This is a genomic window from Nocardia sp. NPDC004718 (assembly GCF_053601535.1).
This window is the reverse complement of the sequence record NZ_JBSGCA010000011.1, coordinates 73665-131335: the sequence shown is the minus strand read 5'-3', so window position 1 is coordinate 131335 and position 57671 is coordinate 73665. Positions and strand designations below refer to the sequence as shown.

Annotated in this window: 41 protein-coding genes (1 of these 41 only partly in view); 19 read left to right on the top strand and 22 right to left on the bottom strand. The window is 69.4% G+C overall.

The genetic code is table 11. From position 1 onward, the window contains the following. The 5 genes from ligD to ACWEH3_RS11140 all read right to left on the bottom strand — a co-directional run. Window positions 1-769 carry the 5' portion of a non-homologous end-joining DNA ligase gene (ligD, locus tag ACWEH3_RS11160; protein WP_450020112.1) on the bottom strand. The gene continues 233 nt to the left of window position 1, outside the view, so 769 of the gene's 1002 nt are visible here — the first part of the coding sequence; the start codon lies at window positions 767-769; its stop codon lies beyond the left edge, outside the window. Beyond that, the gene (locus ACWEH3_RS11155; RefSeq protein ID WP_450020169.1) at window positions 766-1851 is read right to left on the bottom strand and encodes an ATP-dependent DNA ligase; all 1086 of its coding nucleotides are present in this window, start codon (window positions 1849-1851) and stop codon (window positions 766-768) included. The genes ligD and ACWEH3_RS11155 overlap by 4 nt, the downstream gene beginning before the upstream one ends. 126 nt (window positions 1852-1977) lie before the next feature. Then, window positions 1978-2409, bottom strand: coding sequence for a cold-shock protein (locus tag ACWEH3_RS11150; RefSeq protein WP_379255461.1), 432 nt, complete (start codon window positions 2407-2409; stop codon window positions 1978-1980). Window positions 2410-2411: 2 nt separating this feature from the next. Then, window positions 2412-3512, bottom strand: a complete 1101-nt coding sequence (locus ACWEH3_RS11145) for an SPFH domain-containing protein (protein ID WP_355078427.1) — start codon at window positions 3510-3512, stop codon at window positions 2412-2414. Window positions 3513-3531: 19 nt separating this feature from the next. Next, a complete protein-coding gene (locus tag ACWEH3_RS11140; protein ID WP_450020110.1) occupies window positions 3532-3765 on the bottom strand; it encodes a hypothetical protein in 234 nt (77 codons plus the stop codon). A gap of 108 nt (window positions 3766-3873) precedes the next feature. On the opposite strand from ACWEH3_RS11140, the gene ACWEH3_RS11135 reads away from it, so the two are divergent. Next, a complete protein-coding gene (locus ACWEH3_RS11135; RefSeq protein ID WP_450020108.1) occupies window positions 3874-6921 on the top strand; it encodes a tetratricopeptide repeat protein in 3048 nt (1015 codons plus the stop codon). Between the two features lie 11 nt (window positions 6922-6932). On the opposite strand, the gene ACWEH3_RS11130 is transcribed toward ACWEH3_RS11135, so the two are convergent. From ACWEH3_RS11130 to ACWEH3_RS11110, 5 genes are all read right to left on the bottom strand, one after another. Beyond that, window positions 6933-7562: a TetR/AcrR family transcriptional regulator gene (locus ACWEH3_RS11130; RefSeq protein WP_450020106.1), complete on the bottom strand. Its 630-nt coding sequence runs from the start codon at window positions 7560-7562 to the stop codon at window positions 6933-6935. Between the two features lie 138 nt (window positions 7563-7700). Next, a complete protein-coding gene (locus tag ACWEH3_RS11125; RefSeq protein WP_450020104.1) occupies window positions 7701-9026 on the bottom strand; it encodes a pyridoxal-phosphate dependent enzyme in 1326 nt (441 codons plus the stop codon). Then, entirely contained in the window at window positions 9026-10540 is a 1515-nt protein-coding gene (locus tag ACWEH3_RS11120; RefSeq protein ID WP_450020102.1) for an alanine racemase, read from the bottom strand. Before ACWEH3_RS11120 ends, ACWEH3_RS11125 begins: the two co-directional genes overlap by 1 nt. After that, entirely contained in the window at window positions 10537-11823 is a 1287-nt protein-coding gene (locus ACWEH3_RS11115) for a heavy-metal-associated domain-containing protein (RefSeq protein ID WP_450020100.1), read from the bottom strand. The genes ACWEH3_RS11120 and ACWEH3_RS11115 overlap by 4 nt, the downstream gene beginning before the upstream one ends. Beyond that, entirely contained in the window at window positions 11820-13085 is a 1266-nt protein-coding gene (locus ACWEH3_RS11110; RefSeq protein ID WP_450020098.1) for an aminotransferase class V-fold PLP-dependent enzyme, read from the bottom strand. Before ACWEH3_RS11110 ends, ACWEH3_RS11115 begins: the two co-directional genes overlap by 4 nt. Window positions 13086-13223: 138 nt before the next feature. On the opposite strand from ACWEH3_RS11110, the gene ACWEH3_RS11105 reads away from it, so the two are divergent. Beyond that, window positions 13224-13655 (top strand): pyridoxamine 5'-phosphate oxidase family protein, encoded by a 432-nt coding sequence (locus ACWEH3_RS11105; RefSeq protein ID WP_450020096.1) that lies wholly within the window; start codon window positions 13224-13226, stop codon window positions 13653-13655. On the opposite strand, the gene ACWEH3_RS11100 is transcribed toward ACWEH3_RS11105, so the two are convergent. The 4 genes from ACWEH3_RS11100 to ACWEH3_RS11085 form a co-directional block, all read right to left on the bottom strand. Next, complete coding sequence (locus ACWEH3_RS11100; RefSeq protein ID WP_450020094.1) at window positions 13652-14086, bottom strand: CBS domain-containing protein; 435 nt, start codon at window positions 14084-14086, stop codon at window positions 13652-13654. The two genes, ACWEH3_RS11105 and ACWEH3_RS11100, sit on opposite strands and share 4 nt — an antisense overlap. Window positions 14087-14188: 102 nt before the next feature. Further along, window positions 14189-15451 (bottom strand): PucR family transcriptional regulator, encoded by a 1263-nt coding sequence (locus ACWEH3_RS11095; protein WP_450020092.1) that lies wholly within the window; start codon window positions 15449-15451, stop codon window positions 14189-14191. 228 nt (window positions 15452-15679) lie between these two features. Then, window positions 15680-15808 carry a hypothetical protein gene (locus ACWEH3_RS11090; protein ID WP_355078415.1) on the bottom strand — a complete coding sequence of 43 codons (129 nt, stop codon included), beginning with the start codon at window positions 15806-15808 and terminating at the stop codon, window positions 15680-15682. A 330-nt stretch (window positions 15809-16138) separates the two neighbouring features. Then, complete coding sequence (locus ACWEH3_RS11085) at window positions 16139-16936, bottom strand: SAM-dependent methyltransferase (RefSeq protein WP_450020088.1); 798 nt, start codon at window positions 16934-16936, stop codon at window positions 16139-16141. Between the two features lie 326 nt (window positions 16937-17262). On the opposite strand from ACWEH3_RS11085, the gene ACWEH3_RS11080 reads away from it, so the two are divergent. After that, on the top strand, window positions 17263-17484 hold the full coding sequence (locus ACWEH3_RS11080) for a DUF397 domain-containing protein (protein ID WP_039797917.1): 222 nt from the start codon (window positions 17263-17265) through the stop codon (window positions 17482-17484). 90 nt (window positions 17485-17574) lie between these two features. Beyond that, window positions 17575-18462, top strand: coding sequence for a helix-turn-helix domain-containing protein (locus ACWEH3_RS11075; RefSeq protein WP_450020086.1), 888 nt, complete (start codon window positions 17575-17577; stop codon window positions 18460-18462). A 158-nt stretch (window positions 18463-18620) separates the two neighbouring features. Here ACWEH3_RS11075 and ACWEH3_RS11070 read toward each other — a convergent pair whose 3' ends face one another. The 4 genes from ACWEH3_RS11070 to ACWEH3_RS11055 all read right to left on the bottom strand — a co-directional run bounded on the left by ACWEH3_RS11070 (window position 18621) and on the right by ACWEH3_RS11055 (window position 20769). Further along, the gene (locus ACWEH3_RS11070) at window positions 18621-18788 is read right to left on the bottom strand and encodes a hypothetical protein (RefSeq protein ID WP_450020084.1); all 168 of its coding nucleotides are present in this window, start codon (window positions 18786-18788) and stop codon (window positions 18621-18623) included. 353 nt (window positions 18789-19141) lie between these two features. After that, window positions 19142-19423: a putative quinol monooxygenase gene (locus ACWEH3_RS11065; protein ID WP_220135556.1), complete on the bottom strand. Its 282-nt coding sequence runs from the start codon at window positions 19421-19423 to the stop codon at window positions 19142-19144. Between the two features lie 85 nt (window positions 19424-19508). After that, the gene (locus ACWEH3_RS11060; protein WP_450020080.1) at window positions 19509-20168 is read right to left on the bottom strand and encodes an SDR family oxidoreductase; all 660 of its coding nucleotides are present in this window, start codon (window positions 20166-20168) and stop codon (window positions 19509-19511) included. Between the two features lie 34 nt (window positions 20169-20202). Continuing rightward, a complete protein-coding gene (locus ACWEH3_RS11055) occupies window positions 20203-20769 on the bottom strand; it encodes a DUF2599 domain-containing protein (RefSeq protein WP_450020078.1) in 567 nt (188 codons plus the stop codon). A gap of 117 nt (window positions 20770-20886) precedes the next feature. Between ACWEH3_RS11055 and ACWEH3_RS11050 the strand changes: the two genes are divergently transcribed. Continuing rightward, window positions 20887-21996, top strand: a complete 1110-nt coding sequence (locus ACWEH3_RS11050) for an alpha/beta hydrolase (RefSeq protein WP_450020167.1) — start codon at window positions 20887-20889, stop codon at window positions 21994-21996. 10 nt (window positions 21997-22006) lie between these two features. Here ACWEH3_RS11050 and ACWEH3_RS11045 read toward each other — a convergent pair whose 3' ends face one another. Then, complete coding sequence (locus ACWEH3_RS11045) at window positions 22007-22249, bottom strand: hypothetical protein (protein WP_450020077.1); 243 nt, start codon at window positions 22247-22249, stop codon at window positions 22007-22009. Between the two features lie 344 nt (window positions 22250-22593). Between ACWEH3_RS11045 and ACWEH3_RS11040 the strand changes: the two genes are divergently transcribed. From ACWEH3_RS11040 to ACWEH3_RS11010, 7 genes are all read left to right on the top strand, one after another. After that, window positions 22594-23769 (top strand): lipase family protein, encoded by a 1176-nt coding sequence (locus ACWEH3_RS11040; RefSeq protein WP_450020075.1) that lies wholly within the window; start codon window positions 22594-22596, stop codon window positions 23767-23769. A 233-nt stretch (window positions 23770-24002) separates the two neighbouring features. Then, complete coding sequence (locus ACWEH3_RS11035; RefSeq protein ID WP_450020073.1) at window positions 24003-25376, top strand: lipase family protein; 1374 nt, start codon at window positions 24003-24005, stop codon at window positions 25374-25376. Between the two features lie 184 nt (window positions 25377-25560). Next, entirely contained in the window at window positions 25561-26625 is a 1065-nt protein-coding gene (locus ACWEH3_RS11030; RefSeq protein WP_450020071.1) for a fused (3R)-hydroxyacyl-ACP dehydratase subunits HadA/HadB, read from the top strand. A 337-nt stretch (window positions 26626-26962) separates the two neighbouring features. Next, window positions 26963-27907 (top strand): helix-turn-helix domain-containing protein, encoded by a 945-nt coding sequence (locus ACWEH3_RS11025; RefSeq protein ID WP_450020069.1) that lies wholly within the window; start codon window positions 26963-26965, stop codon window positions 27905-27907. Window positions 27908-27992: 85 nt separating this feature from the next. Continuing rightward, window positions 27993-28943, top strand: a complete 951-nt coding sequence (locus ACWEH3_RS11020) for a helix-turn-helix domain-containing protein (protein ID WP_450020067.1) — start codon at window positions 27993-27995, stop codon at window positions 28941-28943. Between the two features lie 140 nt (window positions 28944-29083). Further along, a complete protein-coding gene (locus tag ACWEH3_RS11015; RefSeq protein ID WP_450020065.1) occupies window positions 29084-29743 on the top strand; it encodes a TetR/AcrR family transcriptional regulator in 660 nt (219 codons plus the stop codon). After that, window positions 29725-30306: an Rv1733c family protein gene (locus tag ACWEH3_RS11010; protein WP_450020063.1), complete on the top strand. Its 582-nt coding sequence runs from the start codon at window positions 29725-29727 to the stop codon at window positions 30304-30306. The genes ACWEH3_RS11015 and ACWEH3_RS11010 overlap by 19 nt, the downstream gene beginning before the upstream one ends. A gap of 215 nt (window positions 30307-30521) precedes the next feature. Here ACWEH3_RS11010 and ACWEH3_RS11005 read toward each other — a convergent pair whose 3' ends face one another. Beyond that, window positions 30522-32072, bottom strand: coding sequence for an acyl-CoA carboxylase subunit beta (locus ACWEH3_RS11005; RefSeq protein WP_450020061.1), 1551 nt, complete (start codon window positions 32070-32072; stop codon window positions 30522-30524). 566 nt (window positions 32073-32638) lie between these two features. Between ACWEH3_RS11005 and ACWEH3_RS11000 the strand changes: the two genes are divergently transcribed. The 4 genes from ACWEH3_RS11000 to ACWEH3_RS10985 are packed head-to-tail and all read left to right on the top strand — an operon-like array spanning window position 32639 to window position 36691. Continuing rightward, entirely contained in the window at window positions 32639-33583 is a 945-nt protein-coding gene (locus tag ACWEH3_RS11000) for a transcriptional regulator (RefSeq protein WP_450020059.1), read from the top strand. A gap of 57 nt (window positions 33584-33640) precedes the next feature. Continuing rightward, window positions 33641-34591, top strand: coding sequence for an acyl-ACP desaturase (locus ACWEH3_RS10995; protein WP_450020057.1), 951 nt, complete (start codon window positions 33641-33643; stop codon window positions 34589-34591). Window positions 34592-34599: 8 nt separating this feature from the next. Further along, a complete protein-coding gene (locus ACWEH3_RS10990) occupies window positions 34600-35616 on the top strand; it encodes an alpha/beta hydrolase (protein WP_450020055.1) in 1017 nt (338 codons plus the stop codon). 40 nt (window positions 35617-35656) lie between these two features. Continuing rightward, window positions 35657-36691, top strand: coding sequence for an LLM class flavin-dependent oxidoreductase (locus tag ACWEH3_RS10985; protein ID WP_450020053.1), 1035 nt, complete (start codon window positions 35657-35659; stop codon window positions 36689-36691). A gap of 15 nt (window positions 36692-36706) precedes the next feature. Here ACWEH3_RS10985 and ACWEH3_RS10980 read toward each other — a convergent pair whose 3' ends face one another. Together ACWEH3_RS10980 and ACWEH3_RS10975 are read right to left on the bottom strand one after the other, a co-directional pair. Then, a complete protein-coding gene (locus ACWEH3_RS10980) occupies window positions 36707-37744 on the bottom strand; it encodes a fused (3R)-hydroxyacyl-ACP dehydratase subunits HadA/HadB (protein WP_450020051.1) in 1038 nt (345 codons plus the stop codon). Between the two features lie 44 nt (window positions 37745-37788). Continuing rightward, window positions 37789-38043 carry a hypothetical protein gene (locus ACWEH3_RS10975; protein ID WP_450020049.1) on the bottom strand — a complete coding sequence of 85 codons (255 nt, stop codon included), beginning with the start codon at window positions 38041-38043 and terminating at the stop codon, window positions 37789-37791. Between the two features lie 1298 nt (window positions 38044-39341). On the opposite strand from ACWEH3_RS10975, the gene ACWEH3_RS10970 reads away from it, so the two are divergent. The 3 genes from ACWEH3_RS10970 to ACWEH3_RS10960 all read left to right on the top strand — a co-directional run. Beyond that, a complete protein-coding gene (locus tag ACWEH3_RS10970) occupies window positions 39342-39521 on the top strand; it encodes a hypothetical protein (protein ID WP_450020047.1) in 180 nt (59 codons plus the stop codon). A gap of 122 nt (window positions 39522-39643) precedes the next feature. After that, complete coding sequence (locus ACWEH3_RS10965; protein WP_452358308.1) at window positions 39644-56347, top strand: SDR family NAD(P)-dependent oxidoreductase; 16704 nt, start codon at window positions 39644-39646, stop codon at window positions 56345-56347. A gap of 53 nt (window positions 56348-56400) precedes the next feature. After that, window positions 56401-57671, top strand: a 1271-nt coding sequence (locus tag ACWEH3_RS10960; protein WP_452358307.1) for a beta-ketoacyl [acyl carrier protein] synthase domain-containing protein, incomplete at its 3' end; no start/stop codon positions are given.

Here is a 57671-nt window from a genome sequence, read left to right as displayed (position 1 = left end):
CCGCCCAGCTGATCGGCGTCGAGACCTGCGCGCCGACCTTCGGCCGCACACACCAGGCGCCGAACACCGTTTTGTGCGGCGCGTTCTGATTGAAATCGATGAAGACCCGGTTGCCGCGTTCTTCCTTCCACCACTGCGCGGTGATGTCCTGCGGGAACCGGCGCTCCAATTCGCGGGCCAGCGCCACCGCGGCGGCCCGCACTTGATAACCGTCCCACTTCGGTTCCAGCGCCGAGTAGAGGTGCAAGCCGCGTGAGCCGGAGGTCTTGATCCAGGATTCGATGCCTAGTTCGGCGAGCAGATCTCTGGTGCGTATCGCGGCGTGCCGGAGGTCGGCGAAGGTGATGCCCGGCGAAGGATCGAGGTCGATGCGCAGTTCGTCGGCGATCTCCAGATTGTCGGCGCGGTTGGGCCAGACGTGGAACCCGAGGCACCCCTGGTTCACCGCCCACAGGATGTGGGCGAGATCGTGCGCGACGAGGGCGTCGCTGGTGGTGCCGTTCGGTGTGGACACCTCCACGGTGTGCAGCCAGTCCGGCGCGGATTTCGGCACCCGTTTCTGGAACCAGGACTTGCCGGACGCCCCGTCCGGATACCGCTCCAGCAGCAGTGGACGTCCGCCGACCACATTCAGGAACGGCTCGGCGATCGCCTGGTAGTACCGCACCAGATCGAGTTTCGTCTCGCCGCGCTTGGTGAAATAGATCTTGCCCGGATTGCTGATCGTGACGGTCCGGCCGTCGGTCTCGATGTCCACGGACTCGGTCATCGCGCCGCGCCTTCGCCGAACAGCGTGCTCAATTCCGCGGGCGCGACCTCGTCCAGCTGCGCGTAGGTACACGATTCCGGCGTACGGTCGGTGCGGAAGCGCACCAGCCTGCCGCCGTGGCGCAGCCGTCCCGACTGCACGTGCTCGTAGCGCACCTCGGCGACCAGCTCCGTCCGCAACGCCTCCCAGGACAGATCCTTGCCGCCGGTCCAGCGGCTGACGCCGCCGGGCATCTTGCCCTCCGCCGCCGCCTGCGCCGCGGCGTCGGCCCAATCCCGCCAGGGATGGTTGTCGAGCGCGTTCTCCCGCAGTGGCGCGAGCTCCTCGACCAGTTCCTTGCGCCGGGCCGCGGTGAAGCTGCTGGCCACGCCGACGTGGTGCAGGCGGCCCTCGTCGTCGAACAGTCCGAGCAGCAGCGAGCCGACCCCGGCCCCGTCCTTGTGCCAGCGGAAGCCGGCCACCACGCAGTCGGCGGTGCGCTCGTGCTTGACCTTCAGCATCACCCGCTTGTCCTGGAGATAGGCGAGGTCGTCGGATTTGACCATCACGCCGTCGAACCCCGCGCCCTCGAAACGGGTGAACCAGTCCTCTGCGACGTCGGGATCGTGGGTGAGCGGAGTCAGGTGCACGCGCGCGAGCGCGGTGTCCAGGATCGTTTCCAGCAGCCGCCTGCGTTCGATGAACGGCTCCCCGGTCAGATCCTTGTCGCCGAGGGCGAGCAGATCGAAGGCCACGAAACTGGCCGGCGTCTCCGCGGCCAGCTTGGCGACCCTGGAGGCGGCCGGATGCAGCCGGTTCTGCAAGGTGTCGAAATCCAGACCCTGTTCGGTGACCACCACGATCTCGCCGTCCACCACGCAGCGGTCCGGCAGCGCCTGCTTCAGCAATTCGGCGACCTCGGGAAAATACCTGGTCAGCGGCCGGTCATTGCGCGAGCCGAGTTCCACTTCGGTGCCGTCGCGGAACACGATGCAGCGGAAACCGTCCCATTTGGGTTCGTAGCTCAGGCCCGGCTCGCGGGGCACCGCGGGCGCGGATTTGGCCAGCATGGGCCGCACTGGTGGCATCACCGGTAGATCCACGCGATCCTCCTCGGGTTCGATCCTCACCCATATCGACGGTGCGCGCGGACCGAACTCATCGGTATGTGGCCGCGGCCTCGGCTCGATCGTAGGCGGGTGCCCCGACAGGTTCGTGGACTTCGCCGGTCAGTTCTCCAGCCAGCCGTGCTGGTCGGCGAACGCGGTGAGCCGGTCGCGGATGGTGAGGATCTCACCCGCGGTGAGCGCGGGGCTGGCGTCCAAGAGCAGCTCGGTGATCAGGCGCTGGTGCTCGGCGACGGTGAGCTGTCCCGAACCCGCCCTGTCCTTCCCCTTGTGCCGGGCGGGGGGTGCGGACGACCCGCCGACCACGGTGAGATTGACCGCCTTGGGTCCGCGGTCGCCTTCGGTCACCTCGAACTCGAACACCCGTCCCTGTCGCAACTCGTCCTCGTCCAGGCCGATGTCGTTGACGTGGACGAACACATCGGGTCCACCGTCCTCCGGCCGAATGAATCCGAATCCCCGAGAGCTGTCGAACGACACCAATTTCCCTATGGACACCAACACCCGCTCCTCGTCGCCGTCGCTACTCGGCAACTTTAACGCGCCTTTTCGCCGTCGTCGGAGGAAAGCGCCTTTTGCAACGAATTGAAAACGGTCAGTCCCTGACCGACCATTCCGTTCACCAGTTCGCTCACTCCGTCCGGTCCGTTCAGCACGGTGAGATTCGCGTTCGCCAACCCGTTCGACGCCTGCCGCACGATTTCCGGAAGTTGTTCGATCAACAACTGATCCAGCGCGATGCGGTTGTTCGACGCGGCCGCCTCGGCCTGGATCCGGGTGCGGTCGGCTTCCGCCTCGGCCAGGATGCGCACCCGATCCGCTTCCGCCTGAGCGGGTTTGACGACCTCGGCCTGCAACTGCTGCTCGCGCAGCTCGGCCTCCTTGCGGGCCTGCTCGGCCTGCGCGGTGAGCACCTCCTGCAACGCCATCGCCTCGGCGAGCGGGCCCGCCTGCGCCGCCTCCGCGTTGGCCTTGTCGATGTCGCGCTGGTACTGCGCGCGCAGGATCGCCGTCTCGCGCTGATATTCCGCCTGCCTGCGCTGGGATTCCTGCTCGGCCTGCGCCGCCGCCTGCGCGGCCTGCGATTGCGCGATCTGCGCGTCGCGCTGGACGGCGGCATTGTGCGGGGCGGCGAGCGCGGCGATATAGCCGAGGTTGCCGTCATCGATGGACTGGATCTGGAAGGAATCGACCCACAGGCCGATATTGCTCATCTCGACTTTCGACGCGACGAGCACTTCGTCGGCCAGTTTCTGCCGCTCCCGGATGATCTCCTCGACCGTCATCGAGCCGACGATCGAACGCAGGTGCCCGGAGAAGATGCGACCGGTCAGCACCGACATCTCCCGCTCCTGCTCGGAGAGGAACCGCTGTGCGGCGTTCACGATGGAGGAGGTGTCGTTGGCCACCTTGAACGCGATCACCGCGCGGACGTCGAGCTGGATCGCCTGTTTGGTGACGCACCGCTCCTTGATCTCGGATTCGAACATCGCCAGCGACAGGTAGCGCACCTTGCGGAACAGCGGAATCACCCAGGCGCCGCGTCCGATGACTACTTTGAACGGCGTGTTGTCGCGGCTCTTGCCGCCGCTGACCAGCATCGCCTCGTCCGGGTCCGGCACATGGTAGCCCAGCACGTCTGTCTCCCTTACTTTCTCAGGTTTCTGCTGCCGGGTCCGGGGTGAGCGGAATCCACGGGACGACATCGACGACGCGCCCCGGATGGACCGCGATGACCAGCACGGTCGCACCGGCCGGGATCGGCTCGGTGGACTGTGCGATGTACAGCTCGGTTCCCCCGCGAATCGCGACCAGGACCTCGCTCAGCGTCCCGGCACCTCGGATCGGCGATGTGAGCGTACCTGTCAAACCCACCACCGGGTCGGTCATCGCGCGATCTCCTTCTTCCGGCTCTCGGACCGTCACCCTACGTCTGGCACAGCGCCTTTCGGTATCGGTGCGGCGGAACCGCCGAGGCGGCGCGAGTATGTTTCTTGCATGGGAGGTCGGCTGGCGCTGGTGGTGGGGTCGGAATGCGCGGCGCTGGGAGATCTGGGTTTCACCGAGGAACTCGCCAACGGCTTGTACGGGAGTCTGACCGAAGCGGGCGGGTGGCGGCCCGCCATCGAGCTGGACGGCCCGGTGCTGAATCCCACTGCCGCGCAACTGCTCGAGGCCGTCGACGCGGCCTTCACGGCGGCATCGCAGCGGCAGGCCACCCTGCTGCTCGGCTTCATCGGACACGGCGTGGCGACCAGCGCCGAGGACTTCTACCTGCTCGGCCACGATTCACCCGCTGATCCCACCTCGCACAACGCGTTTCACCTGACCCAGGAGATCCGCGAGCGGCTCGACCGCGCCGCGCTGGACGGGCTGGTGCTGCTCGTCGACGCCTGCGAGGCGGGGCAGGGTGTTCAAGGGGCCGCGCGCCGGTGGACCGATCTGCTGGCACAGTCGGGCGGCCGGATGGAACTGCTGGTCGCCTCGGGCGACGGGCCCGCGTACTCCGGATGCTTCACCCGCACCATGCTCGCCACCTTCGACCAGGGCCTGCCGCTGCGCGGGGAGAACCTGCTGCCCTCGGACCTGGTCGATCCGATCGCCGTGCAGTGCACCCATCAACAGCCGCAGCATCTGTCGTTCAGTTCCGGCGCGGTGTCCACGGCACAGGGCGTCGACCCGGGGCTGTGGCTGGTGCCGAACACCGCGCGCCACCGCGACGCGGTGAGCGGACGCTCCGCCGCCGGATTCGTCGACCAGCTCACCCGCCGTCTGCTGCTGACGCCCGATGTGCGCGAGCGTCTCGACGCGATCGTCGACGCGGGCAGCCACCGGTTGCGGGCGGTGCTGGGTCCGGCGGGCGTGGGCAAGTCCACGCTGTTGGCGATGCTGATCCGTCCCAGCCTGGTCGACGGGCTCGCCGTCACCCCCGACTACATCACCGCCGCGGTGTTCCTGACGGTGAACAGTTCGGTGGAGTCCGTGGCCGCGGAGCTGGCCGCGCAGCTCGACGCGCGTGTGCCCGGCTTCCGTGCGGCGGCGCGCGCGGCCAGGGCGCACCGGCCCAGGGACGAGTTCGACATCTTCGACATCCTGGTCCGCCGCCCGTTGGCGCGGCTGTCCACGGCGGGCCGCCGGGTCACCCTGGTGTTCGACGGACTGAACCAGCCGCAGGAGGGGACCAGGCGGTTGCTCGTGGCCGCGATCGCCGATCTGACCGGCCGCGAAGATCTTCGGCACGTGCGCGTGATCGTCGGCATCCGGCCCGGCACCGGCGTGGAGGACGATCCGGGGCTGGCGCACATGTATCGCATCGATATCGCCGAACCGGCGGCGGATGACATCGCCGCCGTGGTGGATTCCGCCCGCGGCACGGCGCCGCTGGGTCCGGTCGACTGGATCGGCTGGATCCAGCGACTGCTGGCGGAGACCCCCACGGACGCGAGCGGTTCGCGGGTGGTGGCGGGCGGCTGGCTGGTCGCGGGCATCCTGCTGGAGGTCGCTTCGGGATTGACCGACGGCGCGGTGGCCTCCGGGATCGGCCTCGACCGGGTCATCGCGCTGCGGGTCGAGACGGCGCTGCGCGGGCTCGATCCCGAAACCACCGGTGACACAGCGGCTCTGCTCGGTGTGCTGGTCGCGGCGGGTGTCGGGCCGGTGCTGCCGCTGGAGCTCTTGGATTCGGCGCTGTTGTCGCTCGGCGTCGACCTCAGCGCCGCCCGGGTCCGCGACATCGCCGTGAATCTCGGCACCCTGGTCACCCGCAGTCATCCCGGCACCGTTCGCGAGTCGCTCGGCGTGACCCACAGCGCGTTCCTGCCCGCGCTGGACGCGGAATGCCACCGCCTCGGCGTGCGCATCGCGGACGCCCACCGCGCCCTGGTCGCGGCGATCCAGGCCGACGGGGGCGACCGGGCCGCGGACTACGCGCGCGGCGCGGCCGTACGCCACTGCCTGGCCTACGGCGATGCCGACTTGGCCATCGACTTCCTGGAGAAACTGGAAACCGGCAGGTCGGCCGACGACCGCGACCTGTGGGCGGCGTGGACGCCCGACTTCGCCGAGTCACTGGGACCGGACCATACCGACACCTTCATCACGCGGGAACGGTGGGCATATCACCGCGCCGAGAGCGGCGACCTGGTCGGCGCCGTCGCCGATTTCGAACAGTTGCTCGCCGACCGGTTGCGGGTGTTCGGACCCGACGATCCGGCCACCTCGGACACCCGCGACAAGCTGGCGAGCTACCGCGCCCGCTGCGGCGACTACTCCGGCGCGGGCGAGGAGTTCGAGCATCTGCTCGCCGACCGGCTGCGCCTGCTCGGGCCCGACCATCCCGAAACCCTGCGCACCAGGAACAATCTGGCGTCCAATCGCGGGGACGTCGGCGATTTCGCCGGGGCGATCGACCGGTTCGAACAGCTGCGCGCCGACCGCGCCCGCGTGCTCGGCGCCGATCACCCGGACACCTTGCGCACCCGCAACAGCCTCGCGTACTGGCGGGCGGCAAGCGGCGATCTCGCAGGCGCACGGGCCGAATTCGAGCAGTTGGTAGCCGACTATCTGCGCGTCTTCGGCGCCGACCATCCCAATACGCTCGGCGCGCGCAACAATCTCGCGGCGTTCCGCGCGCGCAGCGGTGATCTGGCCGGGGCGGGCGCGGAGTTCAGCCGCCTGCTCGAGGATCGTCTGCGGGTGCTCGGACCCGACCACCCCGACACGCTGCTGACCCGCGGCAGACTGGCCGCCTACCGCGCCGACAGCGGCGATCTCGCGGGCGCGATCACCGACCTGGAGAAACTGCTCGGCGACCGGTTGCGCGTGCTCGGCCCGGATCATCCGGACACCTTCGACACCCGCAACGAACTCGCGGGCTGCCGCGCCCGGCACGGCGACCTGACCCGCGCCGTCGCGGAACTAGAGGTGTTGCTGGTCGCGGAGTTGCGCGCTCTGGGCCCCAATCACGGCGCCACCATCCGGACGCAGAACACGCTGGCGTACTGGCGGGGCCGGTCCGGGGACCTACCGGCCGGCCGCACCGGGTGAGGTGCGGGCGATCAGGGACGGTAGAGCGAGCGGTACACCGTGAGCATCGCGAGGCAGTGCTCGATGATCTGCTCGCGGGTGGCGCGCAGCGAGCCGTTCAGCCATGCCGAGAACATGCCCGCGTTCCCGCTGGCCATGGTCACCGCCGCCAGCCTGCGCTTGACCGGGTCGTCGATGTGGCCGAACAGATGGTCCTGCATGATCCGGGTGAAGACCGGCATCACCGCAAAGGTGGTCTGCCCGAGCCCGGTGCTGGAATACGGCTCGACCAGGAACAGCCGCGATTTGCGCGGGTCGGCGAGCACTTTGTCTACCAGGATCTCCGACAGCGCGCGATCGCGGGACGGGTCGTCGGTGGCGGCGAAGGCCGTCATGGGTTCGAGGAATTCCTCGGCGACCTGACGGTAGAGCACGTCGAGAAGCTCGTCGCGGCCGGCGAAGCTTTCGTAGAAGTAGCGGTCGGTGAGATTGGCCTTACGGCATACCGCCCGCATGGTGACCCCGCTCGCGCCCGACTCGCCGATCAGATCGAGCGCCGCTTCCAACAGCGCCGCCCGCCGCGTCTCCCTGCGCTCGGTGAGCGTCGTCCCACCCCAGATCCGTGGGCCCCCGTCGTCGTCTGCGTCCTGACCTGTCTGCACGGCCCAACGATAGTGCCTGGCGGCGCGCCCCGGCGCCGCGCGCACCCGCCCCGCCCTCTCCTGGCCACCGGTTACCGTGGTCCGGTCACCCCGTTGCCGACGGACTTGTCCGCCGGGCGGCGGTGAGCCCGCGGGCGATCAGCCTCGTTCCAGCGGCAACCCCGCATCGCGCCAGGCGACCACGCCACCGGCCAAGCTGGTGGCGTCGTAGCCGGCTCGCCTGGCCCGTGCGGCGAACCGCACCGACAGCTCACCGACGGGACAGACGAAGACGACGGGGCGCGATCGCGGGAAGGGTATGCCGTGCCCGAACATGTCATCGAGCTGGTCGTCGCGAATGTTCAACGCGCCGGGAACGTGCCCGATCCGATAGGCCATGGCGCCACGGCTGTCCACGATGGTCGGGCGCCCGGTCCGGTCCAGCTCGGCGAGCTGCTCGGGCGACAGGCGCGGCACCGCCGCCAGCTCCTCCGCGGTCGGCGCCGCTTCGCGTTCGGCGCGGCCGAACCGTTCCGGCCTGCGCTTCTTGATGTACGACAGGTACGGCTCGAGCCGATCGCAGACGATGAACACCGCCACGAGCGGATCGTCCGGATCGTTCGCCGACAGATCGAGCGCGCCGAGCGTCTCCAGCGCGGCCGCGTAACTCGCACCGCTGGTCGGCCCGGCCAGGACGCCGTAGCCGCTCGCCAGGCGCAGCGTCGCGTCCACGGCGTCGCCCGCCGCCACGGTCACGATCCGGTCGTAGAATTCCGGCTGGAACAGCCCGACGTCCCACATCTCGCTCTCCGAACGGATGCCGGGAATGAAGTCCGATCGCTCGGAAACCACTGCGACGGTGCGCAATTCGGGATTGTGCTTGCGCAGGTAGGTAGCGGTCCCCCTGGTGGAACCGGTGGTGCCGAGCCCGCCGATCAGATAATCGATCCTGGTGACGCCATCGGCGGCCAGGTCCTCGTGGATCTCCCGGCCGGTGCCCTGGTGGTGCGCCTCGATGTTCTTCTCGTTGGTGTACTGCGACAGATGCCGGTACGCAGCGGGCTGCTGGGCCATGGTCGCCTCGATCACCGAGTAGACGTCGTTCGGCGTCGTCGGGTCCGGGCACTCGGAGAGGCCGGGCAGTTCCACGATCTCGGTGCCGAACAGCTGCAGCAGATCACGGACCTCGCCCACTTTGATCCGGTTGGTCACCGCGCGCAGGTCGATCCCATACATCGCGCCGAGGACGCGCAGCGCTTTGGCCGTGTTCCCGCTGGACGCCTCGATGAGTGTCCGGCCTTCGGCGCGGATGCGCGCCAGGTCGTCGCGCAGCATGGCCCAGGCCACCCGGTCCTTCACCGAACCGAACGGGTTGTGCGACTCCAGTTTCGCGTAGAGCTCGACATTCGCCAGCCCGTGCACCGCGGGGTCGAGCCGCAGCAGCGGCGTGTTGCCGATGAGTTCGGTGATGTGGTCGTATCGCATCAGGGGGCCTCGACGGTTCGGACCGGACCGGTGGCAGGGGCAGTGGCGTGCGGCGCGATGTGACTCGGCCGGGACGACTCGACGGGGAAATCGGGCTCGTAGTCGGCGTCGTGCACGACCCGGAACCCGTCGGGCGTCCGGGTGACCGCGAGTTTCGCGGGCAGGGGATGCATGGAGGCCGTCGCGGCGGACAGGTCCATGTGATAGGCGGCGGTATTCGGGAACACCACCGAATCGCCCGGCCGGGGCCGCGCGGGCAGCCACACCTTGTGGTTGGTGATCAGATCGCGCTCCAGGCACAGCCGTCCGGCGAGGTAGACGCCGACCGGATCCGTGTCGCGGTCGCCCGCGGTCGCGTCATCGCCGGGCAGGAGGATCGGGTCGACCATGACCTCCTGGTCGGCGGGCGTCACCGAATCGCGGCTGAGGTCGACATGCACCAGCACGCTGCCGTCGGCGACCTCCTTGACGAACTCGACCGTGGCCACCGTGATACCCGCGTGATCTACCAGCGCCTTGCCCGGCTCCAGCCACATCTCCAGCAGATTGTCGCCCGCCACCTGCGCCACCGTGCGTCCGCCGTGCCGCTCCAGCGGAGCGTCGAGCAGATCGGCGAGCATGCGGTCGGCGGCGACGGTGTTGGCGTACTTGTGGAACACCGGTGTGCCGTGCACGGCCCCGCCCGCGACGTGGTAGCCGAAGGTGTTGCTGCCCCAGGTCATCGGATCCCCGCGGCCGAGCAGCGATTCGCGCAGCGCGAGCACGTAGGCGTCGAACCGCTCGGCGTCGGCGGTGAACACCTGCCGGAAGCCGCCGCCGATGTCGAGCACCGACGGGGTGAGCCCGTGATCGTAGGCGCGCTCGATCAGTCGCAGGCAGGTGTCGATCGCCCGGACGCGCTCACCGAGGTCGCCGGAGTCGAGGTGAAAGGCGAAGCCGAGGAAGGTGATCCGCCCGCGCCGCGCCGACAGCAGATCGAATGCCTGCTCGACATGCGTGAGCGGTATCCCGAACCGGCTCACCTGTCCCGCGTCGAAGCCGGAAATTCGCAGTAGCACAGGCACTTCCGTCTGCTTCCCGGCCAGTTCCGCGATGCGGCCCAGCTCCCAGAGGTTGTCCACGTTGATCGTGACCCCTCGGTCGACGAGTTCGCGCAGGAAGGCTTCCCCTTTCGGGCCGGTGACCTCGATGCGCGCCGGATCGAACCCGGCGGCGCGGGCGCTGGACAGTTCGTGCGGTGAGGCGACGTCGACGGCGATGCCCTCGCGTTCGGCGGTACGGACGAACGCGCGAGACTGGTTCACCTTGTGCGCGTAGCAGATCCGGTGCGCGGGAAGGCTCCGCTCCAACACGGAACGCAGGCGCAGGAGATTCTCCGAATACACCTGCGGGAACACCAGATGCGCGGGCGATCCGAATCTCGTCAGCGTTTGCGTCGCGAGGCCGGGAGCGTCGAGAAAAGCGCGGACGATCGGGTGGAGCTTCGCGGGCAGCGCCGGCGGCCACGGCGTCATACGGCGGCTTCCGACGGCTCGGTGGCCGACGCCTGCGGCGCGTCGTCCGGCCGCTGCGCGACCGGGTTGTAGCCGCCGTCCCGGATCGCCTCGAACGCGCGGGCCCGATTGCGCGGGCTGCGGAACTCGGCCACCACCCGTTTGCTGTCCAGGTCGATCTCGATCACGCGGATGTCCATCGACTCCAGCACTCCGCCGATCGTGCGGACGCAGTGCTTGCAGGTCATATCGGGCACGTAGAACACCTGGTCCTCGGCGGTCGCGACCCGGTCGGCGGTCGCCTCGTCGAGTTCGGCGCTCACCTCGGCGACCGCGCAGCGGCCCACGATCTCGGTGAACGTCGCGACGAATCGGTCGACCAGCAGCGGGAGGAGCCTGAAATGCCCGCTGTCGAGCTGGTGTGGCGTGGCGGCCGGGCAGGCCGGATGGCTGCCCTCGGGCAGCAGGGCGTATTGCCGGGAGATCAGGTCGAGGTCGTCGTGGTACTTGGCGATCGCCTCGGCCACCGTGAGGCCTTCGGTCGTGGTGGCGCGCTCCATCACGGCGTGCGCGTCGGCGATGGTGGCGTCCTTCATCGCGCGCAGGGTCGCCACCGTCGCCGCCGAATAGCGGACGGTGCCGTCGGGTTGCGCGACCAGCGTCACCGGGATCATGCCCCGCCGGTAGGTCGAGGCCTGCAATTCCCAGAACCATCGCGTGGCCACCGCGGCGAAGATCCCGGAAACGCGGAGCCCTTCGGCGAATTCGGCGGCTTCGCGGTAGGGGGTCGTGTCCGCCAGCAACGCGTGCTGGGCCAGCACGCGCCCCGCCGCCTCGATGCCGACCCGGAAGATGTCGCGCGGATCGTGGTCGGTTGTCGTGCCCGCCAATACGGCGTGTTCGCGGGGCCCGAGCGCCGCGACCCGCGCGGCGAAATCGGTGTCGGCGTCCAATCGGTGCCACAACGCCAGGACCGTCTCGCGCGTCGCGATCGGCACCGACGGACCGAGACCACCGGCACGGAAGTGCCCGGTATTCGGGATGCCCGCGCTATCGGTCCACGCGATCCGATGCGTCGCGCTCGTCACCTGGTCCGCGCGGCACGGCCGCATGAACCGCTCCAGATACAGCCGCTGCGAGTAGGTGAGATGGCTGTCCGGCTCGAGGCCCAATGCCGTACAGGCGTATTCGAATCGCCGATGTCGGGGAGCGGGTACCGGTTCGGTGAACAGCCCTGGCTGCGCCAAGTCGGCCAGCACCCTGGACGCGGCCCGCCGGTCGTAGCGGGGGATGTCGTTACTCACGTGACCTCCTCGGCGATGGTTCGCACGCACGCGACGAATCGGTCGATCTCGTCGGGCGTGTTGTAGATGTGCGTGCTGACCCGCACCGAGCCCGCGCCGTCGGATTCGGCGGGGACGCAGTGCGCACCGGTGCGCACCAGGAAACCGAACTCGCTCAGGACGAATCCCGCGTCGGCGGCCGAGATCCCCTCCAAGGTGAAGGAGACGATGCCGTAGCCGACCTCGCAGGTCGCGTGTGCCGGGCCGGGCAGGAACTCCAGGCCGGGAACCGGCCGCAGCCCGTCGATCAGCCGCAGGGTCAGGGCGCGATTGTGCGCGGCGACGGCGTCGAGACCGAACGATTCCAGCACCTCCAGCGCACTGCCGAGGGCGAGGATGCCCGGAATGTCGGGCGTCCCGCCTTCCAGCAGCGACGGCATCGGCCCCGGGCGCAGCCCGCCGGAATCCGGTTCGACGCCGGAGTTGCCCCCGGGCAGGAACGGCGTCAACCGGTCGTGCACGCGCCGGTGGCAGTAGAGGATCCCGGTGCCGGGCGCACCGAACATCTTGTGCGCGGCGAAGATCGCGAAATCCGCACCGAGTGCGGTGACGTCGACCGGAAGATGGCCGCCGCTCTGCGAGCAGTCGAAGCACAGCAGGATCGCCGGATCGATCCGGCCGCGCAGTTCCTCGAGAGTGCTCAGACCGCCGAAGACATGGTGCAGATGCCCGGTCGTGATCAGCCGGGTGCGCGGGGTGATCTTGGCCAGGATGTCGTCGGTGTCCGCCTCGCCGGCAGTGGTCACCCGGTAGGGAACGAGGTGGATGCGGCGTCCGAACCGGGCGAGCAGCCCGCGCAAGTGCTGCCACGGGTACACGTTCGACGCGTGATCGCTCGCGTTGTAAAGGATCGCGTCGCCGTCGGCGAGCGCCGTCAGACCCCACGACAGCGCGACGGCGTTGAGTGCGGCGGTGGCGCCCGCGGTGAAGACCACCTCGTCCGGATGCTCGGCGCCGATGAACGCGGCGGCGTGTTCGCGGACGCGGGCGATCCGAGCCGTGAGACCGGTGGCCCAGGGGTAGGTGCCGCGGCCGGCGTTGGCGGTGTTGTTGCTGTGGTAGCGCTGAATGGTCTCGATCACCGGCAGCGGCTTCTGCGTGGTGGCGGCGCTGTCCAGATAGACCTCGGAGGCGCCGGCGAGGGCCGGGAACAGCGACCGCACCGCGGCGGGCGCGAACGTCGGGATTTCCGGCGGCCGGGGAATGCCCTCCGTCCGCGTCACCGGCGATCTCGGGGTGGGGGACCGCAACGTGACGCTCCCTTCCCACCGGTAACTCGGACGTCACCCACGATACGCATTTTCGGTACGGACTTCGAAGTTTTGTCGTGGACAAAGGCTTTCACGACTAGCCTGGAACGTATGCCTCTGACCCTGCAAGAGCGTCAAGAGTTCCTAGCGCAGCCGCATATCGCGGCGTTCTCGGTGGCCGCGGGCGCCGGTCGTGGCCCGCTCACCGTCCCGATCTGGTACCAATACAGTCCCGGCGCCGAGGCCTGGATCCTGACCGGCCCGGAGTCGCAGAAGATGCGCTATATCCGGGAGACCGGCCGGTTCGGTCTGATGGTGCAGCAGGCCGAACCCACGGTCCGCTACGTGAGCGTGGAGGGACCGGTCACCCGGATCGCCCCGATGACCGACGAGATGCACCGTGAAATGGCCGCGCGGTACCTACCCGCCGAATCGGTGGACACCTACCTGAAGGCGGCCGAGGCCTACGGTGAGCAGGTCGCGGTCTTCCTGCGGCCGGAGCACTGGCTCTCGGCCGATCTGGGGAACCTGAGCGAGCTCTAATATCTGCCCTGCAGGTACTCCACGAGGTGTTCGCGTTCGTCCGCCAATTCCGAGATCGCGCTCTTGACCACATCGCCGATGCTCACGATGCCGACCAGCCTGCCCTCGTGCACCACCGGAAGATGCCGGATGCGGTGGTCGGTCATGGTGCGGCGCAGGCCGTCGACCCGGTCCTCGGGCGCGCAGGTGCGCACCGCGGAGGTCATGATCGCCGAGACCGGCGTGTCCAGCAGGTCCGCGCCCCACGCGTGCAGACTGCGTACCACGTCGCGCTCGGAGACGATGCCCGCGATCGTGTTGCCGTCGGGGGAGACGACAACAGCGCCGATGTTCCGCTCTGCCAGCGTGGCGAGCAGTGTGCGTACCGTCGTATCGGGCGCGACCGTGGCCACGTCGCTGCCCTTTCTGTGCAGGATCTCCGAAATTCGCATATTTCACCATCCAGACGTCGCGGCACTACCAGGATCGCAAGTTCACCGTCCGGTGACCAGCACGAATCCGTTACAGGCCACGATCAGGTCACGGCGCGGACGTCACAGGCGACGGGCGACGCTGCGGTCCAGATCCCGGGCCAGCAGGGCAATCGCCGCCTGTGAGATGCCCGCCGAGGTCGCCAGGTCGATCGAGGTGAGCTGGGCGATGCGGCGCAGTCTGTAGTCGACGGTGTTCGGGTGCACGAAGAGCTGGCGCGCGGTGAGCTGCCGGTTCATGTCGTTGCCCAGATAGGCGCGCATGGTGTCGAACAACTCGGGATGGGCGTCGAGCGGATCGAGGATGGTCGCGATCCGGCGCGTGGCCGGCCCGCTGCGGGTGAGCTGATATTCCACCGCCAGATCCGACATCTGGTAGAGACCGGGCGGCCGGACGCCGACGCGCACGAGATTGAGCAGCTCGTGTGCCTGATCGGCCGATTCGGGGATCTGATCGGTGTCGGTCGGCACCACGGTCGCGGTGAGCGGGACCTCGGCGGCGGCGGCGAGCACCTCGAGCGTGGCGGCCGTGAGGACGGTCTCGGCCTCGTCGCCCGACGGGATGAGCAGTGTGCCGCCTTTGGCGCTGAGCAGCGCGAGCGCGCGGGAGGCGAACACGGTGGCCAGCTCGGACTGTAGCCGCCGCAGTTTCCGGCGCGCGGCGACGTTCCCGTCGACGCGCGGATCGCGCTCGTCCGGGTGCTCCGGAATCGACAGGGCGACAACCTGATACGAATCCGCGATCGGAATACCCGTCTGGCGGGCCAGAGCCGAGCTGCCGCGGCCGCTGAGCAGCGCCGAGGCGAGCGTCTGCGCCGCCGTCTGATGCTCCTTGGCGACCAGGTGCTGTTCGTCGACGTAGGCATCGGACACCGCCGCGGTGATCGCCTCGAGCAGTTCGAGGAGCAGATCGGCGGCGACCAGCACCTCCTCGACGTCGTCGGCCTCGGCGGGCGCGGTGACCAGGCCGAAGGCGATGCGCAATCCTTCGTGATAGGCGCGCAGGATGGTGCTCAACGGCACGCCCTCGCGCGCCCAGCGGGCGGCGGCCGCGCGCACCGGGCCGAGTTGCTCCTCGTCCGGCACCGTGCGCCGGTCGAACATCTCGGCGGCGAGGTTCAGGCAGCTGCGGGTGAGTTTCGTGACGTCACCGCGGATCTGCTCGCCGGGCAGGGTGCGGCAGGGCGCCATGACGTTTTCGAAATATCCGACCATGTGCGAGGCCACGCTGTCGGTGTTCTGCAAAGGCACCGAAGCCGGCTGTCCACCGATTTCCAGCACCGGGTCGGACGAGTCGGCGGACAGATCCAACGCGGAGTAGGTCATGACGAGTTCGCTCCCCAATGCCACGTCGGGCGTGCGAGAAATCGCGCCCGAGTCGATCGATCACTATACGAAAGGGCTGTGTGGACCGGGAGTGATCTGTGAGATCGCTTGGGATCGCTCCGCATTCCGTAGTGACCCGATGACAGGTCCGCAGCACGCGGTCCGGATTACGGTGCTGGAGCGAGGCTTACGATGCGGCGAGGCATTCGCGCGCCGGGGGTGGCCCGTTTACTCGTCGTCCAGCCCGGCTGACAGATAAGCGGCCGCCGCCAGCCACTGCCTGCACTGCGGACCGTGGACCTCGTGGGCGTAGAGGATGTCGCGGGCCTGCCGGTAGGTGAGGCCGCGGGGCTCCACACTGCAATCCGTCGCGGCGAACTCGGGCGCAGGGTACCGGCGGAAGGACTCGGTGCCGGCGCCATCGATGACGGCAACCCGGGGGGAAGTTCGAAATGGCTCGATCATTCGAATACCCCTCGCGTCCGACGTGCGGCGGGGAGGCCATGTGCCGGTAGCGCAGACTCGAACTCCCTGCGTACCTCCCCGATTTCGAGTTCGAGTCTATTCCTCCGTCGCTTGCAAATGCAAGTACATCTGCACGATCGGTCGGAGAAAAAACCGGCGGCGGTCGCCGATGGTGGACCGGCGACCGCCGCTGTGCCGCTTGCGGTTTGGTGTTCAGGGGCCTTACGGCTTGCGCGCGACCGCGCCGTAGGCGGAGATCGGGCGGGACTCGCCCACCTCCGCGTCGCCCGAGCGCCACTGCGTGATGGACACGAAGCCGGGATCGACCAACTCCAGACCGTCGAAGACGGCCTTGATCTGAGCCTGCGGGCGGGGAACATAAGGAGCGCCACCGGTACCGGTGTAGTTCTCGCACAGAGTGACATACGCCTTGCTGTCGTCGGTGCCGTCCCACATCACCAGGTAGCTGCCCGACGGAACGGCGTCCAGCACGGTGTGCACGATGCGCAGCAGATCGTCGTAGGTCTTGGCGTGACCGAGCACGCCCATGAACATCACGCCGATGGGCTCGTTGAAGTTCAGGACGTTCTTGGCGTCGGCGATGATCCGCTCGGGATCGTGGTAATCGGCGTCGACGTAGGTGGTGACGCCCTCGGGCGTGGTGCTGGTGAGCAGTGCCCGCGCGTGGGTGAGCACCAGGGGGTCGTTGTCCACGTACACGATCCGGGACTCGGGCGCGACGCTCTGGGCGACCTCGTGGGTGTTCTGCATGGTGGGCAGGCCGGTCCCGATGTCGAGGAACTGGCGGATGCCCTGTTCCCCGGCGAGGTAGCGCACCGCGCGGATGAGGAACTGGCGCGACTGCACCGCCATGGTGGTGATGTCCGGATCCACCTCGATCCCGGCATCGCCTGCGATGCGGTCGATCTCGTAATAGTCCTTGCCGCCCATCCAGTAGTTCCAGATGCGCGCGGAGTGGGGGATGTCGGTTCGGATGAGGGGGCTGTGGTCTTCGGTCATGGGGTTGTACTCCTAGGCAGAAACGGGTCCGCGGCACTGCCGTGCGGGTGGGTGCGTGGGGTTGTCGCGAATGACTGGTACATCCGATGTGCACTGTGACAGTACAAGATTCGCGCGCGTCCAGAGGGGTGGATCGGTGAGCTGATCTCGGTGTTTCCTGGCCGAGGTGCTCGCGTTTCACATCTGTCGCCGGATGGCGCCGATCCGCGGGCGCACAGAGGGCGAACTTCGTGCTATCGTCCGGTGTCGGTGCAGATGCAAGAACGTTTGAACGTGCATATGCACGAACCGAATCGCCTGACTGCGGTAACGGAGGAGTGGGGAAGATGTCGGATACATCCACCAACGAGATCATCGGAACTTGGCGAAAGAGTTCCTTCAGTAATCCGAGCGGCAACTGCGTCGAGGTGGCCGAAACCGCCAACGGCCAGGTGGCGGTGCGTAACTCGCGGGACCCGGAAGGTGGGGTCTTGATCTATACGCGTCCGGAGATCGATGCGTTCGTCCGCGGCGCGAAGGCTGGGGAGTTCGACTATTTGACTAGCTGAGCGGTAACATTGGCGGTCGGTGCGGTGTGTCTCGCGACAGGTGGTTGTGACACACTGTGGGCAACCCCCGGAGTATCGGAGACGAACTCGATGATCGCTGAACCCGATGACGATGGTCATGTGCAATCCGTTGTCGCGGAACGTGGTCCGACCGTGCTACGCATCGCATTGGGCGGCCAGCTGCGCAAGCTTCGGGAGAAGAAGGGCATCACCCGTGAAGCGGCGGGTGATGCGATCCGGGGCTCGCATGCCAAGATCAGTCGTCTCGAGTTGGGCCGTACCGGCTTCAAGGAACGCGACATCCGCGACCTGCTGACCCTTTACGGCGTTCACGATGTCGAGGAGCGCGAGTCGTTCCTCGAGTTGGCCAGGCAGGCCAACGAGCCCGGCTGGTGGCATCGCTACAGCGACCTGCTGCCGCAGTGGTTCGGCACCTACCTCGGCCTGGAACAGGCCGCGAGCAAGATCCGCACCTACGAGGCGCATCTTGTTCCCGGACTGCTGCAAACGCCCGAATACGCCCGGGCGGTCGTATCGCTCGGGTACGAGGACGCCGACACGGATCGGCGGGTCGCGGTGCGTCAGCGCAGGCAGGAGATCCTCTTCCGCTCGGACCCGCCGGTGGTGTGGGCGGTGCTCGACGAGGCCGCGTTGGTACGGCCCGTCGGTGGCGCGCAGGTGCATCGAGAGCAGATGCTGCATCTGGTCCGGCTGGCGAAGTTGCCCAATGTGACGATCCAGGTGCTGCCGTTCACCGCGGGGGAGCACGCAGCGGCGGGCAGTTCCTTCAGCATCCTGCGTTTCGCCGAGGCCGAACTGCCGGACATCGTGTATCTCGAACAGTTGACCAGCGCGTTGTATCTCGAGCGGCGGCAAGACCTGGCGTTGTACCTGTCGGTGATGGACCGCCTCAGTGTGCAGGCCGAGCGCCCGGACAAGTCGATCGCGATCATGGAGAAGTATGCCGAAGGGCACTGAGGCCACGCGGTAGTCTCGGCGCCGCCGAAGACCCGATACGCCGAGCGGCCACCTCCCAAATCGGAGGTGGCCGCTCGGTTTTTCTTTGCTGTCCAATCGCTCGGCGGTGGTAGCCGCCGAAAATTTCGTTATCCGCCGGGCTCGGACGGCGGGACGATCTACTGCTTGATGAAGCTGGAGGCGATTCGCCAGAATGTAGCGGGCTGCAATGCCTCGAGATCCCAGTCGTCGGCCATCGCGTGCGCGATGGTGACGATCCGGTCGATATCGAAATCGTGCCGAGTCGCCGCCCCGGTGGATTCGACGGCATCGATAACGTATGCCACGGCGGTTTCTCGGGAAAATACGGTATCGGTGTGGCCGCTGTGGGCCGATAATGTGCTCATATGTCTACCGTTCGCCGGCTGGTCGGCCAGTGCGGTGTCGGCTGATCCGAACCGGCCGCCGGTAAGTGGATGTTCCATTCGAATGCCCCTGTTTCTGGCGGCGGCAAACCCATGGCGGCTTCGGCCTTCGGCTCGCCCACGCGGCCTCCCCTGGTGGTCCCCTGTAAAGCGTTGCGGGACCGAGTTTATGCCGCCGTGCCTTTCAGATGCAAGCACATCTGCACGATCGATTGCACGTGCGCACTGCGTATTTCGCGGCCGGAAGTTTGCGGAAACGGTGCCCGCGCGGAATTTCAGTCGCGGCCGAATAGGACGTCCGTGCTGTAATCGATCTGTGTACCCGGCTCGACGAATTGGTCCGCCGCGGCCCGCCAAGCAAGAAAATGTTCGGTGAAACGATGTGCTTCCGCCGCCTCGTCGTCGGTGTAGAGCTGATAGAGAAAAAATCGATGGGGGTCCACCCGATCTGCGCAGATGTCGAAGCGCAGACAGCCGGGCTCGGTCCGGACGGAGGCGTCGGCGCTGCGGGATATGGCTGCCAGGAACTCGGCGCGGGAGCCGGGGCGGATCTTCATCGAGACGATTCGACTGAACACGGTTGTTCTCCCATCGTGACCGTTGCGGTCGATCGGCAAGGGCGGTAGCGGGGTGCGCGACAGCTCAATCGGTCAGATGTGCAATTGCCTGGCTAATCGGAGTGTCACCCGAGACGAGTTCGAGGGTCAGCCGGTACGAGGGCGCGGCGGGCAGCAGTCCGGCCAGTACGGCCGCCACATCGGCGCGCGGGACCTCGCCGCTCCCGACCGGGGCCGGCCTGAGCGTCACCAGACCGGTGCCGGGGGAGTCGGTCAGGCGGCCGGGGCGCACAATGGTCCAGTCGAGATCTCTCTCGCGTAGATCGTCTTCGGCCTTGGTCTTCGCGTCGATGTACGCCGCCCACACCTCGTCGGAACCGGGAGCGGGCGGCCGGCCCGCGCCCATCGTGGAGATCTGCAGGAAGCGGCGCACTCCGGTGCGCTCGGCGGACTCGGCCAGCCGGACGGAGCCGCCCAGGTCGACGGTGTATTTCCGGTCCACGCCGCTGCCCGGCCCGGCACCGGCGGCGAAAACCGCCGCGTCACTGCCTTTTACGACGTCCACCACCTCGTCGGTGCCCGCCTTCTCCAGATCGCACAGCACCGGTTCGGCGCCGGTGGCGCGTACGTCGGCGGCGTGCGCGGGGTTGCGGATCAGGGCGGCGACCTCGTGGCCGTGCGCGGTGAGCAGGGGAGCCAGCAGCAATGCGATCTTTCCGTGTCCGCCTGCGATGACGACGCGCATGGATCGCTCCTTCCGGTCGGGGCGGCGCCCGCGCTCAGCGCTCGGGGCCGCCGGGATTACAGCGCGCTTCGACGGTGGCCTGGTAGCCCACCGCCGGGCGCCACGGTTCCAGATTCCAGCTCGGCTTGTCCGGCTGGACCAGCCGGGCCCACGCCCAGTGGCAGACGAACTGATCACGCATGCCCGGTGCGTCCGCGTCCGCCGACTCGGCCACGACCTCCTGCCACGCCCGTTCGTCCGAGCCGGGAAAGGTGGTCCGCCGCCCGGCCTGCGTCGGGAAGACGAGCAGCCGGGGTCCGTCGATCGCTTCGGTCCAGGTGACATGATCGATCAGCGGCTGTCCCGCGTAGGGGTCGACGGACGGCACGGCGGCCGGCGGTGCCGATATCGGCGCGGTCGGTACGGTCGTGGTCGTGCCCGCGGTCGTGGTCGGGTCCGCCGAAGGGTCGGGCGAATCGTTTCCACAGGCGATCGGCAGAGGCAGCAGCCCCGCCGCGAGCAGTACGGCGGCGCGACGCCGGGTGACGAGGCGATACGGGTACCGCTGCCCCACGGTCGAGCCTCCTGTGTTCTCCTCGGCACCGGTTTCCGGCGTGCTCATCCGAGCCTAGCGAGCCCGGGCGGTCCCGGCGAGGCCGCCCGGCCGGGCCACCGATTGTGGTGGCTTGCCGATGCGGCCGCGGCTGGGGATAGTCGGCCGGTGCGGTGTGGACGGTTCATGGTGGGGGCGGCGGGCGTCGTGGTCTCGGTGACGGTCGCGTTGGCCGGGCCCGCGGGCGCCGGGGTGGGCGAGGCGCCCGGCACCGTGACGGACCTGGCGGAACTGGCGGACCGTCTGCACGTGGCAGGGGCGACGACCGCCGAACGGCTGACGTATCGGTCGCGTGGCCCGCGCGGGCCCATGCTGAGCACCGGAGTGCTCTATCTGCCCGAAGGTGCTCCGCCGGAAGGGGGTTGGCCGATCGTCGCCTATGCGCACGGCACCTCCGGGATCGCCGACGAGTGCGCGTTCACGCTGCAACCCCGGGACTACTACCTGACGTCGGTGTACCCCGATCTGCTGCGCGCGGGCTATGCGGTGATGATCTCCGACTACGTCGGACTCGGCACCCCTGGCGTGCATCCCTATCTGGACGGTCCCGCTCAGGCCCGCAGCATCATCGACGGCGTGCGCGCGGCACGGGCGGTCGCCCCTTCGCTCGGTACCCGTTGGGCGGTGTTCGGTCAGTCGCAGGGCGGGCACGCGGCGCTGTTCACCGCCCATCTCGCGCCCGGCGACGCGCCGGAACTCGATCTGCGCGGGGCGGCCGCGACCGGCGCGCCGTCGAATCTGGACGCGGTGTTCCCGCTGGCGGGGCCCTGGTTGCCGCGGCTGCCGTTGCAGAAGACGACGACCTATTTCGGCATGCTGCTGGCCGGATTGCGCGCCAGTGCGCCGGAGCTGGACATCGACGGCTACCTGACCCCGGTGGGCCGGGATGTCCTGCGTATCGTGGAAGCGGACTGCGCCGCCGAGGCGGACGCGCAGGTGTCCGGCATCGGCATCGGGGCCATGCTGTCGCGGCCATTGGACGACCCCGCGCTGCTGGCCGCGGTGCGCGCGATGTTGAAGGTGCCGACGAGCGGCTACTCGGTGCCGTTGTACCTCGGTCAAGGGCTGACGGATCTGGAGGTGCCCGCGCCGCTGACACTCGAGCTGATCGCCGAGCTGCGCTGCGCGGGAACCGATCTGCGGGTGGACTGGTATCCCGGCGACCATCTCGGCGCGGCGCGCGAGGCGTTTCCCGACGCGCTCGACTTCCTGCGTGGCGTGCTCGATCGGCCCTGAGTCCGCTCACTCAGCGCCAGAGCGAATGGCACGGTAACCTGCGCAGGCCGGGACGGACCTGGCCGTCGACGGTGACGGTGAGCCCGGCGTGTGCGGCGGCCGAGGTGAACTCCCACGCCTCGGTTTTGGTGGCCGCGTATTCCAGGACCAGCGCGTCCTCGGGAGTGGGCCCGTCGAAGTAGACGGTGATACGCCGGGTCGGCGGATCCTGGGTGTCGTCACGGTCAGCGAGTCTGCGCACAGTGCCGTCCATGCCACTGTCTCCTTCCGGCCGGCGCGGCAGCCGCGCCGGTAGGACTGACGGTAGAGGGCTGCCACTGCTGAGAACATGTAGCAGGTTATCGGCTGGAAATGTCACAGAACGGACGTGGCGTCGTGGGGTACAGTCACGAGCCGGGGCGCATCGCGGGCACAGCCCGGGCGACCCAAACTTGTGAATTGTCAACATGATCGCGTCGGGCGGTATCCCACGCGGGTGATGTTGCCGAGGATGAGCACAGCGTCGGACGATTCAGGAGGCACACGTCGATGAGTCAGGGCCCACGTTCGTTGGGTAGGGGAGTGCGGCGAAGACGTCTCGCACGTGCGATCGGAGCGATGGCCGCGGGGCTGGTGCTGATCGCGAGCATGGCAGGCGCGGCGACCAGCGCGCCGCTGTATCCCGAACCCGATCCGGATCCCTTCTACGCGACGCCGGCGGACATCGCCGACCGCAAGCCCGGCGACGTGATCGCGACCAGGGTGATGCCGCCGCTGGCGATCTTCCCGGAGACCACGGTGACCGTGATCCGGTTCCGGTCGACGAGTTCGGAGGGGAAACCGATCGCGGCGACCACCACGGTGCTGACGCCGAAGGCGCATCGCGCGGACGGTCCGCTCCTGTCGTTCCAGCACATCATCAACGGGCTCGGCTCGGAGTGCTCGGTCTCCCGGGTGCTCTACACCGGCGACCCGAACCTCATCGTGCGGGAAGCGCCCGGCTGGAACGTGCTGCTGGCGCGCGGCTGGAGCGTCGCGCTGCCCGACCACCTCGGCCCGAATTTCGCCTACGGCGCCGCGAAGCTCGGCGGGCAGATCACGCTCGACGGGATCCGCGCCGTCAAGCAGGTCAACGAGCTCGGGGTGCAGCGCAGCCCGGTGGCGATGGTCGGATACTCCGGCGGCGGGATGGCCACCGCGTGGGCCGCGGCTCTGCAGCCGAAGTACGCGCCGGACCTCGACATCGCGGGCGCGGCCATGGGCGGCGTGCCGATGAATCTGGTGAAGATGCTCGAGGGGCTGGGACTCAACCCGCACCCGGTGTTCGGTCTGGCGTTCGCCGCCGGGTTCGGGCTGGAACGGGAGTACCCGACTCGCTTCCCACTGAGCGACCAGCTGAACGAGCGGGGCCTGGCCGCTCGCGCGCAGATCGCCAACAGCTGCACCAACGACATCCTCTCGACGGGGGCGGGTCACGGTGCGCTGGACTTCGCCAAGACGACCTCGATGATCACCGACAACACCGCGCGCGCCGTGGTCGAGGAGAACAGCCTCGAACTCTACGACGGCGTGCCGAAGACGCCGGTGTTCGAATGGCATTCGCCGATCGACGGCCTCATCCCCATCGACGCGGTGGTCAACACCGACAAGCGATGGTGTGCGGCGGGCGCGAGGGTGCAGACCGAGGAGATCCCGGTGCCGGACCACTTGACGGCGGCGGTGCTCGGTATTCCCGCGGCACTGAACTGGCTGGACGCTCGCTTCCGTGGGGAGCCGGCGCCGAGCAATTGCTGAGCGACGATACGAGAACGGCCGAGCCGGGACCCACTCTCCGGAAAGGGGTCTCGGCCGGTTGTTGCGATATGGATACGCGACAACACAACTCGGACGCTTTACTGCGTCCAGTCCAGGGCGCTGACGTAGCCTGACGTCCTGGCTCCGGGTCTGACAGGGGACATTTCGGGGGTCGAAGGCCAGTGCGGCCGGGTGCCAGACGACGTTGCCGTTCGCACCCGAAGGCGTGTGCCATGAAGATTTCGCGTGCCATTGCTGTGGCATTGCTCGCCGCCAGCTCGGTCTTGGCCGTCCCCGCCGCCGCAGAGCCGCCGCCCGCGCCGCCGCCGGGCGGGTTGCTGCCCGCGCTGCAACAACTCATCGATCAGGTGATCCCGCCGCCGCCGATCGCGCCGCTGCCGGAGCCGATTTCGCCCGCGCACGAGGCGACTACGCTGTCGCCGTCGCTGGCCGCGCTGCGCTCGGCGACGCTGCCCTCCGCCGTCGGCGACCCGATGTTCGACCTACGGCCTGCGAATCTCGACGAATCGGCCGAGGGACAGGTCATCGAGGTCCGGGACGTGCGCGCGACGGCCGCGCCGTTGCTGCTGCTGCCGATCCAGCGTGCGCTGCTGGTGAAGTACCGTACGACGGACGCGCACGGCGCACCGTCGTACGCCACGGCGACGCTGATCGTTCCCGCCGCACCGTGGCCCGGGCCCGGTCAGCGGCCGGTGGTGGTGAACAACCTGCCCATCGATGCCCTCGGCCGTACCTGCACTCCGGGATACACCCTCGCGCACGGACTCAACCCCGACACCAGCGCCACCGACTTCCTGCCGCCTACGACGCATCTGGCGGCGCTGCGCGGGTACGCCGTGCTGATCCCGGACCATGAGGGCCCTTCGATGGCCTACGCCGAACCTATCGTGGCCGGGCACGCCGTGCTCGACTCGATCCGGGCGGTGCGCGGGCTGCTGCCGGAGGAGTTCGGCGCCGCGAAGTTCGGCCTGGCGGGATATTCCGGCGGCGCGATCGCGACGCACGGGGCGGTGAAGCTGATCGACGGCTACGCACCGGAATTGGCGGACGTGATCGTCGGCGCGGCGCTGGGCGGCGTGCCCGCCGACTTCGAGATCCTGGCCCGCAGTATGAACGGCAACCTCGCCTCCGCGATATTCATGGGTGCCGTGTTCGGCATCGGCCGCGAGCGGCCGGAGATCCTGGCCGGGATGAACCATCTCGCCCAGTGGGTGGCGACCTCGCCGGTGAAGAACATGTGCGGCAGCAGCTTCGGAGCGATCGGCGTGCTGATGCTGCCGATCGACATCGCCGCGAATTTCCCCGATCCGCTGCATTCGGCGCTGGCCGCGGACATCTATCGGGTGACCAAGATGGCCGGTATGCGGTCGGCGACTCCGCTCTACGTGTACAACGGCGAGCAGGAGTTCTGGATCCCGGCCGAGGGTGCGCGGGATCTCTATCTGGAGCAATGCGGCCTCGGCGTGCCCGCGGTGTACCGCAGTGTGCTGGGTGAGCACATCATCGCTGGTGCGCTCGGTTATCCGGAAGCCATGATCTGGCTGGACGACAGGTTGCGGGGAGTGCAGGCGCCCGACGAGTGCTGACCGTGTGACGGCGCGGGGAAATCCGGTAACGCGGGGTGCCCGCGATCGCGATCAACCTGTGTCCCCCTTCGGTCCTTTGGTAGGTATGCCCAGATCTGGCGAGGGCGCTCCAGCGGCGTCGTCGCTGCTTCGGTACGGTGGGCCGGTCCGGGCGGGGGTGACGGCGGATTCCCGAGAGAGGCACATGAACGACATCACGACCACCGCGTCCGAACAAGCCAAGGCACTGGTGGGGCGGCAATACCGCCTGACCGACTCGTACGAGGTGGGGCGCGAGAAAATCCGGGAGTTCGCGCGAGCGCTGCAGGACGGCCATCCCGCCCACCGGTACGAAGACGCCGCGGCGGAACTCGGCTTCGACGGGCTCGTCGCGCCGATGACGTTCTCCTCGATCGTGCTCATGTTGATGCAGCGCAAGATGTTCGAGTCCGTGCTCACCGGCTACGACCTCGGCCAGGTGCTGCAGACGGAGCAGGCGATCCGGGTGCACCGGCCGATCGTCGCGGGCGATCAGGTGCGGTGCGAATCCTACATCGAGTCGTTCCGGCAGTTCGGTGACAAGGACTTCATGGTCACCAGGAACGTGCTGAGCAACCAGCACAAGGAAGTGTTGCAGACCGCGCACACCACGGCGGTGGCGCAGACCGGGGTGGACCTCGCCGCCGATCTGCGCGCGGCGGTCGAGGGCGTGATCATGACCGGGCAGTCGGCCGCCGACCGCGAGAACGCGGCGGCCGGGCGCGGGTCCGGCGACGACGGCGGGCTGGTCGAGAGCTTCGACGAGGCGTTGCCGGCGGACACCACTGACGAGCCGCGCACGCCCCGCACCGTCCCCGCTTTCGAGGACCTGTCCGTCGGCATGGAACTGGCCCCGCGGACAGTGCTGCTGTCTCGTGGCGATCTGGTGAATTACGCCGGGGTCTCGGGTGATTCGAACCCGATCCACTTCAGCGACGTGGTCGCGCGCAGCGCCGGACTGCCCGACGTGGTGTCGCACGGACTGCTGACCATGGGCATCGGCGCCGGGTATCTCTCCTCGTGGCTCGGTGATCCGGCCGCCGTGACGCGGTACGGGGTGCGGTTCGCCGGGTTCGCCCCGGTTCCGGCGACCAGGGCGAGCGCGATCGAATTCCGCGGTCGGGTCAAGCAATTGGACCCACAGCGCCGCGCGGCCACCATCGCCTTGACCGCGACCTGCGGTGACCGCAAGCTGTTCGGTCGCGCGACGGCGGACGTAGTGCTGCGCTGAACCGAGCGGCCCGCCGTCACCCGGATTCGGCGGCGGCGGGCGCCGGGCCGTGCGGTCATCGCTTCGGTGCGCGGTCGCGCAGCGGAACTACTCGGCCGCAACGGTTTTCCATATCGCCCCGCGCCCCGCGGCCCACTCGTCGCTTTGCCTTCCGCGGTTCGTGTGCTGCCGGACCGATGGTCGGCTGTGCGAACGGGCACCTCGTGACCGTTCGGCAGAGCGAGCAGTCCCGGCGATCTTGAAAATGATCTTGCGGATGTGCTTACACCTGCGCATACGCTGCCGTTCGTGGGGTTCGGTGCTGGAGTGCGGGCACCGCACATGCGAGACTCGGTACATGCGTGCTTCGGTAGTGCGGCCTCAGAACGAATCCATCGCTCGTGGAACGGCTCCCGCCGCCGAGGGCGGCCCGACCGCCCTACGGATGATCCTCGGCGGGCGGATGCGTCGGCTGCGTGAGGCGTGCGGCATCTCCCTGGAGGAAGCGGGCGAGGCGATCCGTGGCTCGCACTCGAAGATCAGCCGCTTGGAACTGGGGCGTACCGGCTTCCGGGAGCGGGATCTGGTGGACCTGCTCGCGCTGTACGGCGTCACCGACGAGGAGGAGTGCGCGGAGTTCAAGCGGCTGGCCAAGCAGGCGAACACCTCGGGATGGTGGCATCACGACGCCGACTGGCTGCCGAAGTGGTTCGACACCTATCTCGGGCTGGAGCATGCCGCCCAGTTGATCCGCTGCTACGAGCCGCGGGTCGTCCCGGAACTGCTGCAGACCCCCGAGTACGCCCGCGCGCTGTTCGTGCTCGCGCATCCGCACGAGGACGAGGAGTCGATCGAGCGGCGCGTGGCCCTGCGCATGCGCCGCCAGGAGATCCTGACCAGGCCGGACCCGCCTCAGATGTGGCTGATCGTCGAGGAGGCGGCGCTGCGGCGCAGAATCGGAGGGTCGCAGGTGTGGTTGGCCCAGCTCGATCACCTGCTGCGGGTCGCGGACGCGCCGAACATCACCGTGCAGGTGCTCGCCGATCACGTCGGCGGCCCCGCGGTGTCCGACGGCGCGTTCACCATGCTGCGTTTCGCCGAGTCGGATCTGCCGGACATCGTGTATCTCCAGCAACTCACCGGCGCGCTGTATCTGGACAAGGACGCCGATCTCGCGGCGTACCGGGCGGTGGCGAATCTGCTGTCGGTGCACGCCGCGCCCCCCGAGTACACCCGCGATCTCGTCGCGGCCTTGCGCGAGCGTGAGCCGCAGATCGTCGAGCTGCCGTCCGGCCCGGCCTGACCGGCCCGGTGGAACCGCGAATGCGCGGCGGTACAGGGACTTTCGGCCGTAGATAACGACTGGGTCAACATGGCAGACTCGGGGCATGCGTCCTTCGAACGTACGACAGGCGGCCGATGTGGCGGGGCTCGGCGCCCAGCCGGTGTCCGGAGGCGGGCCGACGGTGCTGCGGATGATTCTGGGCGGTCGGCTGCGTCGCCTGCGCGAGGGCCGGAACATCACCAGGGAAGCGGCGGGCGAGGCCATTCGCGGGTCGCATTCGAAGATCAGTCGGCTGGAGCTCGGGCGCACCGGCTGCCGGGAACGTGATCTCGTCGACCTGCTCGACTTCTACGAGGTGACCGACCCCGCGGAACGGGATCGATACCTGGAACTGGCCAGGCAGGCCAATGCGTCGGGCTGGTGGGCGCGAGACAACGACTGGCTGCCGAAGTGGTTCGACACTTACCTCGGGCTGGAACAGGCGGCCCGGCTGATTCGCTGCTACGAACCGCGGGCCGTCCCCGAACTGTTGCAGACACCGGAGTACGCCCGCGCGCTGCTCACGCTGTCGCATCCGGGCGAGCCGCAGGACGCGATCGAACGCCGGGTCGCGCTGCGCATGCGCAGGCAGGAGATCCTCGCCGGTCCGCACCCGCCGCAGGTGTGGATGCTCATCGAGGAGGCCGCGCTGCGCCGCAGGATCGGGGGCTCGACCGTCTGGCGCGCGCAGCTGGACCGCGTGCTGCACGCGGCGGCGCGACCGAACGTCACCATTCAGATCCTGGCCGATCACGTGGGCGGCCCCGCGCTCACCGACGGTGCGTTCACCGTCTTGCGCTTCGCCGAGACCGATCTGCCCGACATCGTCTATCTCCAGCAGCTGACCAGCGCGCTGTATCTGGACAAGATCGCCGACCTGGACGTGTACTACACGGTGCTGAACCAACTTTCGCTGCTGGCCCCGGCACCGGAACATTCCGGCCAGCTGCTCCAGATCTTGCGCGACGGCATTCCGCCGACCGTCGACGAACCGGTGGACAACCCGAGAATCTGACCGGCCGCGGGCCGCCCTCCCGACGTCTCGTCCGGGCGATTCAGCGCACCCGAATCGGGCATCTTCTCTGCGAGGTGATGCGCATGCCGGGCAAGAGCAAAGTATTGTCCCATTGGGACAATAGGGGTATGCTCACGGGTATGGGCGACGACGGTGTCGGTCTGGACGGCCGTCGGCTGCGCACTCGGCGCAGCCGTGAAGCGCTGTCGCGCGCGGCGTTCGACCTGCTTACCGAGCGGGGGCTCGACGCGGTGGCCGTCGAGGACATCGCGCTGCGGGCCGGTGTCACCCGGCGCACGTTCAGCAGGCACTTCGCGTCCATCGAAGAGGCGATTCTCGGCGATGTCGACCAGGATGTGCACCTGTTCAACGAAGCCCTGAGCCACCGTCCCCTTTCCGAGCCGCCCCTGATCGCCTACCGCGGCGCCGTCCACGACTGGCTCGCCACCGAGTACGGCGGGGCCCGTGCGTCCCTGCTCGCCCGCCGCTGGGCGCTGTTCCAGCGCTTCGAGGACGAACCGGAACTGTTCGCCGGCTATCAGCGCATCCGCATCGATGGGCAACGCGAGTCCGTCCGGATCATCGCGGCACGGCTGGACGTGGATCCGCAGACCGATCCGCGTCCGGCCGTCGCCGTCGGCGCCGGTGCGGGCATGCTGCTCGCGGCGCTACAGAGCTGGGCGGCGGGCCCGGATCCGATGGGCCTGCCCGGCCTCGTCGAAGAGTTCTTCGACACTCTCGTCACCCTCACCGCCGAAATTCGCAACGAGGAGTCACCGTCATGCCTACCGGGTCGGTGAACATGTACCGCCGGACGTGCCGCCGCGTCGGCTTGGATCGCAATCCGCTGCGCCGCAGTGAAGACCGTGTGCAGACCGGTGTCGCGGTGCTGCTGGCCCTGGTGTTCCTGATAGTCGTGCCCATACTCGCGCTGACCGTCGGCGGCCGGGTGTACCGCGTCGAGACGGCCGCGGTGCGGGCCGAGACGGCACGCTTGCATCGAGTCGACGCCACCGTGATCGAAACCGGGAAGGCGCCGCTGTACGCGCCGGTCGTGCCCGCACGGGTGTCCTGGAAGGATGCCGACGGCGTGGCACACACCGGCGACTATCAGTCGACCACGGTGGTCGAGCCGGGTTCCAGCGTGCCGATCTGGCTGAACGAACGCGGCGCGATCGTGGAGCCGCCGTCGTCGACCCAGCCCGCCAGCAAGGCGGTGATGCTGACCGCCGGTGCGGTGTTCGGCGTTTCGATCGTGCTCGTCGGCAGCTATCTGCTGCTGCGCCGCGGTCTCGATCGGCGGCGGCTGCGCAGGTGGGAGACCGAGTGGGTGGCGGCCGATCTCACCTGGGGGCACGGCTGAGCCTTGGTGCGGCGTGCCCGCCGGGCGAGGGTAGGGAACAGGCGCAGCGGGCACGTCGCGTGCCGGGCCGCTACGCGGCGAACGAAGCGGGCCCGGCACTGACCTGAGATTAAGGCATCGGCGTGCCGGACGGCCCGGTTCGGGGCTGATCGCCGGAGATCCCACCACATAGACCCGGTTATGTTGTGACACAACATAACCGGGTCCGGTGCGCCTCAGACCGGAAAAAGGCTGTGCTTGCGCGGGTTGGGCTCGGCGCTCGCCTCTTTCTCACGCAGCAGACGCAGCGCCCGGCGGATCTCCAGTCTCGTCTGCGAGGGCTCGATCACCGCATCGATGTAGCCGCGCTCGGCGGCGATCCACGGCGTGGCCACCGTCGTGTTGTACTGCTCGATCATGGCGTCGCGCACGGCCGCGCGGTCCTCCGGGGCCACCTGGGCGAGCTGCCGTTTGCCGACGATGCTCACCGCGCTCTCCGCGCCCATCACGGCGATGCGCGCGGTCGGCCAGGCCAGGCTGACGTCGGAGCCGAGTTGCTTGCAGCCCATCACGGCGTAGCCGCCGCCGTAGGCCTTGCGGACCACGACGGTCACGATCGGGACCGTCGCCTCGATCACCGCGCGGAAGAACCGTCCGCCGCGCTTGATCACTCCGCTGCGCTCTTCCTCCACGCCCGGCAGCACGCCGGGGGTGTCCACGACGAAGATCAGCGGCAGCCCGAAGACATCGCACAGCCGGATGAAGTGCGTCGCCTTGTCCGAGCACTTGGCGTCGATCGCGCCGCCGAGGACCAGCGGCTGATTCGCGATCACCCCGACGCTGCGCCCGTCCACCCTGGCGAAGCCGGTGATCAGGTTCTGCGCGGTCGCAGCGCTGATCTCGTGGAAGTCGCCGTCGTCGAACAGGCGCAGCAAGATCTCGTGCATGTCGTAGCCCTGCCGATCGGAGTCGGGAACGATCGAGTCCAGCTCCAGATCGTGCGGCGTGACCTGCGGCTCCAAGCCCGGATTGACGATCGGGCCCGGCTCGAGGCAACTCGACGGGAGATAGCCCAAATAAGTCCTGGCCCAGTCGAAAGCGTCCTGCTCGGTGGCGGCGACATGGTGGACGGTGCCGTTGGCCGCCTGTGCCTGCGCGCCACCCAGTTCCTCCATGGTCACCTCCTCGCCGGTGACTTCTTTGATCACCTCGGGGCCGGTGACGAACATGTAGGACTTCTCGGTCGCGATCAGGATGTCGGTGTTGACCGGTGCGTAGACCGACCCGGCCGCGCATTTGCCCAGCATGATCGACACTTGCGGGACGAAGCCCGACAGTCGTTCCTGGCGGCGGCTCATCAGCGCGTACCAGGCCAGCGAGGTGACCGCGTCCTGGATGCGGGCGCCGCCGGAGTCGTTGATCGCCACGACCGGGCAGGCGTTCCTGGTGGCGAAATCCAATGCCGCGGCTACCTTGCGGCCGAACATCTCGCCGACCGAGCCGCCGAAGACGGTCTGATCGTGCGCGATCACCACGACCGGCCTACCGTCGATCCGCCCGCGACCGGTGACCACACCGTCGCCGTACATGGCCCCCGGGGTGCCCGGCTGGCGCACCAGCGCGCCGATCTCCACGAAACTTCCCGGGTCGAGTAGCGCGCGCACCCGCTCCCGCGCGCTGGGAATGCCCTTTGCCTTGCGCTTCGCGATGCCGTTCTCGCCCGCGGGTTCTTCGGCCAGCTCGAGGATTCCGCGCAGCTCGTCCAGCTTCTCTCGAGTACCGCTCATATGTGTTGTCGCCCTTCGAAACTCGTCGCGACGCCGTACGGCAGCGCGGCGCTCGATGCTATCGGCGGCGCGATCTGCTGCACAGCGGTTCGGAAGATCTCATGGAACAGCTCATAGGTTTGCCTTTCGAGCCCTCGGTTCATAGCACGCGACGCCCCGGCCCACCGCGACGACACGGACTGTGCGACGTCCCAATCGTGGCCGCGGGTGTCGATGAACCGTCCCCAGAGCGCACACGGGGACTACTCAGGCGGTGCCCACGGATCTAGGGTGATCTCGACGCAGCGCCGGAAATGCGCGGACGGCGCTGCGTCACATACTCCGGAAATCGGTGCGCCCGCGAAGGCATGGGGCCGGATCCGAAAACCGCGGTGCCGCAGCGGTTCTGCCCGTACGGGATGCGGGTCCCCGCGAAATTCCAGCGAAAAGTTGTGATTGCGCCCAACGGGTCGGGCGGCCGCTGATGACTTACCCGATTCGGCGGAACATATCTCGATTCCATCACGATCCGACGCTAACCTTCGGGAGGCATGATGGGCAGGCAGCCGAGAACGAGTACCGAGACGTTGACATCGAAACTCGTCACACACCTGGCCGGGCGTTCCGGCCGCGACGCGTCCGGTGATGTCGCGACGACCGCACGGAATTGTCTGGCGGCGGCTGTCGAACTACTGGCTCCGCGTCCGGCGCCCGCGGCGGCCCGGCCGCCGGAGATCGCCGGTTTCGCCTCGCGCTGGGCGCGGGAGGGCATCACACTGGAAACGGTGCTCGGCGCATATCACGACGAAATCCGCAGCGGCCTGGAATTCCTCGCCGACGAGGTCGCCGACGAGCGAACCGATCATTTTCTCGCGGGTGCGCGATTGGCGGTCCACGTACTGGAGATGGTGACCGTGGCGGCGTCCACCGCTTATGTCGACGAGCATCGCGCGGTCGCGCGGGAACATCAGACCGCGGCTCAGACGCTGGTCTCCGCGTTGCTGGGCGGGCACGCGGTCGGCGAACTCGCCAGGGCGACCGGCATTCCGATCGCACGGTCGTATCAGGTCGTCGCGGTGGGCATTCCGGCGCATCCGGACGAGCGAAGACCCGGCACGGGTACGGACGCGGCCCGGCGAAAACTCCGTCGCGTGCAGGCAGCGCTGGCCGGTCCGCTCGGCTCACGGGCCTTGTCGGTGCTCTCCGCCGCGGGCGGCACGGTACTGGTGCCGCTCGACGACGTACCCGCCCGCACCGGAACATTCACCATGACCGACGACGTGCTGGCCATCGTCGGTGAGGCCGCCGAGGTCCCGCTGACGGCCGCGGTGGCCACCGGCCGCACCGCGCGCATCCCGGAACTGGCCGGTCGCGCCCACGATCTGCTGGACCGGCTGCGGGCGGCGGGCGGGCCGCCGGGGCTGTACCGGGTGTCCGACGCGGGCGATGCCCCGGCTTGTGAACTGCCCCAGCCGGGCCATATGGCCATCGTCACCTCGCCCAACGATCGCGTGATCGGCCGTTCTGCCTGATATTCCGCCGCTATCGTCGACTGTGCCCTGATCTCGAGGGTGAGCAAAGGAGTGCGAGTGACCACCGCGTTGACCGATCGCGATATTTTGCGCGAACTGGAGCCCACCGCCGAACGCCTGCTCAACGACCATCTGCGCAAGGCGAAATCCTGGAATCCGCACGATTACGTGCCGTGGGACGACGGCCGCAATTTCGCCGCCCTCGGCGGAATCGATTGGGAGCCGGGTCAATCCGCGCTTTCCGAGGTCGCGCAGACCGCGATGATCACCAATCTGCTGACCGAGGACAATCTGCCGTCGTATCACCGGGAGATCTTGGAGGCGTTCTCGCTGGACGGGGTGTGGGGTACCTGGGTGGGCCGGTGGACCGCCGAGGAGAACCGCCACGCCATCGTGATGCGTGACTATCTGGTCGTGACCCGCGCGGTCGATCCGGTGCTGCTGGAGCAGGCGCGGATGGCGCACATGACCACCGGCTTCGCCACGCCCGATGAAGAGGAGCGGTTGCTCCATTCGGTCGCTTACGTCACGTTGCAGGAGCTCGCGACCAGGATCAGCCACCGCAATACGGGAGCGGCCTGCGAGGAACCGATCGCCGAGCGTATGCTGCAGCGAGTTGCCGCCGACGAGAACCTGCACATGATCTTCTACCGGAACATCAGCGCCGCGGCCCTCGACCTGGTGCCGAACGAAGCGCTGCGCGCCATCACCAGCGTGGTCACCCGATTCCAGATGCCGGGGCTGACCCAGCCGAATTTCCGGCGTAACGCCGTGCTGCTGGCCAAGCACGGCATCTACGACTTGCGTCAGCATCTCGATGTGGTGGTGCGTCCGGTGCTGCGCGCGTGGCACGTCTTCGAACGCGACGATCTGACCGGCGACGGCGAACGAGCCCGCGAGGAACTGCACGCCTACCTCGAAGACCTGGAGATCCGGGCGCGCCGGTTCGAGGAACAGCGCGAACGCGCCGCGGCCAGACAAGCGGAACGGGCCGCCGCAGCCGGATGAGCCTACGTATGCCGATCACCGCGGTGGCGATGGCTCTCATCGCCACCGCTGCCGCTGCGCCCGTACTCGCCGATCCGGTGCCGCAGACCCCGCCGCCCGCCGTCGATCCCGCCATGACCCGCACCGGGCTGCTCTCGATCGAGGACCTGGGCGGGGGGCACGAACGGCTGTCGATCGCCTCGGCGGCGATGCGCCGGATCATTACCGTCGACATCCTGCGCGGCGGTGGCGCGGCGCCGCGCCCGGTGCTGTATCTACTCGACGGCGTCGACGGCGATGCCACGTCCGCATGGCTGACCAAGGGCGCGGCCGCCGAGTTCTTCGCGGGCAAGCCGGTGGACGTGGTGCTGCCCGGCGGCGGCACCGGCAGCATGTACAGCGACTGGGTCCGGCAGGACGCCGCGCTCGGACTCAACCGCTGGGAGACGTTCCTCACCACCGAGCTCCCGCCCATCGTGGAGTCGCTGCTGCGCACCGACGGGCGTCGCGCCATCGCCGGGGTGTCGATGGGCGCGCAGGCGGCGATGATGCTCGTCCAGCGCCACCCGGGCTGGTATCGCGCCGTCGCCGGGATGAGCGGGTGCTACTCCACCGCCGACCCGCTGGGGCACGCGGTGACCACCATCACGGTCGCCTCGCGCGGCGGCAACGTGAACAATCTCTGGGGCCCGCCGACCTCACCGGAGTGGGCCGCGCACGACAGCCTGCTGCACGCGGAGAACCTGCGCGACACCGCCGTCTACCTCTCGGCGGCGACCGGGCTGCCGACGGGAGCGGATCTGGTGTCGGTCGCGAACTCCCCGTCGGTCGCCGAAGCGCTGCAAACCGCAGGCGGCGGTGCGGCGCTGGAGGCCGGCGCCCGGGCCTGCACCGAGCGGTTCGCCGACCGCCTGTCCCAGCTGAACATCCCCGCCACCCTGGAGTACACCGCGGCGGGCATGCACACCTGGCCGGACTTCCAGGCGCAGCTGCCGAAGGCGTGGCGGGTGCTGGCGCAGGCGCTGGGGCTGCCCACGCCGTCGTGAATCGGCGGAATGAGCGCGGCGCGCTCGCGTTGACACCGATATGACCTCGGCGCTGTCCCCTGTCCGGTTCTCCGTTCTCGATCGCTCGCGCGTCCGGCGCGGTCAGAGCCATCCGGCCGCGTTGCGGGAGACCGTCGAGTTCGCCCGGCTCGCCGAACAGTGGGGCTATCACCGTTTCTGGGTCTCGGAGCACCACAGTGTGCCCGGCGTGGCGGGCTCGGCGCCGACCGTGCTCGCGGCCGCGGCGGCGGGAGCGACCGAGCGGATCCGGATCGGCACGGGCGGTGTGATGCTGCCCAACCACCAGCCGCTGGTGGTCGCCGAGCAGTTCGGCGTGCTGGAATCGCTCTACCCGGGACGCATCGACATGGGTCTCGGCCGCTCGGTCGGGTTCACCGACGGCGTGCGGCGAGCGCTGGGGCACGACAAGCGCGACGCGGAGGACTTCGACGCCCAGCTCGCCGAGCTGCTGGGGTACTTCGCCGAGGGCAGACAGGGGGTGCACGCGTGGCCCGCCGAAGGGCTGCGTATCCCGGCGTTCCTGCTGGCGACCGGGTCCGGCGCCGAGCGCGCCGCCCGCTTCGGGCTGCCGCTGGTCATCGCCGCGATCGGCGGGGAGGACCGCATGGTGGAGGCTATCGAGCGCTATCGTGCCTTGTTCCGCCCCGCCGCGGTGGGCGCGGCGCCTTACGTCGTGGTCTCCGCCTCGATCGTGATCGCCGACAGCACTGCCGAAGCGCATCGGCTGCTGCTGCCGGAGGCGTGGTCCGGCGCATACGCGCGCACCCGTGGCGAGTTCCCGCCCCTGATGCCGCCCGCGGAAATCGCGGCGCGCACCATGACCGATCGGGAGCGCCGGATCTTCGACGAAGGGTTGCGCGGCCACCTGTACGGAACCGAGGACGAGGTCGCCGGCCAACTGGAGCGGCTGGTGGGCAGGACGGGCGCCGACGAGATCCTCGTGCACACCAGTACCTACGATCGCGACGCGCGGCTGGATTCGCACCGCCGCCTGGCGTCGCTCGCCGGCCTGTCGCGCGTGACTGTCCGCGACCGGGCCGGTACGGCGGCCTGATCAGCCGGTGCTCGCCTATGGGAAGCGCACTTCGGCGGCGGCGTAGCCGAACAGTCTGCGTCCCTCGGCGCGCGCGTCGACCGCGATGGTCGCCCGCCGCCTGCGCGGGTCGATGGAGGTGACCCGGCCGCGGAATTGGACCACGCCGGTGCCCACCGGTGGTATGCGCAGGTGCTGCGTGTTGTGCGCGAACTGCACACGAAACCGGGTGAGGGCCGCGGGGTCACCGAGCCAGGAGCTCAAGAACGAGGTGGCCAGACCCAATTTGAGCATTCCAGGAGCGACCACGGTCGGCAGGCCGCTGGCGACCGCGACCCTTTCGTCGAACAGCACCGGATTGGATTCGCCCGTCACCCCGGCGTAGTTGACCAGGTCGCCACGGGACAGGCGCATGGTGCGAAGGGGCAGTTCGGCGTCCACAGAAAGGTCGGCGAAAGCGACGCGCGGACGCGGTACCCGGCGTAGCGGCGTCGGCGCGAGGTGATCCGCCGCGGCCGGGACGACGGCGCTGCCCCGAGCCGGTGCGTCCGGGGAGCGATGGCCCATGGCGACCTTGCGTACGGCATCGGCCAACCACGGATCGCGACCGCCCACCCGGGCGAGCAATGCGCTGGAGCCGGTCTGCACCACAGTGCCGTGCTGGTCGATGAGCACGCTCTTGATCGCGAGGACGTCGTAATCGCCGAAGTGCCGGAACGATTCGAAATAGATGTCGCAGGTCAGGCGATCGCCCGCCAGCAACGGCCTGCCGAAGTCGAAAACTTGGTCCGCGTGCAGGATCCGCGTCGGGTCGTAGCCGGTGATCAGCGTATCCAGAATTTCGCGGTGCACTCTGGTGAGGATTATCGAGCTGAATGTGGCGGGCGCGATGAGCCCGGGAAAACCGAGTTCGGCCGCGGCGTCCTCGCTGCGATGCGCGGGATGGGAATCCTGGACGGCGCGGGCGAATTCCCGGATCTTTTCCCGTTCCACCTCATAGCGGAGAGTGGAACGGTAACGATGGTCGACGAGCGATCTGGCCTGATCGGCCGGATTCACCGCGGTCTCGTTCATGGTTGCTCCTGTAATGCGAAACGGCGGACGACGGCGGGCTCTCGTCACGGGAGCGGACCGAACCGCCACGCCCGGGGAGGCACCTGCTCGGGAGTCACGGTGCCGACCACGTCCGTGCCGCGTCGGTAGAGGGTGCCCACCGCGCGGGCGAGGTGACCGGCCGAGGTGATCGGCACGGCGGCGTCGGCGACCGCGCGTCCGGCGCGGTGCGGGCGAGCGGAACCACGATGGCGGACACGGAATCTCCAAGCGGTCGGCCACCGGATGGCCACCGATGGCTGGGTGCGGCGTCCGTCCATGATGCGGCCGTAGGCCGTCGCAGAGCCGTAATGACTTGGTGATCTGGATAATTCACCGTTTCCGAGCTGCTCGCTTGTGCCGGACGACCCTATTCGCCGAATGCCGGGAGCGCTCTTTCGCATTCTTTGTGCCGTTTCCCCAACCGCGCCGAACGGGTTCGTGAGGTCTCCAGATCCGGTCGTCGCGCATACGTGACCGCGTCCGCCGGTTCTAGCGTTGGCCCGGCTTCGATGCCGTCGACCAGCGCGCTTCTGCCATCGAATGACCTGTTTCCGTCGAGCGGCGTGGCTCGTGCCCTGACTTCGGCCGCCCGCTCGACGGAAGCGCCGACCGCCACGCGTTTCGCCCGCCGGACGGGATCCCTCGACCCGCCTCTGTCCGGCGCGCACGTCCCCGGCGCGCGGCGGTGTGCCCACCGAGCGGACCCTCGCACCGCCGCTCGGTGGGCATCGGGGCATTCCGGATCCGGCCGACCGCGCTCAGCGACTGCTGCGCCGAATCGCGGCCGTAGTCGCCGTTCGCCTCGGACGAACATTCGCGAAAATCGGGCCGGCATTACTTTTGTTCACGTGAACAAAAGCTTTTCCGAATAGGCCGCTACGCCGACGAGCCGCGATAATGCGGGCCCTGTTCTGCGCGCGTGAACTGTGGTCGGAGTGTTCACGCGGAACGTGGGCGGGCGTGAAACCTGCATTCCGGCGAATCGGGTTGGACGTCGCATTTTCAGGTGTGTATTCGGGACGGCTCAGTCGTATCCGTCCGCCTTGCGGGAATTCCGTAGGTAACACTTCGGGCGTGCCGGAAATGGCGGCCGTCGCTTCCGGTCTTCGGATAGGCATCGGTACCCAGCAACGATCTTGTTACGACCTGTTCGCGGGATGACACGAGGGCGGACCACATGCTTCGCTCGGCCGCGAGGCGGGTCGCAGCTCGGATCCGCAGCGACATACGATGTCTCGGCGGTGGTTTGCCCATCGAGGCGAACGGTGCGGGCTTGCGGCATTCGCACATGACATCGCCGTAAGTGGTCTGCCGTGCGGCATTCGCCCCAGCCCCTTCGGTGTGCCGGGAAGGGGTGCGATTCGCCTCCGATGGGTCCGGCGGGTCGGCGCCCGATCTATGGAACAGCGGGGTCTGCGTATCACTTGCGGGAAACCGGAATGGCTGGCAGGCTAACGCTCAGCACGCGACTGGACGATCGTCCGGTCGCCTTGCTCGCCGAAGAAAGATTGTGCATGTGCTGTAGGTTCCTCTTCTCAGCAGTGGGAAACGAAGCGCTCGCCACGGATAAAGATTTGTGGTAAGTGAAGTGTTCTATGGTGTCGGATTTACCGTCAGTAAAGGTAACGGCGAGATGTCCGTCTCGGTGACCGCCGAGAAACATTATTCTGCCGCAATGCGCAGCCGTGCAGGCGCGCGCGGGCGAGTCGCCCTGCTCGCCCGTGCCTCGACCGGCTGCTTCGTCACCGATACCTGATCGAACTACTCGGTAGTTCTCGCCGACCCGCGCCGCTGCTCGCGACGCCGGGTTTCTTCGTCGACCCTGCGATACCCGGGATGTGAAACGTGGACTCGAGCGCTGGTGAATCGTCCGACCGCATGTTGGAGTACCTGAAGAAGGTCACCGTCGAGCTCATGACGACTCGCGACGATCTGACCCAGTTGCGGGAGAAGATCGACGAGCCGATCGCGATCGTCGGCATGAGCTGCCGCTATCCGGGCGGCGTCGAATCGCCGGAGCAGCTGTGGGAGCTGGTCGCGGCGGAAGTGGACGCGGTGGGCGGGTTCCCGGCGGACCGGGGCTGGGACCTCGAGGGGCTGTACGACCCGGACCCGGACCGCTTCGGCAAGGTGTACACGCGCGAGGGCGGCTTCCTGCGCGGCGCGGGCGACTTCGACGCGGGATTCTTCGGCATCGGCCCCCGGGAGGCGGCGGCGACCGACCCGCAGCAGCGGCTGCTGCTGGAGGCTTCCTGGGAGGCCCTGGAGAACGCCGGTATCGCCCCGACCTCGCTGCGCGGCAGCGATACCGGCGTGTTCGCCGGTGTCATGTACGAGGACTACGAGCACACCGCCAGGGCCGCCGGACCGATCGCGGAGGGCTACGCGGGTATCGGTTCGACGGGCAGTGTGGTCTCGGGACGGGTGGCCTATACGTTGGGCCTGGAAGGCCCTGCCGTGTCGGTGGACACGGCGTGCTCGTCGTCGCTGGTGGCCATCCACCTGGCCTGCCAGGCGCTGCGGCGCGGAGAGGCGTCGCTCGTGCTGGCGGGCGGCGTCACGGTGATGTCGACACCGTTCCTGTTCGTCGAGTTCTCCCGGCAGCGAGGTCTGTCGCGGGACGGTCGGTGTAAGGCGTTCTCGGCGGCGGCCGATGGGGTGGGCTGGGGCGAAGGCGTGGGCGTGCTGGTGCTGGAGCGCCTGTCGGATGCGCGGCGGTCGGGGCACGAGGTGCTCGCCGTGATCCGGGGCTCGGCGGTGAATCAGGATGGCGCGAGCAATGGTTTGACCGCGCCGAACGGTCCGTCACAGGAGCGGGTGATCGCCTCGGCGCTGGCCGCGGCAGGGCTGACGCCCACCGATGTGGACGCGGTCGAGGCGCACGGTACGGGCACGTCGCTGGGAGATCCGATCGAGGCGCAGGCCCTGATCGCCGCGTACGGACAGCAGCGGGACGAGCCGCTGCGAATCGGTTCCCTGAAATCGAACATCGGTCATGCGCAGGCGGCGGCGGGTGTCGGCGGTGTGATCAAGATGGTGCAGGCGCTGCGCCACGGGGTGTTGCCGAAGACGTTGCACGTGGACGCGCCGTCGCCGCACGTGGATTGGTCGGCGGGGGCGGTGCGGCTGCTGACCGAGGCGGAAGCATGGCCCACGTCGGCGCAGCGGGTGCGCCGTGCGGGTGTGTCGTCGTTCGGGATCAGCGGCACGAACGCGCATGTGATCGTGGAGGAAGCGCCCGCGCCGGTCGCCGGGTCCGACGGCGAGTCCGCCGATACCGAAGCCGGTCCGGCGTGCGCGGCAACCGTCGTTCCGTTGCTGGTGTCGGCGAAGACCGATGACGCGCTCCGCGCCCAGGCGGCGCGGCTGCACGCGTGGCTGCTGGAACACCCGGACGCCGGCCTGTGGAGCGTGGCGTCCGCGCTGATCGAAACCAGGGCGCAATGGAATCGGCGCGCCGCGGTAGTCGGTAGCGATCGCGATCAGTTGCTGTCCGGGTTGGCGGAGTTGGCGGCCGGTGCGTCCGCCGGTGCGCTCGAAGGTGTGGCCGGATCGGGGAAGACGGCCTTCCTGTTCACCGGTCAGGGTGCGCAGCGGGTGGGCATGGGGGCAGGGTTGTATGCGGCGTTTCCGGTGTTCGCCGCGGCGTTCGACGAGTTGTGTGCAGAATTCGATCGCTTGCTCGGGCCGGGTGTCTCGCTGAAGGACGTGGTCTTCGGCGCCGCGGGTGCGGATCTGCTGCACCGCACCGAGTTCACCCAGCCTGCGCTGTTCGCGTTCGAGGTGGCGTTGTTCCGGCTCGTCGAGTCGTTCGGCCTCACTCCCGATGTGCTGATCGGTCATTCGATCGGTGAGCTGGTGGCGGCGTATGTGGCGGGTGTGTGGTCGACGGCGGATGCGTGCGCGTTGGTGGCGGCGCGTGGGCGGTTGATGGGGGCGTTGCCCGAAGGCGGCGCCATGCTCGCCGCGGCGGTCACCGAGCAGCGTGCCGTCGAGATCACGGCTGCCCACGAGGGTCAACTGTCGGTGGCGGCGGTGAACGGTCCGTCGTCGGTGGTGTTCTCCGGCGACGCGGACGCCGTCGGTGCGGTCGAGCGGCAGCTGTCCGATGCGGGGGTCACGATCTCGCGGCTGCGGGTCAGCCATGCGTTCCATTCCGCGCGAATGGATCCCATGCTCGCGGAATTCCGCGCAGTCGCACAGCGGCTGACGTACCGGATGCCCACGATCGCGGTGGTGTCGAATGTCTCCGGGACGCTCGCCGGGGCCGAATTCACCGATCCGGGTTACTGGGTCGAGCAGCTACGCGGCTGCGTGCGGTTCGCGCCGGGCGTGGACGCTCTCGTGGCCGCCGGGGTCCGTCGCTTCGTCGAAGTCGGCCCGGACGCGGTGCTGGCCGCGACGACACGTCGCTGCCTGGCCGAACACCCGCGGATCGAAGCCGAGTCGATGGTGACGGCCGCGTCGCGCCGTTCGGGCGACGAGGTGACGCAGTACATCACCATGCTCGCGCAAGCTCACACCGCCGGTGTCGAGGTGAACTGGCGCCCCCTTTTCAGCGGGCGGACATCAGAACGTGTGTCGTTGCCGACGTACGCGTTCCAGCGGCAGCGGTACTGGTTGGAGCCGCTCGGGATCGAGGCGTCACTCGAGTCGTCGGATCATCCGATGCTTACCGGCGCCGTGCCGCTGGCCGGCCGGGACGAATGGCTGTTCACCGGTCGGCTGTCGTTGCGGACGCACCCGTGGCTGGCCGAGCACGCCGTTTTCGGGTCGGCGCTGCTGCCCGGCGCCGCGTTCGTGGAACTGGCACTGACCGCGGGGGCCCGGCTCGGTGCCGGGTTCGTCGAGGAACTGCTGCTGGAAGCGCCGCTGTCGCTGACCGACGACGTCGCGATCGACGTGCAGCTGACCGTCGAACCCGCCGACGACGCGGGCGCGCGCCGGTTCGCGATCTATTCGCGTGCGGTGGTGGCCGGAGAAACCGAAGCGAGCGAGTGGATTTCACACGCCAACGGTGTCCTCGTCGCCGCCGCGGAGAGTGTGCCCGCCTGGGTCGAATCGGGATCGCACGCCGCGCCGGAGGACGGGCGATGGCCGCCGGGCGGGGCCGAATCGGTGCCGGTCGACGGACTCTACGACCGGTTGGCGCGGCTCGGCTTCGGCTACGGTCCGCTGTTCCAAGGCGTCACCTCGGCTTGGCGCGACGGCGACGACCTGCTCGCCGAGGTGTCGCTCGCTACCGAGCCCGATGCTCAGGGACCGGCCTTCGGCATCCATCCCGCCCTGCTGGACGCCGCCTTCCACACCGCGATCACCGAACTGGCCGACGACATGCCCGCGGGCAGGCTGCCCTTGCCGTTCTCGTTCGGTGGGGTCCGGCTGTATCGCGCCGGGGCGACGACGCTTCGGGTGCGTCTGGAACGGGTGGGGGCCGGACGGATCCGGGTGGCCGCCTTCGACGACACCGGTGCGCCCGTGCTGAGCCTCGACGCGCTGACGGCTCGCCCGGTGGATGCCAAGGCACTCGACCGTGGAGCTGGACGCCGTGCGTCCCTGTCGGACATCGAATGGGTGCCGGTGGCCGCCGTCGCGGGCGGCGCGGCGGGGACGGTCGCGCTGCTCGGGGCGGCGAGTGTCGCGGGCGCCGATCGCCGCGGGACGGCACCGGCCGATCTACTCGGCGACCAGGCGCAGCCGGAGATCGTCGTGTGGTCGCCGGACGGACCGGCCGATGGCGACGTGACCGCGCGGACACGTACCTGGCTGCGGGCGGCGCTGGAGTTGATATGGGAATGGCACGCCGAGGAACGGTGGCACGATTCGCGGCTGGTGATCCTGACGCGGGGTGCCGCGGGCCTGCCGGGCGAGAGCCCTGACCCGGCCGGGGCCGCGGTGTGCGGTCTGGTGCGCAGCGCCCAGGCCGAACACCCCGGCCGGTTCGTTCTCCTCGACGCCGCACCCGAGGACGACCTCACGACCGAAGTGATCGCCGCGGCGGTGCGGTCGGAGGAACCGCAGCTGGTCGTGCGCGGCGGAGAACTGCGCGTCCCGCGGCTGCGCAGGCAGCACGCGGCGGCGGACGGCAACGGTCTCGGTGCGGGTGCGGTGCTGATCACCGGTGGCACCAGCGGACTGGGAGCCGAGGCGGCGCGTCATGTCGTCGCCACCCACGGCGTGCGGCGGCTGGTGCTGGTGTCGCGGCGCGGTGAACAGGCCGACGGGGTGGCCGATCTGGTGAGCGAGCTGACCGCCGCGGGCGCGCGGGTGCGGGTGGCGGCCTGCGATGTGGGCGACCGGGCCCAAGTGGCGGCGCTGCTGGCGGATCTGTCGGACGAGTTCGCGCCCAGCGCGGTGATCCATTCCGCGGGCGTGCTCGATGACGCCACCATCGAGACCCTGACCGCCGAACAGCTCGACCGGGTGCTGGCGTCGAAGGCCGACGCCGCCTGGCATCTGCACGAACTGACCGGCGACCTCGGACTGGCCGCCTTCGTGCTGTTCTCCTCGGTCGCGGGTGTGGTCGGCACGTCCGGCCAAGGGAATTACGCGGCGGCGAACGCGTTCCTGGACGCGCTGGCAGCACGGCGGCGGGCGGCGGGGCTGCCCGCCGTATCGATCGCCTGGGGATCGTGGAACCAGAGCATCGGCATGACCAGTGGCCTGGGCGGCGCTGCGATGGCGCGGATGGGTCGCCTCGGCGTGCGGCCGCTGGAAACGGCGGATGGCTTGGCGCTGTTCGATCGCGCCGTCGCCGCGCCGTCGCCGGTCGTGATCGCGACGGAGTTCGACACCGAGGCACTGGCGGTGCAGGCCCGGGAAGGCGCGCTGCCGCGACTGCTGCAGTCGATCGTCACGGTGCCGGTGCGGCGGGCCGCCGAGACGAGCGGGACATTGGCGCGGCGGCTGGCCGCCGCGCCCGCGCAGGAGCGTGCGGCGATCGTGCTCGACGTCGTTCGCGAACAGGTCGCCGGTGTGCTCGGCCATATCTCCGGCGAAGCCATCGATCCCACGGCGCCGTTCACCGAACTGGGCTTCGATTCGCTCGCCGGTGTCGAGTTCCGCAATCGCCTCGCCAAGGCCACCGGCGTGCAACTGCCCTCGACGCTGGTGTTCGATCACCCCACCGCTGCCGCGGTGGCGGCATTCGTGCGCTCGCGGGTGGGCGAGGCGACCGAAACCGATGCCGGGCGGCCCGCGCGGGTGACGCGCCGGATCCGTGCCGATGAGCCGATCGCGATCGTCGGCATGAGCTGCCGGTACCCGGGCGGTATCGAATCGCCGGATGGACTGTGGGAGCTGGTGGCCGCCGGTGCGGACGCGATCGGCGCGTTCCCCGTCGATCGCGGGTGGGATCTGGATCGGCTGTTCGATCCCGACCCCGACCACCCGGGAACCTCCTACCTGGACCGAGGTGGATTCCTTTCCGGCATGGCCGATTTCGACGCGGGCTTCTTCGGAATCGGTCCGCGCGAGGCGGCGGCGATGGATCCGCAGCAGCGGTTGCTGCTGGAGGCGTCGTGGGAAGCGCTGGAGCACGCCGGTATCGATCCGTCGGTATTGCGCGGCAGTGACACCGGCGTGTTCACCGGGGTCTCCTATCAGGACTACGAGGAGATCGCCAAGGCCGCGGGTTCGGTAGCCGAAGGGTATATCGGTACCGGTTCCACCAGTAGCGTGCTCTCCGGTCGCGTGGCCTACACCTTTGGATTCGAGGGTCCGGCGGTCACGATCGACACCGCCTGCTCCTCCTCCCTGGTAGCCATCCACCTGGCCTGTCAGGCGCTGCGCCAAGGTGAGAGTTCGCTGGTGCTGGCCAGTGGCGCCCAGGTGATGTCGACGCCGTTCATGTTCGTCGAGTTCTCGCGGCAACGCGGTCTTTCCCGGGACGGGCGGTGCAAGGCCTTCTCGGCCTCCGCCGATGGTGTCGGCTGGGCCGAAGGCGTGGGTGTGCTGGTGCTCGAGCGGCTGTCGGACGCGCGCAGGCTCGGTCACGACGTGCTCGCGGTGATCCGGGGTTCGGCGGTGAACCAGGACGGTGCGTCCAACGGGCTGACCGCGCCCAACGGTCCGTCGCAGGAACGGGTGATCGCGGCGGCGCTGGCCACGGCGGGACTGGCTCCCGAGGACGTGGACGCGGTGGAGGCGCACGGCACGGGCACACCGCTGGGCGACCCGATCGAAGCGCAGGCGTTGATGGCGACCTACGGGCAGGGCCGGACCGAGCCGCTGTGGGTCGGTTCGCTGAAGTCGAATATCGGGCACGCCCAGGCCGCCGCCGGGATCGGTGGCGTGATCAAGATGGTGCAGGCGTTGCGGCACGAGATGCTGCCGAAGACGCTGCACGTGGACGCTCCGTCGCCGCACGTGGACTGGTCGGCGGGGGCCGTGCGGTTGCTGACCGAACAGCGGCCGTGGTCGGCCTCGGTCGAGCGGGTGCGCCGGGCGGGGGTGTCCGCGTTCGGGATCAGCGGCACCAATGCGCACGTCATCGTGGAGGAAGCGCCGGGCGCCCCGCAGCGCGCGGCGGTGACGAAACCGGCGGACGCTTCGCCGACGGCGCCGGGAATGCCGCTGCTGCTGTCGGCGAAAACCGAGGCGGGGCTGCGAGCGCAGGCCGCTCGGTTGCGCGAGTGGCTCGCGGCCAGGCCCGACGCCGACCCGGTGGACGTGGCCCATTCGCTGCTCACGACGCGGGCCCGATTCGATCGGCGCGCCGCGGTGGTCGCGGGCGACCGCGCGGCCATGCTGGCCGGGCTGGCGGATCTGGCGACCGGTGCGGGGTCGCCGGGAGTGGCCGAGGGCGGCCCCGTCGGCGGGAAGATCGCGTTCCTGTTCACCGGGCAGGGGGCGCAGCGGGTCGGCATGGGCGCTCAGCTGTACGCGACGTTCCCGGTCTTCGCGGCGGCGTTCGACGAGCTGTGCGCCGAATTCGACGGTCTGCTCGAATTCCCCGAGCCTGGAATGTCGTTGCGGGACATCGTCTTCGGTGCCGCGGGTGCGGACCTCCTGCACCGCACGGAGTACACCCAGCCCGCGTTGTTCGCCTACGAGGCGGCGATGGTGCGGTTGATCGAGTCCTTCGGGATCACCCCGGACGTGCTGATCGGGCATTCGATCGGCGAATTGGTCGCCGCGTACGTGTCGGGGATGTGGTCGACCGCCGACGCGTGCGCGTTGGTGGCGGCGCGGGGGCGGTTGATGGGCGCGCTGCCCGAAGGCGGCGCGATGCTGGCCGCGGCCGTCCCTTCGGAGCGAGCGGCCGAGCTCATCGCCGGATTCCGCGGCGAACTGTCGATCGCGGCGGTCAACGGACCCTCCGCGATCGTGATCTCCGGTACCGAAACGGCCGTCGCCGAGCTGGAATCCGTGCTGACGGCGGACGGGATCAAGACGTCACGGTTGCGGGTCAGCCACGCGTTCCACTCGGCGTCGATGGAACCGATGCTGCCGGAATTCGAGGCGATGGCCGCCGGTCTCGACTACCGGAGCCCGCTGCTGCCGGTGGTGTCGAACGTGTTCGGCGTCGTGGGCGGCGAAGCGCTGTCGGATTCGCTGTACTGGGCCGGTCATGTCCGCGACACCGTGCGCTACGCCCCGGGTGTCGACGCGCTGGTTGACCTCGGTGTCCGGAAGTTCTTCGAGGTGGGCCCCGATGCGGTGCTGACGGCGATGACCCGTCAGTGCCTGCCCGACGAGGTCGGGTCCCGGTCCGTCGTGGCGGCGGCGAGCAGGCGCGGCGTCGATGAGGTCACCCAGTTCCTCGGCTTCCTCGGGCATGCCTGCAACGCCGGTGTCGAGGTGGACTGGCAGCCCTTGTCGGAGGGCCGGTCCCCGGTGCGTATTTCACTGCCCACCTATGCCTTTCAGCGTCGGCGCTATTGGCTGGACGTGGTCCGGCCGGTCGCGGCGGGCGCCGCCGACCATCCGATCCTGCTGGACGCGGTGCCGGTGGCGGGCAAGGACGAATGGCTGTTCACCGGGCAGCTGTCGAATGGCAGGCAGCCGTGGATCGCCGATCATGTGGTGTTCGGTACGCCGGTGGTACCGGCGACGACGTATCTGGAAGTGATGTCGGCGATCGGCGATCGGCTCGGGATGCGCTCGGTCGAGGAGATGCGGCTGGACATCCCACTGGCCCTCGGTGAGCGCGCCGTCGACGTGCAGGTGTCGGTCGGTGCGGCCGAAGCGGACGGTCGGCGCAGCTTCACCCTGTACTCCCGGACCGCGGACCTCGACGACGCCGAGGCGTGGGTTCCCCATGCCGGTGGCGTGCTCGCCGCCGACCCCGGCCCCGAACTCGCCACCGGCTGGGATCGAGTTTGGCCGCCCGCTGGCGCGGAACAACTCGACGAAGAGGCGATCTATCGGCGGATCGCGCGCCTGGGAATGGAATACGGTCCCGCCTTCCGCGGGATGCGCGCGGTGTGGCGGCGCGGCGACGAGGTGTTCGCCGCGGTATCGCTGGACGACGCCACCGCCGCCGCGGCGTCGGGTTACGGCATTCATCCGGCGTTGTTCGACGCCTGTCTGCACCCCGCGCTCGACTTCGTCATGGACGAGCTGCCCGCCGGGCGGGTTCCGCTGCCGGTCACGGTCGGGGGCCTGCGGCTGGCCCGGTCCGGCTCCGGGCCGGTCCGGGTCCGCGCGGTGCTGTCGGGCGGCTACCGGATCCGGATGGATGTGGTGGACGAGACCGGCGCACCGGTGCTGAGCACGGAATCCGTCGTGGTGCATCCGGTGGAGCGGCGCACCGTGGAGCGGGTCAGGTCGAATACGGCGCCGGTGCCGCTGCACGGTCTGGAGTGGGTGCCGGTGTCCACCGGCACCGCCGAGCCGACGGGATCGATGGCGGTGCTCGGTACGGGACGCGTGGCGGGAATCGACCTGCGCGTCGGCGACCTGAGCGAATCGGTCGACGCCGATGTGGACGCGGCAACGATCGTCTGGGTGGCCGAGACCGCAGCAGCGGGCGCGGACCCGGCGCGAGCGGGCAGGCAATGGGTTACGCGGACGCTGGAGCTGACGCGGTCGTGGCTGACCGACACGCGGTACGACCGGGCGCGGCTGATCGTGGTGACGCGGAACGCGCTCGGATTGCCGGGCGAGTCGCCCGACCCGGCGGCCGCTGCCGTCGCGGGCCTGCTGCGCAGCGTGCAGGCGGAGCATCCGGGCCGGATCGTGCTGCTCGATCGGGACGGCGAGATCGACGCCGGAGTGGTGGCTGCGGTGCTGGCCGCGGACGAACTACAGGTCGCGGTGCGCGACGGCCGGTTGTCGGCGCCACGGGTGCGCCGGATCGCGGCCGCACCGGACCCGGGGGCGATGTCGTTCGGGACGGGTACGGTGCTGGTGACCGGCGGCACCAGCGGGCTGGGCGCGCTGATCGCGCGACATCTGGTGACCGAGCACGGAGTTCGGCGGCTCTTGCTGGTCTCGCGACGCGGTCGCGACGCCGCCGGGGTCCCGGAACTCCTCGCGGAGCTGTCGGCGCTGGGCGCGGGAGTGGATGTCGAGTCGTGTGACATCGCCGATCGCGGCGACCTCACCGCGGTACTGGCGTCGGTGCCGGAGCGGTTCCCGTTGTCCGGCATCGTGCATGCCGCCGGTGTGGTGGACGACGGCACCGTCGAGACCCTGACCACGGAGCAAGTGGATCGGGTGCTGCGCCCGAAGGTGGACGGCACCTGGCTGCTGCACGAGGCGACGCGGGACGCGGACCTTTCGGCGTTCGTGGTGTTCTCGTCGCTCGCGGGGCTGGCGGGCTCGCCGGGCCAGGGCAACTACGCGGCGGCGAACTCGTTCGCCGACGCGGTGGTCCGGCTGCGCGGCGCCGCGGGCCTGCCCGCGGTGTCGGTGGCCTGGGGGCCGTGGAACGCGGGCACGGGAATGACCGGCGACCTCGGTACATCGGGGTTGGAACGACTGCGGCGCTTGGGTTTCCGCCCGCTCGGCGATACGACGGGGCTGTCCCTCTTCGACGCCGCGCTCACCGCGGGCTCGGCGCTGGTGGTCGGTGCGGAATTCGATCGGTCGGGACTGGCGGAGCAGGCCGAGGCGGGAGCGCTCCCGAAACTGCTGAGTGCGCTGGCGCCCTCGTCCGCGCGGACGGCTCGCGCCGGTGGGGATCCGGTCGGGCGGCTGGCGTCGGCCGCGCCCGCCGACCGTGCCGAGGTGGCCCTCGCCGTGACCAGGGAGCAGGCGGCGGCCGTGCTCGGGCACGCCACCGCGGAGGCGATCGACCCCGATACCGCGTTCACGGAGTTGGGTTTCGACTCGCTGGCCGGTGTGGAATTCCGCAACCGGCTCGCCAAGGCCACCGGGCTGCCGCTGCCCTCGACCCTGGTATTCGACCATCCGAGTTCCCGTGCGGTGGCGGGTTTCCTCGTCTCCAGGCTCGGGGACGCTCCGGCCGCGCGACCACGTCCGGTGCGGGTGACGTCGCGGACCCGCGCGGACGAGCCGATCGCCATCGTCGGCATGAGCTGCCGTTATCCCGGCGGCGTGAGTTCCGCCGAGCAGCTGTGGCAGCTACTGGTCTCGGGTACCGACGCGATCACGCCGTTCCCCACGGACCGGGGCTGGGACCTCGATCGGCTGTACCACCCGGACCCGGACGAACCAGGGACCACCTACGTGCGCGAGGGCGGCTTCCTCACCGACGCGGGCGCGTTCGACGCCGCTTTCTTCGGGATCGGCCCCCGGGAAGCGACGGCCATGGATCCGCAGCAGCGGCTGATGCTGGAGGCCGCCTGGGAGGCGCTGGAAGACGCCGGTATCGATCCGACCGCGCTGCGCGGCAGCGATACCGGAGTGTTCGTCGGGGCTACCCCGTCCGGCTATTCCGAGCGGGTGGTCGGCGCATACGAGGGATTCCGGATGACCGGGAACTCCGACAGCGTCACCTCGGGACGGGTGGCCTATGTCCTGGGCCTGCAGGGTCCGGCCATGACGGTGGACACGGCGTGCTCGTCCTCGCTGGTGGCGCTGCACTTGGCCTGCCAGGCGCTGCGAAACGGGGAAACGTCGCTGGCGCTGGCCGGCGGTGTGACGGTGTCGGGCAGCCCGGAGCTGTATGTGGACTTCGCGCGGCAGCGGGGGCTCGCGCCCGACGGGCGGTGTAAGTCGTTCGCCGCGGGCGCGGACGGCGTCGGCTGGTCGGAAGGGGTCGGCGTGCTCGCCCTGCAACGGCTTTCGGACGCTCGGCGATCGGGCCACGATGTGCTGGCGGTGATCCGGGGTTCGGCGGTGAATTCGGACGGTGCGTCCAACGGCCTGACCGCGCCGAACGGTCCCTCGCAGGAGCGGGTGATCGCGTCGGCACTGGCGGCGGCGGGCTTGGAGCCGGCCGACGTCGACGCGGTGGAGGCACACGGCACGGGAACTCCGCTGGGCGATCCCATCGAAGCGCAGGCGCTGATCGCGACCTACGGGCAAGGGCGGACCGTACCCGTGCGGATCGGTTCGTTGAAGTCGAATATCGGCCATTCGGTGGCGGCCTCGGGCGTGGGCGGCGTGATCAAGATGGTGCAGGCCCTGCGGCACGAGATGCTGCCGAGGACGCTGCACGTGGACGCTCCCTCGCCGCACGTGGATTGGTCGGCGGGGTCGGTGCGGTTGCTGACCGAAGCGGAGCCCTGGCCCGCGGGGGAGCGGGTACGGCGGGCGGGGGTGTCGTCGTTCGGGATCAGTGGGACGAACGCGCACGTCATCGTGGAAGAAGCGCCCGCACGCGACGAACGGCCCGCCGTGCGGGACCACCGCTGCGATCCGGACGGTGTGATCGCGTGGGTGGTGTCGGCGAAATCGGAGGCCGGTCTGCGGGCGCAAGCGGAACGGCTGCGCGCCTGGGCGGCCGAGCATCCCGACGCCGACGCCCGTGCTGTCGGACGCTCGCTGGTGGAGACCCGCGCGCAGCTGGAGTGGCGTGGCGCCGCGCTCGGCCGGGATCGGCAGCAATTGCTGGCTGGACTGGCGGAATTGGCCGCGGGTACCGGGTCCGGCGTGGTCGAAGGGACGGCCGGATCGGGTAGGACCGCGTTCCTGTTCACCGGACAGGGCGCGCAGCGGGTGGGCATGGGCGCCGAGCTGTACTCGGCCTACCCCGTGTTCGCCCACGCGTTGGACGAGGTGTGCGCCGAATTCGATCGGCTGCGGGAGAACTCGGCCGACGCGGCGCGTTCGCTTTCGGTGGGTGATCCGTCGCCGTCGTTGCGGGAGGTGATGTTCGCCGATCCGTCGGGTGTGCTGGATCGGACCGAGTGGACGCAGCCCGCGTTGTTCGCGTTCGAGGTGGCGTTGTTCCGGCTGGTGGAGTCGTTCGGGATCACCCCGGACGTGCTGATCGGGCATTCGATCGGCGAGTTGGTGGCCGCGTATGTGGCGGGAGTGTGGTCGTTGCCCGACGCGTGCGTGTTGGTGGCGGCGCGGGGACGGTCGATGGGAGCGCTGCCGGAAGGCGGGGCCATGCTCGCGGTATCCGTCTCCGAAACCGATGCGGCGCGACTACTCACCGGTTTCGGCGACCGCGCGTCGATCGCCGCGGTGAACGCACCGGACGCGGTGGTGATCTCCGGCGACGCGGACGCGATCGACGAGCTGGAACGAACTTTCGCGGCCAAGGGCCGCAAGACGACGCGGCTGCAGGTCAGCCACGCGTTCCACTCCGCGCGCATGGAACCCGCGCTGACCGGCTTCCGCGCGGTCGCCGAGAAACTGACCTACCGGGAACCCGTGCTGCCGATCGTGTCGAATGTGACCGGGGCGGTGGGGGAGACCTTCACCGACCCGGAGTACTGGGTCGGGCAGATCCGCGCGGCCGTCCGGTTCGCGCCCGGCATCCGGGCGCTGGCCGACACCGGCGTGCGCCGGTTCCTCGAAATCGGTCCCGACGCCGTACTCACGACCATGACCCGCGGAGTCATCGGAGACGAGCCAGGGAGCGGATGGTTGACGGCCCCGGCGGCCCGCCGCGTGGGAGCGGAAGCGCGCCAGTTCGTGACGTTCCTGGCGCGTGCGCACGTCGCCGGAACGACGGTGGACTGGCGGCCATTGTGGGAGGGCGGCTCGTCGCGGCGGATCCCTCTGCCCACCTACGCGTTCCGTCACCAGCGGTATTGGCTGTCCGCCATCGAGCACACGCCCGACGTGCGGTCCTCCGGCCTGGACGATGTCGACCATCCGCTGCTCGGCGCCGCGGTCTGGCTGCCCGACTCGCACGGTGTGGTGGCGACCGGCCGGTTGTCGCTGTCGAGCCATCCGTGGCTCGCCGACCACATGATCGGCGGGACGGTGCTGTTGCCCGGCACGGCCTTCGCCGAGCTGGCGCTGTACATCGGCGCGATGACCGGCACCCCGCGCCTGGCCGAGCTCGTGGTGACGGCGCCGCTGGCGGTGCCCGCCGACGGCTCGGTCGAATTGCGCGTGCTGGCCGACGGCCCCGACGACACCGGCGCGCGTGCGGTGTCGGTGTATTCGCGCCCGCGTCGTTCCGGCGCGCCGGAACAGGCGGACTGGATCCGGCACGCTACCGGAACCCTTGTCGCGCAAGCGCCGTCGGCCGAGGCGAACCCGACGACGGAAACCTGGCCGCCTGCCGGGGCGGAGCCGGTCGATATCAGCGATATGTACACCGAGTTCGCCGACCGCGGCTACGGGCACGGACCGCTGTTCCAGGGACTGACCGCACTGTGGCGGCGCGGCGAGGAGGTCTTCGCCGAGGTGCGCTTGCCGGAACAAGAGCATTCGGCGGCCGATCGGTTCGGGCTGCATCCGGCGTTGCTGGACGCGGCACTGCACGCGATCCGGTTCACCGGGCTCACCGGGGAGCCTGCTCCGGACGAGATCTACGTGCCCTACTCGTGGGAGAACGTGGACCTGCACGCCGTGGGCGCGGGCGCGGCGCGGGTACGGCTGACCGCGGCAGAGTCCGGATCCGGTGACCGGGACAACCAGCCGATCGCGGTGACGCTCACCGATCCGCACGGGGAGCAGATCTTCCGGATCTCGGCGTTGACCATGCGCCCGATTCCGATCGACACGCTGCGTTCCGCAGGCGCCGCCCCGACCGGGCACGACCCGTATCGGCTCCGGTGGGTCCCGGTGCCGGTCGCGGAACGCACCGGCCTCGTCGCGGACGCGCACTGGGCACGCGGCGGCGCCGACGAGTTCGTGCGCGTCGACGGAGCCTCCGTCGCCGTGATCCAGGTCGAAGAGACACCGGTGGACAGCGATGTGCCCGGCGTGGTGCGAACCCGGCTCGCCGAGACGGCGGAACGGGTCACCGGACTGCTGACCCGCCACGATCGCGTCGTCGTGGTCACCCGCGGTGCGGTCGCCGTGACGCCCGCCGCACCGGTGGACCTCGCCGGCGCGGCCGTGTGGGGCCTCCTGCGCAGCGGGCAGCACGAGAACCCGGGACGGATCGTCCTGGTCGACGTGGCGGACCGGTCGGGATACCGCCGTGCCGTCGCGGCCGCGCTGGCCATGGCCGAGGAATCCCAGGTGGCCGTGCGCGATGGTGCGGTGTACGTGCCGCGGTTGAGCCGGGGCGGGGCGGACCGGACACGGTCGCCGCGGCCGAATCCCGACGGCACGGTGCTGATCACCGGCGGCACCGGCAGCCTTGGTGCGCTCACGGCCCGGCACCTGGTCGTCGAGCACGGTGTGCGCCGGGTGCTGGTGGCGAGCAGGCGCGGCCCGGACGCGCCGGGTGCCGCGGAATTGGCGGCGGAACTGTCCGAACTGGGCGCACACGTGGAGGTGCGGTCCTGTGATGTGAGCGATCGGGCGGCCGTCGACCGGCTGCTGTCCACCGTGGCGCCGGAACATCCGCTCACCGCGGTCGTGCACACCGCGGGCGCTCTCGCCGACGGTCTCCTGACCGACCTCACCTCGGCGCGGCTCGCGACGGTGCTGGGGCCGAAGGCCGACGCGGCCTGGTATCTGCACGAAGCCACCGCCGATCTCGAGCTGTCGATGTTCGTGCTCTTCTCCTCGTTCGCGGGGACGATCGGCAGCCCGGGCCAGGCCAACTACGCGGCGGCGAACGCCTTCCTCGACGCGCTCGCCCAGCACCGGCACCACCGGGGATTGCCCGCCACGTCCATCGCGTGGGGACCGTGGCGCGCGGACAGCGGCATGACGAGCACCCTCACCGAGACCGACATCGCGCGGATGCGCCGTGAGGGCGTGATACCGCTGGACGACGACTACGGAATGGCGTTGCTGGACAGTGCGGTTGCCGCGGGCGAGCCGACCGGTGTCGGCGTGCGTCTCGATTCGCCGGTGCTGAACACCCTGGCCGCATCGGGTGCGTTGCCCAGGATGCTCGGTTCCCTGGTCACCGCGGCGCCGCGACGGGCAGGCGGGGTGCGTTCGCTGGCACAGCAGCTCGCCGCGACCGCCGAAGCGGAGCGCGCAGGCGTCGTACTCGCCGCCGTTCGGGAACACATCGCCGCGAGCCTCGGCCACACTTCCGGCGACGTGATCGATCCGCGGGCTCCGTTCACGGAATTGGGATTCGACTCGCTGGCCGGCATCGAGTTCCGCAATCGCCTCGCCCAGGCCACCGGGCTGGCGCTGCCGTCGACACTCGTCTTCGACCATCCCACCGGCGAGGCCCTGGCGGCGTACCTAGGTTCCCGGATCGCGGAGATGGTGCCCGCGGACGAGCCCGCCGCCGTGCCCGCGATGCTCGTGGAAACCGGGGCCAGGGGTGCGCTCACCGAGCTGGTCCTGGCCGCGCACCGGCGCGGCCGGGTCGGCGCCGCCATACCGATGCTGCTGGAGAGCGCCGAACTCGTCGACACTTTCACCGCTGCGGCGGGTTCCGGCGATCCGGCGCCGATCCCACTGAGTAGAGGCGCCGGAGCGGCCACACTGCTGTGCGTTCCGTCGTTCGTGGTCGGCACCGGGCCGCACCAGTTCGCGCGGCTCGCCAGGGAACTCGGCGGCGACCGGTCGATCGCGGCACTGCGCCTGCCCGGTACGCAGCCGGGCGAGGCGCTGCCCGAGTCGTGGGACGTGCTGCTGGATCACTTGGCGGCGGCGGTGCGCAACCGCGGAGACGACCGGCCGGTCGTGCTGCTCGGCTACTCGGCGGGCGGCGCGATCGCGCATGCGCTGGCGCATCGGCTCGAGCGGGACGGGCGCGGCCCGTCCGCGGTGATCCTGCTCGACACGTATTCACCAGACGACCCGCAACAGAACCGCCGGGTGCTGCTGAGCGCGATCGGCTCCGTACTCGACCTCGGCCACGAGGTCACCGAGATCGGTGATCACGGCTTGGTCGCCATGGCGAGATACGCGCGCCTGTTCGAGCAGCGCAGGCCGTTGTCGATCACCGCGCCGACGTTCGACCTGCGGGCCGCGACACCGCTGCCGGGGCTCGACCTCGCCGAGCCGGTGCCTGCCTGGCTGCACACCGGCGAGACGGTCGAACTCGACGCCGACCACTTCTCGATCATCGGGGCGGCGACCTCGGCCGTCGCGGCCGAGATACGGCGCTGGCTGGGCGAACTCGAGGACAAGGAGCCGATCCTCGCGCGGTCGGCGGCAGGCAGTGACGGAGATCCGCGATGACCGCCGGGCGGGCGTGGCACGCGGCATCGAAGCGGCGAGACAGAGGAAATCCCATGGTCGAAGCGGCGAATGACATCGCTATCGTCGGAATGTCGTGCCGGATGCCGGGCGCTTCCGACCTGGAGAAGTTCTGGCGATTGCTGCGCGAGGGCCGCGATGCCGTCGGGCGGGCGCCCGCCGACCGGCCCGGTCTCGAGGAGACCGCGGGATTCCTCGACTCGGCCACCGAATTCGACGCCGGATTCTTCGGCGTCCCACCGAACGAGGCGAACGCCATCGACCCCCAGCAGTTGCTCGGGCTCGAGCTCAGCTGGGAGGCGTGGGAGGACGCCGGTCTCGGCGACGCGACGGGCGCGCGGGCGGGTGTGTTCCTCGGCTGCACCGGCACCGATTTCGCCGAAATCGTTGCCGCGCAGGGCAGCACCGGCGTCGGTCGGCATTCGCTGTGGGCCGTCGGACGAGGGGTCGCCGCCAACCGGATCTCGAACTACTACGGGTTCACCGGGCCGAGCCTGGTGGTCGACAGCGGGCAGTCCTCGTCCTTGGTCGCGGTGCACCTGGCCTGCGAATCGATCCGCGGCGGCGAATGCGAGGTGGCCGTGGCGGGCGGGCTGAATCTCATCCTGTCTCCGTTGAGCGGCGAGCGGTACGAGCAGTTCGGCGCGCATTCGGCGTCGGGGAAATGCCACACCTTCGACGACCGGGCCGACGGCACCGTCCGCGGCGAAGGCGGCGGCATGATCGTGCTCGAGCCGGTGGAGCGTGCGATCGCCGCGGGACACCGGATCTACGCCGTGATCCGTGGCAGTGCCGTCAACAACGGCAACGAGCGGCAGGTGTTGAGCGCCCCGAGCGCCGCTACCCAGGCCGCCGTCATCCGGGCCGCGCTGACGGCGGCCCGGGTCGACGGCGCGTCGGTGCAGTACGTGGAATTGCACGGCACCGGCACGCCCGCGGGCGACCCGGTGGAGGCAGCGGCGCTGGGCGAAATCTACGGCGCGGGCCGCCCGGCGGGCCGGCAGCTGGCCGTGGGTTCGGTCAAGACCAATATCGGGCATCTGGAAGGCGCCGCGGGAATCGCGGGATTGATCAAGACCGCACTGTGCCTGCGGCACGGGCAGCTCGCGCCCAGCTTGAACTTCCGAAACCCCAATCCCCGTATCCCGCTGGACGAGTTGGGTCTGCGGGTGCAGACCAGTACGCAGCCGTGGGCGGGCGGCGCGCGGCGCCGGGGCGGGGGGGGGTCGGTTGGGTTGGGGAGTGGGGGGGGTTGGGGTAATTTGGTTGTTTGGGGGTGTTTATATAGGTGGGTGGGGGGTGATTA

Bases quoted from the DNA above. Each gene is read 5' to 3' on its own strand.
- ACWEH3_RS11135 (WP_450020108.1), top strand. From the start codon at position 3,874: ATGGGAGGTCGGCTGGCGCTGGTGGTGGGGTCGGAATGCGCGGCGCTG.
- ACWEH3_RS11050 (WP_450020167.1), top strand. From the start codon at position 20,887: ATGGTGGGGGCGGCGGGCGTCGTGGTCTCGGTGACGGTCGCGTTGGCC.
- ACWEH3_RS10990 (WP_450020055.1), top strand. From the start codon at position 34,600: ATGCCGATCACCGCGGTGGCGATGGCTCTCATCGCCACCGCTGCCGCT.
- ACWEH3_RS11095 (WP_450020092.1), bottom strand. From the start codon at position 15,451: ATGACCTACTCCGCGTTGGATCTGTCCGCCGACTCGTCCGACCCGGTG.
- ACWEH3_RS11085 (WP_450020088.1), bottom strand. From the start codon at position 16,936: ATGACCGAAGACCACAGCCCCCTCATCCGAACCGACATCCCCCACTCC.
- ACWEH3_RS10985 (WP_450020053.1), top strand. From the start codon at position 35,657: ATGACCTCGGCGCTGTCCCCTGTCCGGTTCTCCGTTCTCGATCGCTCG.
- ACWEH3_RS11075 (WP_450020086.1), top strand. From the start codon at position 17,575: ATGATCGCTGAACCCGATGACGATGGTCATGTGCAATCCGTTGTCGCG.
- ACWEH3_RS11055 (WP_450020078.1), bottom strand. From the start codon at position 20,769: ATGAGCACGCCGGAAACCGGTGCCGAGGAGAACACAGGAGGCTCGACC.
- ACWEH3_RS11140 (WP_450020110.1), bottom strand. From the start codon at position 3,765: ATGACCGACCCGGTGGTGGGTTTGACAGGTACGCTCACATCGCCGATC.
- ACWEH3_RS11040 (WP_450020075.1), top strand. From the start codon at position 22,594: ATGGCCGCGGGGCTGGTGCTGATCGCGAGCATGGCAGGCGCGGCGACC.
- ACWEH3_RS11125 (WP_450020104.1), bottom strand. From the start codon at position 9,026: ATGCGATACGACCACATCACCGAACTCATCGGCAACACGCCGCTGCTG.
- ACWEH3_RS10980 (WP_450020051.1), bottom strand. From the start codon at position 37,744: ATGAACGAGACCGCGGTGAATCCGGCCGATCAGGCCAGATCGCTCGTC.
- ACWEH3_RS11035 (WP_450020073.1), top strand. From the start codon at position 24,003: ATGAAGATTTCGCGTGCCATTGCTGTGGCATTGCTCGCCGCCAGCTCG.
- ACWEH3_RS10975 (WP_450020049.1), bottom strand. From the start codon at position 38,043: ATGGACGGACGCCGCACCCAGCCATCGGTGGCCATCCGGTGGCCGACC.
- ACWEH3_RS11045 (WP_450020077.1), bottom strand. From the start codon at position 22,249: ATGGACGGCACTGTGCGCAGACTCGCTGACCGTGACGACACCCAGGAT.
- ACWEH3_RS11020 (WP_450020067.1), top strand. From the start codon at position 27,993: ATGCGTCCTTCGAACGTACGACAGGCGGCCGATGTGGCGGGGCTCGGC.
- ACWEH3_RS11060 (WP_450020080.1), bottom strand. From the start codon at position 20,168: ATGCGCGTCGTCATCGCAGGCGGACACGGAAAGATCGCATTGCTGCTG.
- ACWEH3_RS11120 (WP_450020102.1), bottom strand. From the start codon at position 10,540: ATGACGCCGTGGCCGCCGGCGCTGCCCGCGAAGCTCCACCCGATCGTC.
- ACWEH3_RS10965 (WP_452358308.1), top strand. From the start codon at position 39,644: ATGTTGGAGTACCTGAAGAAGGTCACCGTCGAGCTCATGACGACTCGC.
- ACWEH3_RS11080 (WP_039797917.1), top strand. From the start codon at position 17,263: ATGTCGGATACATCCACCAACGAGATCATCGGAACTTGGCGAAAGAGT.
- ACWEH3_RS11010 (WP_450020063.1), top strand. From the start codon at position 29,725: ATGCCTACCGGGTCGGTGAACATGTACCGCCGGACGTGCCGCCGCGTC.
- ACWEH3_RS11005 (WP_450020061.1), bottom strand. From the start codon at position 32,072: ATGAGCGGTACTCGAGAGAAGCTGGACGAGCTGCGCGGAATCCTCGAG.
- ACWEH3_RS11015 (WP_450020065.1), top strand. From the start codon at position 29,084: ATGGGCGACGACGGTGTCGGTCTGGACGGCCGTCGGCTGCGCACTCGG.
- ACWEH3_RS11025 (WP_450020069.1), top strand. From the start codon at position 26,963: ATGCGTGCTTCGGTAGTGCGGCCTCAGAACGAATCCATCGCTCGTGGA.
- ACWEH3_RS11030 (WP_450020071.1), top strand. From the start codon at position 25,561: ATGAACGACATCACGACCACCGCGTCCGAACAAGCCAAGGCACTGGTG.
- ACWEH3_RS11100 (WP_450020094.1), bottom strand. From the start codon at position 14,086: ATGCGAATTTCGGAGATCCTGCACAGAAAGGGCAGCGACGTGGCCACG.
- ACWEH3_RS11105 (WP_450020096.1), top strand. From the start codon at position 13,224: ATGCCTCTGACCCTGCAAGAGCGTCAAGAGTTCCTAGCGCAGCCGCAT.
- ACWEH3_RS11065 (WP_220135556.1), bottom strand. From the start codon at position 19,423: ATGAAGATCCGCCCCGGCTCCCGCGCCGAGTTCCTGGCAGCCATATCC.